Annotated in this window: 36 protein-coding genes and 2 pseudogenes (1 of these 38 running past the window's edge); 23 read left to right on the forward strand and 15 right to left on the reverse strand. The window is 74.0% G+C overall.

Annotated features, from left to right (window positions below):
- Positions 1-113: 113 nt before the first annotated feature.
- The 5 genes from ACFV1W_RS08860 to ACFV1W_RS08880 form a co-directional block, all read right to left on the reverse strand.
- On the reverse strand, positions 114-2,804 hold the full coding sequence (locus ACFV1W_RS08860) for an AAA family ATPase (RefSeq protein ID WP_380414446.1): 2,691 nt from the start codon (positions 2,802-2,804) through the stop codon (positions 114-116).
- Between the two features lie 298 nt (positions 2,805-3,102).
- Positions 3,103-5,973: an AAA family ATPase gene (locus ACFV1W_RS08865; protein ID WP_380414448.1), complete on the reverse strand. Its 2,871-nt coding sequence runs from the start codon at positions 5,971-5,973 to the stop codon at positions 3,103-3,105.
- Between the two features lie 121 nt (positions 5,974-6,094).
- The gene (locus tag ACFV1W_RS08870; protein WP_380414450.1) at positions 6,095-6,793 is read right to left on the reverse strand and encodes a thioesterase II family protein; all 699 of its coding nucleotides are present in this window, start codon (positions 6,791-6,793) and stop codon (positions 6,095-6,097) included.
- A gap of 1,867 nt (positions 6,794-8,660) precedes the next feature.
- On the reverse strand, positions 8,661-8,948 hold the full coding sequence (locus ACFV1W_RS08875) for a putative quinol monooxygenase (RefSeq protein WP_380414452.1): 288 nt from the start codon (positions 8,946-8,948) through the stop codon (positions 8,661-8,663).
- 63 nt (positions 8,949-9,011) lie between these two features.
- On the reverse strand, positions 9,012-9,938 hold the full coding sequence (locus ACFV1W_RS08880; protein ID WP_380414454.1) for an NADP-dependent oxidoreductase: 927 nt from the start codon (positions 9,936-9,938) through the stop codon (positions 9,012-9,014).
- Positions 9,939-10,164: 226 nt separating this feature from the next.
- Between ACFV1W_RS08880 and ACFV1W_RS08885 the strand changes: the two genes are divergently transcribed.
- From ACFV1W_RS08885 to ACFV1W_RS08915, 7 genes are read left to right on the forward strand one after another with little or no spacing between them, the layout of a single operon-like run.
- Positions 10,165-11,847 (forward strand): ABC transporter substrate-binding protein, encoded by a 1,683-nt coding sequence (locus ACFV1W_RS08885; protein WP_380414456.1) that lies wholly within the window; start codon positions 10,165-10,167, stop codon positions 11,845-11,847.
- Positions 11,844-12,725: an ABC transporter permease gene (locus tag ACFV1W_RS08890; RefSeq protein WP_380414458.1), complete on the forward strand. Its 882-nt coding sequence runs from the start codon at positions 11,844-11,846 to the stop codon at positions 12,723-12,725. The genes ACFV1W_RS08885 and ACFV1W_RS08890 overlap by 4 nt, the downstream gene beginning before the upstream one ends.
- Positions 12,722-13,714 (forward strand): ABC transporter permease, encoded by a 993-nt coding sequence (locus ACFV1W_RS08895; protein ID WP_380414459.1) that lies wholly within the window; start codon positions 12,722-12,724, stop codon positions 13,712-13,714. The genes ACFV1W_RS08890 and ACFV1W_RS08895 overlap by 4 nt, the downstream gene beginning before the upstream one ends.
- Positions 13,711-14,523 (forward strand): ABC transporter ATP-binding protein, encoded by an 813-nt coding sequence (locus ACFV1W_RS08900; protein ID WP_380414461.1) that lies wholly within the window; start codon positions 13,711-13,713, stop codon positions 14,521-14,523. Before ACFV1W_RS08895 ends, ACFV1W_RS08900 begins: the two co-directional genes overlap by 4 nt.
- Positions 14,520-15,548 carry an ABC transporter ATP-binding protein gene (locus ACFV1W_RS08905; protein WP_380414462.1) on the forward strand — a complete coding sequence of 343 codons (1,029 nt, stop codon included), beginning with the start codon at positions 14,520-14,522 and terminating at the stop codon, positions 15,546-15,548. Before ACFV1W_RS08900 ends, ACFV1W_RS08905 begins: the two co-directional genes overlap by 4 nt.
- Positions 15,548-16,831 (forward strand): alpha/beta fold hydrolase, encoded by a 1,284-nt coding sequence (locus ACFV1W_RS08910; RefSeq protein ID WP_380414682.1) that lies wholly within the window; start codon positions 15,548-15,550, stop codon positions 16,829-16,831. The genes ACFV1W_RS08905 and ACFV1W_RS08910 overlap by 1 nt, the downstream gene beginning before the upstream one ends.
- Before the next feature lie 42 nt (positions 16,832-16,873).
- Positions 16,874-18,046: a M6 family metalloprotease domain-containing protein gene (locus tag ACFV1W_RS08915; protein WP_380414464.1), complete on the forward strand. Its 1,173-nt coding sequence runs from the start codon at positions 16,874-16,876 to the stop codon at positions 18,044-18,046.
- A gap of 149 nt (positions 18,047-18,195) precedes the next feature.
- On the opposite strand, the gene ACFV1W_RS08920 is transcribed toward ACFV1W_RS08915, so the two are convergent.
- Complete coding sequence (locus ACFV1W_RS08920; protein ID WP_380414466.1) at positions 18,196-19,170, reverse strand: LysR family transcriptional regulator; 975 nt, start codon at positions 19,168-19,170, stop codon at positions 18,196-18,198.
- A gap of 581 nt (positions 19,171-19,751) precedes the next feature.
- On the opposite strand from ACFV1W_RS08920, the pseudogene ACFV1W_RS08925 reads away from it, so the two are divergent.
- The 5 genes and pseudogenes from ACFV1W_RS08925 to ACFV1W_RS08945 form a co-directional block, all read left to right on the forward strand.
- Positions 19,752-27,980: pseudogene (locus ACFV1W_RS08925) on the forward strand (beta-ketoacyl synthase N-terminal-like domain-containing protein); the annotation flags it as partial.
- Positions 27,981-28,083: 103 nt separating this feature from the next.
- Positions 28,084-28,290 (forward strand): annotated as a pseudogene (locus ACFV1W_RS08930) (KR domain-containing protein); the annotation flags it as partial.
- Between the two features lie 192 nt (positions 28,291-28,482).
- Entirely contained in the window at positions 28,483-29,025 is a 543-nt protein-coding gene (locus ACFV1W_RS08935; protein ID WP_380414684.1) for an acyl carrier protein, read from the forward strand.
- A gap of 50 nt (positions 29,026-29,075) precedes the next feature.
- A complete protein-coding gene (locus ACFV1W_RS08940) occupies positions 29,076-35,885 on the forward strand; it encodes an amino acid adenylation domain-containing protein (protein WP_380414468.1) in 6,810 nt (2,269 codons plus the stop codon).
- Positions 35,886-35,926: 41 nt separating this feature from the next.
- Positions 35,927-37,063 carry an acyl-CoA dehydrogenase family protein gene (locus tag ACFV1W_RS08945; RefSeq protein WP_380414470.1) on the forward strand — a complete coding sequence of 379 codons (1,137 nt, stop codon included), beginning with the start codon at positions 35,927-35,929 and terminating at the stop codon, positions 37,061-37,063.
- Between the two features lie 239 nt (positions 37,064-37,302).
- On the opposite strand, the gene ACFV1W_RS08950 is transcribed toward ACFV1W_RS08945, so the two are convergent.
- The 9 genes from ACFV1W_RS08950 to ACFV1W_RS08990 form a co-directional block, all read right to left on the reverse strand.
- Positions 37,303-37,845, reverse strand: coding sequence for a cysteine hydrolase family protein (locus tag ACFV1W_RS08950; RefSeq protein ID WP_380414472.1), 543 nt, complete (start codon positions 37,843-37,845; stop codon positions 37,303-37,305).
- A 37-nt stretch (positions 37,846-37,882) separates the two neighbouring features.
- A complete protein-coding gene (locus tag ACFV1W_RS08955; protein WP_380414474.1) occupies positions 37,883-38,911 on the reverse strand; it encodes a ketoacyl-ACP synthase III family protein in 1,029 nt (342 codons plus the stop codon).
- Between the two features lie 20 nt (positions 38,912-38,931).
- Positions 38,932-40,560 (reverse strand): FAD-dependent monooxygenase, encoded by a 1,629-nt coding sequence (locus ACFV1W_RS08960; protein ID WP_380414476.1) that lies wholly within the window; start codon positions 40,558-40,560, stop codon positions 38,932-38,934.
- A 92-nt stretch (positions 40,561-40,652) separates the two neighbouring features.
- The gene (locus ACFV1W_RS08965; protein ID WP_380414478.1) at positions 40,653-41,657 is read right to left on the reverse strand and encodes a 3-oxoacyl-ACP synthase III family protein; all 1,005 of its coding nucleotides are present in this window, start codon (positions 41,655-41,657) and stop codon (positions 40,653-40,655) included.
- Between the two features lie 243 nt (positions 41,658-41,900).
- Positions 41,901-42,368, reverse strand: a complete 468-nt coding sequence (locus ACFV1W_RS08970; protein WP_380414480.1) for a MarR family winged helix-turn-helix transcriptional regulator — start codon at positions 42,366-42,368, stop codon at positions 41,901-41,903.
- A gap of 67 nt (positions 42,369-42,435) precedes the next feature.
- Complete coding sequence (locus ACFV1W_RS08975; RefSeq protein WP_380414482.1) at positions 42,436-42,921, reverse strand: MarR family winged helix-turn-helix transcriptional regulator; 486 nt, start codon at positions 42,919-42,921, stop codon at positions 42,436-42,438.
- A 103-nt stretch (positions 42,922-43,024) separates the two neighbouring features.
- Positions 43,025-43,996, reverse strand: coding sequence for an aldo/keto reductase (locus ACFV1W_RS08980; RefSeq protein WP_380414483.1), 972 nt, complete (start codon positions 43,994-43,996; stop codon positions 43,025-43,027).
- 83 nt (positions 43,997-44,079) lie between these two features.
- Positions 44,080-45,030, reverse strand: a complete 951-nt coding sequence (locus ACFV1W_RS08985) for an aldo/keto reductase (protein ID WP_380414485.1) — start codon at positions 45,028-45,030, stop codon at positions 44,080-44,082.
- Positions 45,031-45,167: 137 nt separating this feature from the next.
- The gene (locus tag ACFV1W_RS08990; protein ID WP_380414487.1) at positions 45,168-46,733 is read right to left on the reverse strand and encodes an MFS transporter; all 1,566 of its coding nucleotides are present in this window, start codon (positions 46,731-46,733) and stop codon (positions 45,168-45,170) included.
- Positions 46,734-47,047: 314 nt separating this feature from the next.
- Between ACFV1W_RS08990 and ACFV1W_RS08995 the strand changes: the two genes are divergently transcribed.
- The 11 genes from ACFV1W_RS08995 to ACFV1W_RS09045 form a co-directional block, all read left to right on the forward strand.
- The gene (locus tag ACFV1W_RS08995; RefSeq protein ID WP_380414489.1) at positions 47,048-47,842 is read left to right on the forward strand and encodes an AfsA-related hotdog domain-containing protein; all 795 of its coding nucleotides are present in this window, start codon (positions 47,048-47,050) and stop codon (positions 47,840-47,842) included.
- 47 nt (positions 47,843-47,889) lie between these two features.
- Positions 47,890-48,573, forward strand: a complete 684-nt coding sequence (locus ACFV1W_RS09000) for an HAD family hydrolase (RefSeq protein WP_380414491.1) — start codon at positions 47,890-47,892, stop codon at positions 48,571-48,573.
- A gap of 237 nt (positions 48,574-48,810) precedes the next feature.
- On the forward strand, positions 48,811-49,794 hold the full coding sequence (locus tag ACFV1W_RS09005; protein ID WP_380414493.1) for a zinc-binding alcohol dehydrogenase family protein: 984 nt from the start codon (positions 48,811-48,813) through the stop codon (positions 49,792-49,794).
- Between the two features lie 252 nt (positions 49,795-50,046).
- A complete protein-coding gene (locus ACFV1W_RS09010; RefSeq protein ID WP_380414495.1) occupies positions 50,047-50,262 on the forward strand; it encodes a hypothetical protein in 216 nt (71 codons plus the stop codon).
- A 49-nt stretch (positions 50,263-50,311) separates the two neighbouring features.
- A complete protein-coding gene (locus ACFV1W_RS09015; RefSeq protein ID WP_380414497.1) occupies positions 50,312-51,655 on the forward strand; it encodes an LLM class flavin-dependent oxidoreductase in 1,344 nt (447 codons plus the stop codon).
- 56 nt (positions 51,656-51,711) lie between these two features.
- A complete protein-coding gene (locus ACFV1W_RS09020) occupies positions 51,712-52,881 on the forward strand; it encodes a pyridoxal phosphate-dependent aminotransferase (RefSeq protein WP_380414499.1) in 1,170 nt (389 codons plus the stop codon).
- The gene (locus ACFV1W_RS09025) at positions 52,871-53,836 is read left to right on the forward strand and encodes a 3-methyl-2-oxobutanoate hydroxymethyltransferase (protein ID WP_380414501.1); all 966 of its coding nucleotides are present in this window, start codon (positions 52,871-52,873) and stop codon (positions 53,834-53,836) included. Before ACFV1W_RS09020 ends, ACFV1W_RS09025 begins: the two co-directional genes overlap by 11 nt.
- Positions 53,833-55,119: a diaminobutyrate--2-oxoglutarate transaminase gene (gene ectB / locus ACFV1W_RS09030; protein WP_380414503.1), complete on the forward strand. Its 1,287-nt coding sequence runs from the start codon at positions 53,833-53,835 to the stop codon at positions 55,117-55,119. The genes ACFV1W_RS09025 and ectB overlap by 4 nt, the downstream gene beginning before the upstream one ends.
- Positions 55,116-56,111 carry a diiron oxygenase gene (locus ACFV1W_RS09035; protein ID WP_380414504.1) on the forward strand — a complete coding sequence of 332 codons (996 nt, stop codon included), beginning with the start codon at positions 55,116-55,118 and terminating at the stop codon, positions 56,109-56,111. The genes ectB and ACFV1W_RS09035 overlap by 4 nt, the downstream gene beginning before the upstream one ends.
- Positions 56,111-57,352, forward strand: coding sequence for an MFS transporter (locus tag ACFV1W_RS09040; protein ID WP_380414505.1), 1,242 nt, complete (start codon positions 56,111-56,113; stop codon positions 57,350-57,352). Before ACFV1W_RS09035 ends, ACFV1W_RS09040 begins: the two co-directional genes overlap by 1 nt.
- A gap of 41 nt (positions 57,353-57,393) precedes the next feature.
- On the forward strand, positions 57,394-57,671 hold the beginning of the coding sequence (locus ACFV1W_RS09045; protein ID WP_380414506.1) for an NAD(P)-dependent oxidoreductase. The gene runs 595 nt beyond the window's last position; the window shows 278 of its 873 coding nt (coding positions 1-278); its start codon is at positions 57,394-57,396; the stop codon falls past the right edge of the window.

The raw sequence follows: 57,671 nt of genomic DNA on the forward strand, positions 1-57,671 counted from the left end.
CAGGACCGGCTCCCGCCCGTTTCCGGCTCCCCGGCCCCAACCGGCCCGGGGCCGGTTCGCTCGCCTCCGCTCACCCGCTGACGGCGAGCAGGCGGGGGCCGAGGGCGGGGCGGTCAGGCGGAGTGGGCGACATCGAAGTGCAGGCCGGCCGACAGGTCCTGACGCTGGGTGATGTTGGTCTTCCGGTACACCCGGGTGAGGTGCTGCTCGACGGTGCTGACGGTGATGAACAGCTTGTCGGCGATCTCCCGGTTGGTGTGCCCGTGCGCGGCGAGGGCGGCGACCCGGCGCTCGGCCGCGGTCAGCGCTCCCTCGGCCTGCGGGCCCGGGCGCCGCGGACGCCCCGTACCTCCTGCGGCACTGCCCGCCGCAGGAGGCTGGAGGACCTGGAAGAGCTCGTGCGCGCCGCAGCTGTCGGCCAGGAGCATGGCACGGCGCATCAGCAGCCGTCCCTTGGCCCGGTCGCCCAGCCGCTTGTGGGCACGCCCGAGGTCGGCCGTGGCCAGCGCCAGGGTGTACAGGTCGTCCGAGTCGTGCAGCAACTCGACCGCTTCCTCCAGGAGTTCGGCCGCCTCGGTGGCCGGCGCCGTGGACGCGAGCACCCGTAGGGCCTGGCCCCGGGTGCGGCCCTGGGAGGGGCGGATGCGGCCGAGGTGTTCGTCGAGCAGGGCGACGGCCCGCTCGCGCTGCTCCAGCTGCAGCCACGCCTCGGCCGCGCCCAGCCGCCAGGGGGCGAGCGACGCGGAGTCCAGGTCCCACTGCGCCATCAGCCGTCCGCACTCCAGGAAGTCGGCGAGCGCGGCGTGGTTCCGGCCGGTGGCGAGGTGGAACCGCCCACGCGCGTAGATGAAGCCCAGCGCGAAACGGGTCCGGAACATCGCGTTCGGCACCGGCTGGTCGAGCGCCTCGGCGGCGGCCTCGTACCGGCCCATGTGGCTCCGAGCCTCTGCCAGCACCGCCAGCGGCAGGCCGATGGCCACGCCCCAGGCCCGCGCGGGCAGTTGCTGCAGCGCCGACTCGGCGAGCCCGGCGGCTTCGGAGAGCCGGCCGCGGCGCAGCGAGATCAGTCCCCGCATGGCGGTCAGCACCGCGGGCGTGGGCCGGGCGTGCCTGGAGGAGGCCTGGGAGAGCAGGCGGTCGCAGGCCCGGTCGGCATCACCGAGCTGCTCGTGCAGGACGAGGGTCAGCAGGGCGGCCCGGAGGGTCTCCAGGCTGTGGTCGGTGAGCCGGGTGTGCTGGAGCGCCTTCCCGGCGTCGGAGACGGAGCCGGGGCCGTACGTGGGCGCCGGCACGCCGGTCAGCTCGGGGAACGCGGTCGGCCGGGAGGCGTCCGGCGCCCGGCCGGAGGCCGGCCCGCCCTGCGGGCCTGCGGCCTGCGGCTGCTCGGTGTCGTCCAGTGCGCCGGGGTAGGTGGCCGCCATCAGCATCCGGGTGGCCTGGAGTTCGGCGCCCAGGCGCGGGGCGTCGTCGTCCTCGTTCAGCCAGGAACTGATGCCCCGAAAGACGACGACGGCGTCCTCCAGGTGTCCGTACCACATGAGCTGGGTGACCAGGCGCAGGGTGTGGTCGGGCGGGATCAGGCCTTCTCGGGCCGGCTCGACGAGGGACCGCACCTGATGGGGCGCGGCGGAGGGCCGCATGCTCCAGGTGAGGCGGGCCAGGACGAACTTGACGCGGAGCCGGGCGGCCTCGTTGGGGCAGTGGTGCTCGGCCAGCTGGAGGCAGCGCATGGCATAGCCGACGTCGTCGCGCGCGAGCGCCCGGTTCGCCGCCTCCTGGAGCACCCGGTACACCCACTCCTGGCCGGCCGGCCGGTCGGCCAGGTCGAGGCCGAGCAGCTGGTCGGCGACGCTCATCGGGTCCGCGCCGCCGTGGTGCAGCAGTTCGGCGGCCCGGTGGCGCAGCCGGGTGCACTCCTCGGCGGGCAGGTCGTCCAGGACGGCCGCCAGGACGGCCTCGTGGCGGAAGTGCGGGCCCGCCAGGATGCCCGCGGCGCCCAGTGCGGCCACCGCGTCCCGGGCCTGCCCGTCGTCGAGGCCGACCAGGGCGCCCACGTGCGGCGCGCCGTCGGCGCTGCCCAGCAGGGCCAGGCCGCGGGCGGCGGCCAGCGCCGCGTCCCCGCTGCGGTGGATGCAGCGCAGCGCGGCCTGCCGGAACGTGTCGCCCGGCGCCTGGTGTGTGAGGTGGTCGGCCAGCAGCGCCTTGGTCAGCAGCGGGTTGCCCCCGCCGTCCTGGTGGACGGTGGGGGCCAGGCGCCTGGCCTCGGCAGCGGGTAGCTGCCCGGCGAGCACTCCGGCGACTTCCTCGACGGTCAGCGGGCCGAGCCGGACCTCGTGGACGTCCTCGTCGGCGAGCAGCTCGTCCAGCGGCGAGGACTGCCCGCCGACCCGGTCACCCCGGGTGAGAATGACGGTCACCTCGCCCGCGGGGGAGTGCCGCACCAGGTGGAGCAGGCACTGCAGGGAGTGCTGGTCGGCGAACTGGGCGTCGTCGACGGTGATCAGCACCGGGTGCCCCGCCCGCGGGCCGGTGAACTCCCGCCGGAGTTCGTCCAGGACGTGCGGCGGGACCGGACCGGTGGTCTCCAGCCACCGCGGCCGCGCCCCCCCACCGCCCGGCAGGCCCTGCCGGAGCTGTTCGATCACCTCGTACGGCAGACCCTGCTCCGCCGGAGAGGCCACCGCGCTGACGACGGTGCCCCCGCGTCGGGCGGCGCGTTCCGTGATCTCGTAGAGCAGCGTGGTCTTGCCGGTGCCCGCTGCCCCGCCGATGCTCGTGATCTTCGGCCGGGGGCGGTTGCCCACCCCCAGGAGGCTCCCTGCCAGAAACGCGTGGAGCCCTGTCGAGCGGCTGCTTGTGTTCCTCACCATCGCCGTATCCCTTTTCGTCCGCTGCGCACAGCGGGGAACGGACGGCCCCGGCGGGCCGTCGCCCGCATCCGTCCGTTCACCCGTGTGCTGCGCCGTCCCAGCCCGAAGACCGCCCACCCCGGGGCGGCCCCGACTGCGGCTGTGACTGCGTTCCCCGTGAAGTCCCAGCCGTGTCCTGCGATCGGCCGCACCTCCCCGAGTGCGGTCCGTGTGACGCGTGATGCTGATCAGCTTAATTGTATAGACCTGTGCCGACAGCGTGGGTGCTCAGCACCGCGACCGGCCCGCCCGTCGCCGGTCCGGGGGTCGCCTTCGGCTGCAGGTCGCTCGCGGACAGCTTGGTGGGCAGGTCACGCCGCCGCTTCACGTTCAACTTCCGGTAGATGCGGGTGAGATGCTGTTCGACCGTGCTCACCGTGACGTAGAGCTTCGAGGCGATCTCCCGGTTGGTGTGGCCGTGCGCGGCCAGCAACGCCACCCGGTTCTCCGCCTCGGTCAACGACGCGGCGTCCTGCTGCGGGGTGGGCTCGTGGCCCGGTGCGTTGGGCTCGGCGTCCGCGTCCGCGTACCCCGGGATCAGTTGACGGTACAGCGGCTCCGCGCCGGAGGCCTTGGCCAGGTGCCACGCCTTGCGTACCAGCATCCGGGCCCGGTTGACGTCGTCGAGCGAGCGGTACGCCCGGCCCAACTCCGCCAGGGCCAGCGCCAGTTGCATCCGGTCGTCGCCGTCCTCCAGCAACTCTGCCGCTTCCTGGAGGTACCGCAGCCCGAGCTGCCCGCCGGTCGCCGAACCGAGCACCCGCAGGGTGACCCCGCGCAACTGCTCCGGGCTTCGGGCCAGCTGCTCCTCGGCCAGTTCGCGCGCCTTGTCGGCCTGGCCGAGCGCAAGCCAGGTCTCCGCCGCGTCCAGCCGCCACGGCACCAGCTCGGGGACGTCGCAGCCCCACTCCGCCATCAGCTCCCCGCAGCCGAGGAAGTCCTCCAGCGCCACGTGGTAGCGGCCCATCGCGAGGTTCCAGCGGCCCCGGGCACGGCGGTAGTGCAGCCCCGGCAGCGTCTGTCCGAAGGACTTGGGCAGGGCCCAGCCGAGCAGGATGCGCGCCTCCTCGTAGCTGCCCATGCCGGTGTGCGCCTGGACGAGGGTGGCCAGCGGCAGGCAGGAGCCCAGCCCCCAGCTCTTCTGGCTCATCCGGGACAGCGCCCGCTCGGCGTGGCGCCGGGCCGCGGGCAGGTCGCCCTGGCGCAGTGCGATCTCCGCCCGCACGGACAACAACAGCGCCTGCCAGACCGGCGCGTGACGGTCCGCGGACTCGGTCAGCAGCCGCTCGCACCAGGGCAGCGCGAGGTCGAGCCGCTCGGCGTAGACCAGCGCCCACAGGGCGAACACCAGGGGCTGGATGAAGCCGTCGTTGAGCTGGTAGCGCTGCAGCACCCGGGTCGCCTCGGACACCGCGTCGGAGCGCCGGCCCTGGTCGGACAGGGCCGCGGTGACGGCCCACGCGGTGTGCCGGTGCGCGGTGTCCGCGTCGCCGGCGATGGCGTCGCCGGCGCCGGCCGGGGTCCGGATGCCGTCCGGCAAGTGCAGCGGCGGGCTGAGCATGGCCAGCCAGTGCCGGGCGGTGGCGAGCGCGGTGCGCTCCTCGCCGCCGGACCAGCCGGGGTGCTCCTCCAGGGCGTCCAGCAGCCCGGTCGCCCGGTCCAGTCGGCCCGACCACGCCAGGTAGGCGACGGTGACCACGAGGTCGCTGGTGGACAGCTGCTCGGCCGTCGCGTCCGGCTCCGGCTCCGAACTCGGCAGGAGCTGCGCGACCTGCACGTCGACGGCGGCCGGATCGGCCCGCCAGGTCACCCCGGCCAGCTTCACCCTGAGGGAGGCGCGCAACTGGTCGTCGTCGGAGGATTCCTGGGCCAGCGCCAGGGCGCGCTGGACGAACTCCATGTCCCCGTTGGCCAGCGCGTACTCGGCGGCCTCCTGGAGCACCGGCACCGTCCACGCTGCGCCCGGCACTCCCGCCGCCACCAGGTGGCGGGCGACCTCGGGCGCCGCGCACCCGTACGCGTAGAGCATCTCGGCGGCCCGGGTGCGCAGCCGGGTGACGGTCCCGGCGGGCGTGGCCTCCAGCACCAGGGTGGCGGCCCGGGCGTCGCGGAAGACGCCCTGGCGCAGCAGACCACTCCGGGAGAGGTCGGCCGCGGCCTTCTCGACGGTCTTGTCGGGGAGGTCGAGCAGCTGGGCCACGAACTTCGGGGTGCCGGACCCCCCGAGCACCGCCATGCCCCGGGCGACGGCCGGCGCCTCGGGGCCGAGGCGGCGCAGGCAGTCGATCACGGCCTGCGCGTAGTGCTCGCCCCGCACGACGGAGGGGGCCGACTCCCCGGCCTCGGTGGCCGTCAGGTGGTCCTCGATCAGCCCCCGGAGCAGCAGCGGGCTGCCGCCGGTGATGTTGTGGAATTCGAACGCCAGCCCGGTCGCGGCCGCCGGGGGGAGGTACTCCTCCAGCAGCTCGGCGGTGCCGGCGGGCGACAGCAGCTTGAGCCGCAGCCTGGTGCAGTGCGGCAGGTGCGCGAGTTCCGCGTGCAGGTTCCGCTGTTCCGGTCCCGGCCGGGCGGGTTCGCTGAGCACGACCAGGACGCGGGCGTGCCGGATCCGCCGGACCAGGTAGAGCAGGAAGCGCAGCGATGCCGGGTCACTGGCGTGGACATCGTCGACAGCGATGACGACCGGCTGCTCCTTCGCCGTGTCGAGCAGGAGGGCGACCAGCTTCCGCATGGCCAGCATCTGCCCGTGGGCGTCCGGTTCGCCCCGGGCCTCGTCGAGCAGCCGGGTCGCCTCGGCCCGCGCCGAGGCGGTCAGCGGCGCGTTCTCGAAGATCTTCCGCGCCAGTGCGAACGGCAGCGCGCTCTCGGCCGGGTCTCCCGTGCAGTCCAGCAGGACCGCCCCGTCCGCCAGCGCGTCGTCACCGAAGCCCGTCAGCAGTGCGGTCTTCCCGCTCGCCACCGGGCCGCTGAGCAGGGCCACGCGCCCCCGGCCCTGCCGTGCGCTGTCCAGGAGCTTCCCCAGCAGCGCCAGTTGATCGGTCCGTACCGATATTTGAGTGGCCAAATGTTTCACTCTCCCCCGAGCGTCCGGTCTCCGCCCGCCTGGCAGACCGTCCGGTAAGTCTTGTGGAGCACCGCGCGATGGGCGGTCGGTAGATCCCGGTCGTTTCACGGCCGCATCGTGGTCAGACGAGACAGCCGGCCACGATCCGCACCACCTCCTCCATGTGGTCGCCCAGGAAGAAGTGGCCGCCCTGGAAGGTGTGCAGGGTGAAGCCGCCACTGGTGTGGTTCTCCCAGGCGGCCGCCTCCGTCGCCGAGGTCCGCGGGTCGGCGTCGCCGGTGAGGACGGTGATCGGTGCGCGGGTGGCAGCCCCCGGCTCCGCCCGGTACGTCTCCACCGCCGTGTAGTCGCCCCGGATGGCCGGCAGGGCCATCCGCATCAGTTCCTCGTCGGCCAGCAGGCGGGCGTCGGTCCCGCTCAGCAGCCGCATCTCGGCGATGACCCCGTCGTCGTCGCGGGTGTGCACGGACTCCTCGCGGTGGGTCGACGGAGCCCGCCGCCCGGAGGCTATGACGTGCAGCGGGCCGGTGTGGCCGCGCTGCTCCAGCCGCCGGGCCACCTCGAAGGCGAGCATCGCGCCGAAGCTGTGGCCGAACAGCACCAGCGGCAGGTCCAGGTGGGGCTCCAGCTCGGTCGCGATCGCGTCCGCCAGCTCACCGAGGTCGGTGATGCAGGGCTCGGCCCGGCGGTCCTGCCGGCCGGGGTACTGAACGGCGACCACATCGGCGCGTGAGGCGAGCGCGCGCGACATCGCGAAGTAGGAAGAGGCGGAGCCTCCGGCGTGCGGGAGGCACACCAACCGCGCCTTCGGCTCCTGCACAGGATGGAATCGGATCAGCCACGGGCTATTGGTTGCCTTTTCAATCATGTCCCCACCCTGCCTTCAAGTCGTACACGGTTGACCCATGGCCGCCCGTCTGATTCGTAAGAGATCCCCCGGTCACAGGACTCGACAGTAGTCGAGACGCTACTGGGGGCCCTTCCACCGGCATGTTAGACATCGGAGGGAAAGTAGGGGGTACCCCTTACTTTTGCGCCGCGATCGTCGCGCAGCGTCGTCGATCCGTGTCGGAACTGACGGGTCAGCGCGGCTTGGCGGGCCTTCGCACCGACCCCGATGACCCCCTTGTGCCAGGCGGGCCCGACGGTCAATTTCTGCCGCAGGTTTAAAGGGAGTTCCATTCGGCTCGGCCTCGTGTCCGCAGCGCCGGACGCCGCGATCGGCCGAGGTCGCGGCCCTGTGGGCGGTCCGGACCGGGGCGCCGGGCTGGTGCTGCTGGGAGTGCTGGTGCGGGAGGGGCCGGCGGGCCCGCGGGGCGCTCGGAACGGCAGGCTCGCGGCTCCCGGGCAGTGACTGCGAGCGAGCGACCGACCTGCGTCCGAATGTGGGAAAAGTCACCTTTCCCGAGCGTCGCCCGCAGCCCGGCCGGACCGGCCGACCGGGCCGGCCCGGGCGACGGATCACCCTGCTGCTCAGGGACGATGAGTGGGCGTCAGTGCGCAAGGTTACGGCCGCGCCCGAAGGTGATGTCGCGGTGTCGCCGAGGCGGTCTGCGCCGCCGGGCTGCCCGGCGCCGACGCGTCCGCGGTCGTCGGCCCGGCGCTCCCGTGCTGTCGCCGGTCCGGCGCTCCCGCGCGTGCGGCCGAGCCACCCGACAGCGCGGGGCCGCGGGCGGCTCGTGGGCGCCGGAGCCCCCGCGCCGGGGTGCGGCGGCCGACCGCTGGACGGGCGTCGGCCGGTGTCGGAGAGCCGCCGTCCCGGCGAATCCCGGGTGTGCGGCGGGTGGCCGGACGGACGTTCTCCCGACGCGAACCTCAGACGGGGTGAGCCGGTTTTGAATCTCGGGTGAAGGCTCGGGTGATGTTGTGAACAACGGGTTCGTGACGCAGTTTTCAGGTCGCACCTTGGCTTGAAGCGACCGCCGCTTTCACCATTCCCTCTCTTTGCGTACCCTTGACCAGCACGGGGGAGGGTCATTGGAGTTGACGGGATTTCCGTCGGGCGCGGACCGATCCGGCCCCGCCTGCCCGGCGAGGGGCGGGCGGTCGCCTCACCGGAAGGGCCGGCGGTACCGACAGGCACCCCACTGTCCTACTGCCGAACCGCCCACCGGCTCCACGGCATCGCGCAGACTCCCGACCCCGAGTGAGGCAAGCCGCGCTGTTACGCGTCGGCCACGGCCACCCGCACCAGGAAGAACACCTCCGCCTGGAAACCCGCCGGGTCGGAGGCGGCGGCACGACCGGATGAAGCGCCGTGGGCGCCGGTGGCGGATGTCCTGCCGAGGGAAGTCCCGATCGGGCGGCGACCTTTCCGCGCTGGGCGACCACTGAGGGAGAACGGCGAGGGCGGGCGGCCGCAGTCGGCCCGCCCCGTCGGCCGTACTCACCTTCCGATCGGAGCCCCCACGTGTCGCCTGACAGGGCTGCCGGTGCTGTGATGACCGGTCGACGTCGGTCCGGCTCCGCCGCCGTCGAGTGCGGCGAGCCGCCGACCAGGTCGCCGGCCGACGCGCGGCCGGGGTTCCTCCAGGAAGTGGGTGCCGGTCAGCAGGTGGACCCGTCCGCACCGGGCGCCGCCCGTTCGCCGGCCGGCGGTCCGCACCGGGCACTGTCACCACTGACCCCGGTGCGCTGACCCGGTCGGGCAGTCGGCAGTGCCACCGTCCCGTCGGTGCGTGCTCCCGTCACACGACGGCGTAGGCCTCGGCCTGGCGGTCGATGAGGTGAGGGGTGATGCCGGCGAGGACCAGCCGCTGGTACGGGGCGCTCTCGCGGTGGGCGGCCAGCGCCTGCTCGTCCTCGTACTCGGCGAAGACGACGAAGGCGGACCGGTCGCGCAGGGAGCGCACCACCCGGAAGGAGAGCACGCCGGGCTCGGTCAGCGCGGCCTCGGTGACGGCGGGGAGCAGGTCGGCGACGCGTTGCTCGGCGCCGGTGTCGGCGAGCCAGTCGCTGATCACGACGAGGGACACGGTGGGTCCTTCCGGGTGGTGCGGGGCGGCACCGGCGGGCGGGCCGCCCGGGGGCGAGTGAGGTCAGGGGACGGTGACGACGATCTTGCCGCGGGTGTGGCCGGCGGCGTTGAGGCGCTGGGCGTCGGCTGCCCGCTCCAGCGGGAACGTCGCCGCGACCTCGACGGTGAGCCGGCCGCTCTCGGCGAGGTCGGTCAGGGCGGTCAGGTCGGCGACGTCGGGGCGCACGAAGACGTAGCGGCCGCCGAGGGCGAGGACGGCGCCGTCGGCGACGGAGGCGAGTCGGCCGCCGTCGGAGAGCAGGGCCGGCGAGATCTGGAGGGCCTCGCCGCCGACCAGGTCGAGGACGGCGTCGACGCCGTCCGGCGCCAGTGCGCGGACGCGGTCGGCCAGGCCCTCGCCGTAGGCCACCGGCTCGGCGCCGAGGGTGCGCAGGTAGTCGTGGTTGCGCTCGCCGGCCGTGCCGATCACCCGGGCGCCCAGGGCGACGGCGATCTGGACGGCGAGCGAGCCGACCCCGCCGGCGGCCGCGTGGACCAGCACGGTCTCGCCCGGCTTGAGCCCGAGGGTGCGGGTCAGCGCCTGGTACGCGGTGAGGCCGGCCAGTGGCAGGCCGGCGGCCTGGGTGAAGTCGAGGTTGGCGGGCTTGCGGGCGAGGGTGCGCACGGGGGCGGCGACGTACTCGGCGAAGGTGCCGCGGCGCACCATGTCCTCGCGGACGTAGCCGATCACGTCGTCGCCCGGGGCGAACTCGGTGACCCCGACGCCGACCCGCTCCACGACACCGGCGACGTCCCAGCCGGGGATCACGGGGAAGACGACGTCCAGCGCGCTGTCGAGGTAGCCGGCCTGGATCTTCCAGTCGACCGGGTTGACCGAGGCCGCCGCCACGCGGACCAGGACGGAGTCCGGGCCGAGCTTGGGCTCGGGCACCTCGCCGTACTCCAGGACGTCCGGTCCGCCGTAGCCGCGGTAGGTGATGGCCTTCATGGTGGTGCTCCTCGCAGCAAGTGTTGAGCCACTCGATGGTTCATGTCCTCAAGTAATGTCGACGGTAGGGTGGATGGTTGAGGTTGTCAAGTAATTGTCCCCGGGCTGGCCGCGGCACCGCGGGGCTCCATAACGCCATGTGATGGGGTGCCGGGATCTTCCCGGGTGGCACCTCGGCCGGTCACTCTTCCTGCATGTGAAATGTCACATCGCGCAAGGAGGAGACGTGACACGGCGAAGAGTGGGGCCGGCCCTCACCGTGGCCCTCGGACTGCTGTCGGTTGCCGGCTGTACGGGTTCGAGCGGCGGGGCGCCCGGACCGAACGCGGCCGCGGTGAAGGGCGGCACGCTGCACGTGCTGTCCACGCTCGACCTGGAGCATCTGGATCCGGCGCGCAACTACGTCACGTCCTCGCAGGACGTGGGCCGGCTGATCTACCGGACGCTGACCACCTTCGCCGCGGCTCCGGGCCAGGCGGGCGGGAAGACCGTGCCGGATCTGGCCACCGACACCGGCCGTCCCAGCGACGGCGCGAAGACCTGGACCTTCACCCTCAAACCGGGCGTGAAGTTCGAGGACGGCCGCCCGATCACCAGCAAGGACGTCAAGTACGGCGTCGAGCGGACCTTCGCCGCCGAGTTGCCCGAGGGCCCGCCGTACGCCCGGATGTGGCTGGTGGGCGGCGACAGCTACAAGGGCCCCTACAAGGACCCGGCCGGGCTCGCCTCGATCGAGACCCCCGACGCCGACACCGTCGTCTTCCGCCTCAAGCGGCCGGTGGCCGACTTCGGCTCGGCGGTGTCGCTGCCGATGTTCGCCCCCGTGCCGCAGGACAAGGACACCGGCGTCACCTACGACTCCCGCCCGTTCTCCTCCGGCCCCTACAAGGTCGACGGCTTCGACCCGAAGAAGCAGCTCACCCTGGTCCGCAACACCGACTGGGACCCGGCCACCGACACCGTCCGCAAGGCTCTGCCCGACAAGGTCGTCATCGACCTCGGTCTGGACGCGGCGGTGGTCGACCAGCGGCTGATCGCCGGCCAGGGGGAGGACGCGAACGCCGTCGCGATGGAGCCGATCGGCCCCGCCTCGGTCGGACGGGTGCTGAACGACCCGCGGCTGAGGAGCCGGCTGGTCACCGGCGACTCGATCAACACCCGCTACCTGAGCATCAACAACGGGCACAAGCCGCTCGACGACGTCCGGGTGCGCCGGGCCATCGCGTACGCGCTGGACAAGGACGCCCTGCGCACCACCCGCGGCGGTCCGATCGCCGGTGACCTGGCGACCAGCCTGCTGCCGCCGGCCCTCGGTGACCAGGCCGAGGATCCCTACCCGACCAAGGACGGCAAGGGCGACCCGGACAAGGCCAGGGCACTGCTCGCCGAGGCGGGCCACGCCTCCGACCTCACCCTGACCCTCGACGCCCCGGCCTCGGCCGCCGGCAGAGCGCAGGCCGAGGCGGTGCAGGCCTCTCTCGGGCGGGCCGGCATCACCGTGAAGATCAACGAGATCAGCTCCTCCGCCTTCTACAGCACGGTCGGCAACACCTCCCAGGAACACGACCTGGTGATCGCCGGCTGGTCCCCGGACTGGCCGGGCGCCTCGACGTACCTGCCGATCGTCTTCGACGGACGGCTGGTCACCGGCCAGGGGAACAACAACTACGCGCAGTACGACTCCCCGGCGGTGGAGGCCCGGATCGACGAGATCGCCGCGATCGGCGACCCGGCGGCGGCCCGGACGGCGTACGGGCAGCTGGCGCAGCAGATCATGCAGGACGCCCCGGTGGTGCCGTTCCTGTGGGACAAGGCGCCGGTCCTGGTCGGCCCGAACGTCACCGGAGCGTACGGGCACATCGCCTACGTCGGCCGGCTCGACCTGGTCTGCCTGGGGTTGCGCAGGTGACGGTGATCCGGAAGCTGGTCGCCCGGCGGTCGGCGGCCCTGGCGCTGGCCGTGGTGGCGGGGCTGGTCCTGGTCGCGCTGGCGGCGCCGCTGATCACCTGGGTCGCCGGGAGCTCGCCGACGGCCTTCCACGGTGACGCGGTGGACCCCGCGCTCGGCGGCCTGCCGCGTGGTGCGGCGGGCGGGATCAGCGCCCGGCACTGGCTGGGTGTGGAGCCGGTCAACGGCCGGGACGTGCTGGCCCGGGTGGTGTACGGGACGCAGGTGTCGCTGCTGATCGCCGTGCTCGCCACCGCGCTGTCGGTGGTGCTGGGCACGGCGCTCGGCCTGGTCGCCGGGTTCTTCGGCGGTTGGGCGGACACCGTGATCGGCCGCGGCATGGATCTGCTGCTGTCCTTCCCCAGCCTGATCTTCATGATCGCGCTGATCTCCGCCGCACCGGGCGTGGACCGCCGGCTCCTGCTGGTCGTGGTGCTCGGCTTCTTCGGGTGGCCGTACGTCGGGCGGATCGTGCGCGGACAGGCGATGGTGCTCGCTCGGGGCGAGTTCGTGGCGGCGGCCCGGGTGCTCGGCGCCTCCCGGGGGGCGCTGCTGGCGCGCGAGGTGCTGCCCAACCTGACCGGGCCGGTGCTGGTGGTGGCCACCATGTCGATCCCCGGCTGCATCGCCACCGAAGCCGGGCTGTCCTTCCTCGGCATCGGCGTCCAGGCCCCCACGCCCTCCTGGGGGCAGATGATCGCCGGTGCCGTGCCCTGGTACGCCGCCGACCCCGCCTACTTCCTGATCCCCGGCGTGTTCCTGTTCGTCACCGTGCTCGCCTTCAACGTGCTCGGCGACGCGGTCCGCGATGCGCTCGACCCCCGGAGCCAGCAACGATGATCTCCTACCTGCTGCGCAGACTGGCCGTCACGGCGGCCGTCCTGCTGGTGGTCTGCGCCGCCACCTTCGCGATCTTCTACCTGATGCCGGCCGACCCGGCGCAGGGCGCCTGCGGCAAGGCGTGCAGTCCGGAGCGGATCGCCGAGATCCGCACCACCCTCGGGCTGAACCACTCGCCGCTGGTCCAGTTCCGCGACTACCTGACCGGCATCCTCACGGGGCGGACCTACGGCACGGGCGCGCAGGCCGTCGACTGCCCCTTCCCGTGCCTGGGATTCAGCTTCCAGACCGACCAGCCCGTGTGGCGGATGCTCACCGGCAGGCTGCCCGTCAGCTTCTCGATCGCCCTCGGCGCGGCGGTGCTGTGGCTCGCCGTCGGGGTCGGCGCCGGGACGGTCTCGGCACTGCGGCGCGGCAGCCTGTGGGACCGGGCCGCGATGACGGCCGCTCTGGGCGGAGTCTCGCTGCCCGTCTACTTCACCGCTCTGGTGCTGCAGTACCTGCTGGTGGTCCGGTTGGAGCTGCTGCCGTACCCGCAGGTCGTGCCGTTCACCGCCGACCCCGCCGGCTGGGCGCAGTCGATGCTCATGCCGTGGATCACCCTCGCCATGCTGTACGCCGGGATCTACGCCAGGGTCACCCGCAGCGAGATGCTGGAGAGCCTCGGCCGGAACTACGTGCGCACCGCCCGCGCCAAGGGCCTGTCCGAAGTCACGGTCGTGCGGCGGCACGCCCTGCGGCCCGCGCTCATGCCGGTCGTGACGATCTTCGGCATGGACCTGGGCGCGCTGCTCGGCGGCGCGCTCATCACCGAGTCGGTCTTCGGCCTACCCGGCGTCGGCAAGCTCGCGGCCGACGCGATCTCCTCCGCCGACCAGCCGGTGATCCTCGGCGTGACGCTGTTCGCGGCCTCCTTCGTGGTGCTCGCCAACCTGATCGTGGACCTCGTGTACGCGGTTCTCGACCCGAGAGTGAGGGCCCTCGGATGACCCTGCTGACGATACGCGGGCTGACCGTGGACTTCCGCTCCGGCGTACGCGCCGTGGACGGACTCGACCTCGACCTGGACGCCGGCCGAGTGCTCGGCGTGGTCGGCGAGTCCGGCAGCGGCAAGTCGGTCACCAGCCTGGCCGTCCTCGGCCTGCTGCGCGACGCCCGGGTCAACGGCGAGATCCGCTTCGACGGGCAGGAGCTGACCGCACTCGACCAGCGCTCGCTGCGCCGCCTGCGCGGAAACAGGATGGCGATGATCTTCCAGGACCCGCTGTCCTGCCTCAACCCCTACTACTCGGTCTCCTTCCAGATCGCCGAGGCGTACCGGGCCCACCACCGCACCGGACGGAAGGAGGCGTACCGGGTCGCCGTGCGCATGCTGGAGCGGGTCGGCATACCGGAGCCGGAGCGGCGCGCCCGCAGCTACCCGCACGAGTTCTCCGGAGGGATGCGCCAGCGGGTGATGATCGCGATGGCCCTGTGCCTGGAACCCGACCTGCTGATCGCCGACGAGCCCACCACCGCGCTGGACGTCACCGTCCAGGCCCAGATCCTCCAACTCCTGCGGGAGCTCCGGGAGGAGGCCGGTACCGCGATCATGCTGATCACCCACGACATGGGCGTGGTCGCCGGCCTGGCCGACCAGGTCGTGGTGATGCACCGAGGACACGCGGTCGAGCGCGGCCCCGTGCGGGACGTCTTCCACACGCCGCGACAGCCGTACACCCGTGGGCTGCTGGCCTGCGTTCCGCGCATCGACGGACCCCTGCCGGACCGGCTGCCCACCCTCGGGACGACCACGTGAACGAACGAACCACCAGGAGGACCACCGTGCACGGAGGCGACCGGCCGGAGGGGGAGCACCCGGCTCTGCTCGAAACGCGGAACCTGGTCAAGCGGTTCCCGGTGCGCCACGGCCTGACCCGACGCCTGGCCGGCCACGTGGCGGCCGTCGACGGGGTCTCCCTGACCGTCCGGCCCGGCGAGACCCTCGGCCTGGTCGGCGAGTCCGGGTGCGGGAAGTCCACCGTCGCCAGGCTGATCACGCGGCTGGAGAAGCCCACCTCCGGCAGCATCCGCTTCCTCGGCCGCGACCTCGCCGAACTGGACGGGACCGCCCTGCGTCCCGTCCGCCGCGAGCTGCAGATGGTCTTCCAGGACCCCTTCTCCTCCCTCAACCCCCGCCACAGCGTCCGCCGGATCCTCACCGCCCCCTCCCGGTACCAGGGCCTCGGACCCGAGCAGCCGGTCGAGGAGCTGCTGGCCCGGGTCGGGCTGAGGGCCGAGCACGCCGACCGGTACCCGCACGAGTTCTCCGGCGGGCAGGCGCAACGCATCGGCATCGCACGCGCCTTGGCGCTGCGCCCGAAGCTGGTGGTGTGCGACGAGCCGGTGTCGGCACTCGACGTCTCGGTCCAGGCCCAGATCCTCAATCTGCTCAAGGACCTGCAGGACGACTACGGGCTGAGCTACCTGTTCATCGCGCACGACCTCGGCGCCGTCCGCCAGATCAGCACCCGGATCGCCGTGATGTACCTCGGCTCGATCGTCGAGACCGCCGACCGCGACACCCTGTTCGCCCACCCCGCCCACCCCTACACCCACGCCCTGCTGTCCGCTGTGCCGTTGCCCGACCCGGATGCCGAACGGGGGCGGGAGCGGATCGTGCTCACCGGCGACCTGCCGAGCCCGCTCGACCCGCCCAGCGGCTGCCGCTTCCGCACCCGCTGCCCCAAGGCCGACGAGCTCTGCGCCGCCGAGCGCCCGGAGCTGCGGACGATCGCCCACGGCCAGCAGGTCGCCTGCCACTACCCCGAGAGGACGCCGTGATCCGGTCCAGCTACCACCTGCCGGGACTGGCGGTGACCGACCACGTCTTCACCGTCCCGCTCGACCACGCCGACCCCACCGGGGCGACGATCGAGGTGTTCGCCCGGGAGCTCTGCGATCCGGCGGAGGCCGGCGACGACCGGCTGCCGTGGCTCCTCTACCTCCAGGGCGGACCCGGCGGCAAGTCCCCGCGCCCGCCGAACGCCACCGGCGGCTGGCTCGGACACGCCCTGAGGACGCACCGGGTGCTGCTGCTCGACCAGCGGGGCACCGGCCGCAGCACCCCGGTGACCGCACGCACCGCCGCCCGGTTCGGCTCGGCCCGGGAGCTGGCCGACCACCTCGGCCGGTTCCGCGCTGACTCGATCGTCGCCGACGCCGAACTGATCAGACGCCAACTGTGCGGGGACCGCCCGTGGGAGACCCTCGGCCAGAGCTACGGCGGTTTCCTCACAATGACCTACCTCTCGTTCGCCCCGGAGGGCCTGCGCGCCTGCTACGTCACGGGCGGCCTGCCCGGCCTGGACGCCACAGCCGACGACGTGTACGCCGCCACCTACCCCCGCGTGCGGGAGAAGACGACCGCGTACTACGCCCGCTACCCCGGTGACCGCCAACTGGTGCGCCGGCTGGCGGACCTCATCGAACGACAGCCGGTCCGGCTCCCCGACGGCGACCGGCTCACCGTACGGCGGCTGCGCGTCCTCGGCCTGGTGCTGGGCATGGGAGACGGCGCCGAGCGCCTGCACTGGCTGCTCGACGAGGCGCTCGACCCCGACGGCGAGCCCTCGGCCACGTTCCTGCAGCAGGTGACGAACCTGACCTCGTTCACCGACAACCCGCTGTTCGCCGTCCTCCAGGAGTCGATCTACGGCCGCCGGGGCGTCGCCACGGGCTGGGCCGCCGCCCGTGCCCTGGCCCGGCACCCGGAGTTCGCCGAGGACGCCGATCCGCTGCTGTTCACCGGCGAGATGTTCTACCCCTGGATGTTCGAGGAGACCGCCGGACTGCGCCCGTTCGGCGAGGCCGTCCACCTCCTCGCCGAACGCACCGACTGGCCCGACCTGTACGACCCCGCCCGGCTCGCCGCCAACCGGGTTCCCGTCGCCGCCGCCGTCTACCACGACGACATGTACGTGGACGCCGGGCTGTCCCTGCGCACCGCCGGCGCGGTCGGCTCCCTGCGCGCATGGGTCAGCAACGAGTGGGAGCACGACGGTGTCACCGCCTCGGGCGACCGCGTCCTCGCACGGCTGATGGACCTGGCCTCCGGCCGTGCCTGAAACCGCCCCGCACCTCCCCTCCCACAGGAGAAGAGCACCGAGATGAGAATCAGGCCCCTTGCCGCAGCCCTGGCCGCGGCCCTCCCGTTGATCGCAGCCACCCCCGCCCTCGCCGCCCGCTCGACCACCTCCGCGCCGGCCTCCGACTGCGCCCTGCCCGGGAGGACCGGCTGGACCGACGAAGGCCACAGCACCGACCGCACGCAGTTCCAGCGGCCGCTCGGCACCAAGCACGTGCTCATGCTGTTCGTCGACTTCCCAGACGCCCCGGCGGCCGGGTCCCCCGACGACTACTACCGTGAACTCGGTCCCGCGCAGGAGTGGATGAAACAGGACTCCTACGGCCGGGTCCGGCTCGACATCGATCCGCTCAAGCGGTGGATCAGGATGCCGCAGACCTCCGCGTCGTACGGCTTCCAGCGCGGAATCACCTTCGAGCAGCACGAGTCGTACGTGAGGCAGGCCGTCCAGGCGGCCACGCCGTACACGGACTTCTCGAAGTACGACATGCTCTACGTCGTCCCCACCAGGACAGCCTCCGCGATCGGCTTCTCGCCCACCTACCTGTACGACCCGACCACCGCGGGGATCACCGTCAACGGCACCCGGATCAAGTGGGCGGTCACCTTCGGCCAGGACATGTACCACTGGGGCTACAAGGTCGCCGACCACGAGACCTCCCACACCTTCGGCCTGCCCGACCTCTACGCCTTCAACGGTGCCGACGTGCACCGCTACGTCGGTGGCTGGGACCTGATGGGTGACATCGCGGGCCCGGCGCCGCAGCACACCGGCTGGGAGCGCTGGAAGTTGGGCTGGATCGACGACGGCCAGGTCGCCTGCCTGCCCGCCGCCGGCAGCCGCACCGTCCGCCTGAGGGCCGTCGAACGCCCCGGCGGCACCAAGATCGCCGTGGTCCGGACCAGCGACTCCACGGCCTACGTGGCGGAGTCCCGCCGGGCCGTCGGCGCGGATGCCCGGGCGTGTTCCACCGGCGTCCTCGTCTACCGGGTCGACACCTCCACCCAGACCGGCAACGGCCCCGTCCAGGTGGTCAACGGCAACCCGGGCGCCACCCCTCCGAGTGGCTGCACCGCCCTAGACATGGCCGCCTTCCAGCCCGGCCGGTCCTTCACCGACCCCGCGACGGGCGTCAAGATCGACGTGCTGCGCCGCGGGCCGCTCTCCGACACCATCCAGGTCACCGAGCAGTAGGACCGCCGGTGACCGCGCAGCACCGGAGCGGTCCCGACGGCGGGCGGTGCGGCCGGCGCGACACCGCACCGGCCGCGCCGCGCGATTCCCCACCGCGCGGAGCACGCCGAGGGCCGGGCACGCCGTCCGGAGGGAGCGGGGACCGCCGTTCAACAGGCAGCCGTACCCGTGGCCGGCGCCGTGGCACCCTGACGTTCGAGCCAGCTCCGGTAGACCGTGCTGCGAGCGGCCGCCGTCCAGTACGCCTCGGTGACGGTCCGCACGAGCGAAGGACCCAGCGACGCCAGCGGCCCCTCCCCGTGCCAGACCAGCACATGCCGGTACCAGAGCGGGTTGCCGACGATCGGCCGCACGACGATGCCCGGCACCTCCTCGAAGGTGGCCTGGCAGAAGGCCACCGCATGGCCGCTGCGGACGAGGTCCAGAACGAGCCGACCTTCCACCTCGTGGACGACACGAAGGCGACGGCCCAGGACGAGCAGGGTCCTGGACCAGTACTCGCGGATCCGGTCGTTGTCCGGCCGGGGAGCGGCCCAGTCCTCGTCCTCCAGGTCCTCCAGCGCGACCTCCTCCAGCGCCCCCAGCGGATGGGCGGCGGGCAGTGCGACGAAGAGCGGTTCGGTGGCGATCGGCTCGCCGGCGACTCCCGGGGGAAGCAGGAGCTCGTACCCCGGGCTGTCACCCACCACGGCCGCTTCGAGCCGGCCGCCCGCGATGTCCTCGACGAGGGGGACGGGGCACCCCTGGCCGCGCGTGATCTCGGCCGCCGGATGGCGCGACCTGATCGCGGTGATCAACCCGCCCAGCAGCGGAGCGTTGACGGAGCCGAGCCGGAAACGATGCGGCGACCCGCCCGTCCTCGCGGCGAGAGCGGACACCTCCAGCAAGTCGTCGACGGTCGGCAGTACCGCCCGGGCCCGGCTGAGGACCTCCTCCCCGAAGGCGGTCGGGACGACGCCCGACTGCGCGCGGCTGAACAGCTCCCCGCCGAGCACCCGCTCGATCCGCGTCAGCTGCGCACTGAGGCCGGGCTGGGTCAGCCGCAACGACGCCGCGGCCCGCGTCAGACTGCCGCAGTCCGCGATGCTGCAGATGATCCGGAGGTGCCGGAGTTCGAGCTCCATGGCGAGATGGTACGGAGGTCCGGCCCGCTCCGACAGAGCTGTGCGGCAACAGCCCGGCCTCCACGGGGCGAGGGCGACCGGCGGGTCCTCGGGTCGACGATGCCGGGGCCGCCCGGGCCGGAAACCGGGTGCACGGTCGGGAGTCCTTCCGAGGGTGGGACGTGCGGCGGCACCGGGCACGACCGGTGAGCGTGCACGTGATCCCGGAGTATCCGGGCAGCCGTGAACGGCCCGGCGCCGCGCCGCACAGTTCACCGGAGCGGGTGAGCCGGGCGAACGCGCTCGGGGCGCGCGCCGGTCGGACCGGTCGGACCGGTCGCACCGGTCGGACCGATCCGGGGCGTCGCGGGTGCGGCGACTCCCTGGGTTCCGATACTCAATGAAGTATTGACGTGACTAAGGACGCTGATACTGTATCGATCATGCAGACAGCTCAGAGGTGCTCGCCGACTACGGGGAACGGGTCGGATCGGAACTGAGTTGGGATCGGTGACTGTACGTCAGGACGGTTGAGGGACCGCACTGTTGCGCCGTCACCGGTCGCCTGCTGTCCGAATGTCCGGGTTTGCGGGGGTGCATCGATGGTGGGCGTTGCTGGTCGTGGCGGGCGTGGGATTCCGTCCCGTGCGGTTGCGGTGGTGGGGATCGGATGTCGTTTCCCGCAGGCGGACGGGCCGGGGGAGTACTGGCGGTTGCTGCGTCGTGGCGGGGACGCGATCACCGGGCGGCGGGGTGGCCGGGGGCCGGCCCGTGGCGGGTTCCTGGAGCGGGTGGACGGGTTCGATCCGGAGTTCTTCGGCATCTCGCGCCGCGAGGCGGTGGCCATGGACCCGCAGCAGCGGCTGGCGCTCGAACTGGCCTGGGAGGCACTGGAGGACGCCAGGACCGTGCCGGGCCGGCTCGACGGGAGCCGGACGGGCGTGTTCCTGGGGGTGATCGCCGACGACTACGCGACGCTGCTGCACGGCCTCGGCCCCGACGCGGTGACCGGGCACACCCTGACCGGATTGCAGCGGGGCGTGATCGCCAACCGGATCTCGTACGCGCTGGGCCTGCAGGGCCCGAGCCTGGTGGTGGACACCGGGCAGTCGTCCTCGCTGGCCGCCGTGCACCTGGCCTGCGCGAGCCTGCGCAGCGGCGAGTCCGAACTCGCGCTGGCGGGCGGGGTGAACCTGATCCTCGCGCCGCAGAGCACCCTGGCGCTGGAGCGGGCCGGGACGCTGTCGGCGGACGGGCGCTGCTTCACCTTCGACGCCCGCGCGAACGGCTACGTCCGGGGCGAGGGCGGCGGGGTCGTCGTGCTGAAGCTGCTGGAGGCCGCCGTCCGGGACGGCGACCGGATCCACGCCGTCATCCGCGGCAGCGCGCTGAACAACGACGGCGCGACCGAGACGCTGCCCACGCCCGGCCGGGAGTCCCAGCGGCGGGTGCTCCTGGCTGCCTGCGCCGACGCGGGCGTCGAGCCGGGCGAGGTCCAGTACGTCGAGCTGCACGGGTCGGGGACGCGGGCCGGTGACCCGGTCGAGGCCGCCGCGCTGGGTGCGGCGCTGGGCTCGGCCCGGGCGGCGGACGACCCGCTGCTGGTCGGGTCGGTGAAGACCAACATCGGCCACCTGGAGGGCGCGGCCGGGATCGCCGGGTTCATCAAGGCCGTCCTGTGCGTCGGCGAACGCGAACTCGTGCCCAGCCTGAACCACACCGGGCCCGACGGGCGGATCCCGCTGGACGAGCTGAACCTGCGGGTGAACACCGAGACCAGGGGCTGGCCGTCGCCGGAGCGGCCGCTGGTCGCCGGCGTCAGCTCGTTCGGCATCGGAGGCACCAACTGCCATGTGATCGTGCAGGACTGGCGGGAAGGCGAACCGGCCGGCGCGGGGGAGGGCGGCGCCGGGGCGCTGCCCTGGGTGCTGTCGGCGCGGGACGAACCCGCGCTGCGGGCGCAGTCGGAGCGGTTGCGCACGCTGGTGGCGGGGAGCCCGGGGTTCGGGGCGGCCTCGGTGGGCCGCTCGTTGGCCGTCACCCGCAGCACCTTCGAGCACCGTCGCGTCGTCGTCGCGGAGGACCGGGACGGTTTCCTCGCCGAGCTGGCGGCGAGCTCGGCCGGGCAGCCGTCGGCGGCCGTGGTCGAGGGCCGGCACGAGGGGCCGCCGGTCCGGCCGGTCTTCGTCTTCCCCGGGCAGGGCTCGCAGTGGGCGGGCATGGCGGCGGAGCTGATCGCGAGCTCGCCGGTCTTCGCCGAACGGATCGCCGAGTGCGCCGAAGCGCTTCGCCCGTACGTGGACTGGTCGTTGACCGACGTGCTGTGCGAGGTGCCCGGCGCGCCCGCGCTGCAGGGCGACGAGGTGATCCAGCCCGCGCTGTGGGCGGTGATGGTGTCGCTGGCCGCACTGTGGCGTTCGGCCGGGGTGGAGCCCGCCGCCGTGGTGGCCCACTCGCAGGGCGAGATCGCCGCCGCCACCGCGACGGGTGCGCTGTCGCCGCGGGACGGCGCGCGGATCGTGGCGCTGCGCAGCCGGGTGCTGAACCGGATCGCCGGGCGCGGCGGGCTGCTGTCGGTCGAACTTCCGGTGGGCCGGGTGGAGTCGGACCTCCGTGCGGTGGCCGCGGACGGGCTGTCGGTCGCGGCGGTCAACGGCCCCGCGCACACGGTGGTCGCCGGGCCGGTCGCCGCGCTCGACGGGCTGGCCGCCCACTACGGGGAGCGGGTGCGCACCCGGCGGGTGCCGATCGACTACGCCTCGCACAGCGCGGACGTGGAGGAACTGCGGGAGGAACTGCTCACCGCCTTCGCCGGGATCAGCCCGCGCTCCACCGACGTGCCGTTCCACTCGACCGTCACCGCCGCGCCGATCGACACCGCCGAACTGGACGCCGGGTACTGGTTCCGCAACCTGCGCGAGCCGGTGCGGTTCGGGCCGGCCGTCGAGCAGCTCCTCCGGGCGGGGCACTCGACCTTCCTGGAGATCAGCCCGCACCCGGTGCTGGTGATGGGCGTCCGCCAGGCGATCGACGCGCACGGCGGGGCCCGCGCGGACGGGGCGGACGGCGGGGCCGGCGTCGCGCTGAGCACGCTGCGGCGCGGGCGCGGGGACCGCCGGCGGTTCCTGACGGCGGCGGCCGAGGCCTTCGTCCGCGGCGTGGCGGTGGACTGGGCCGCGCTGCTGCCCGCCTCGGCGCCACTGGTGGACCTGCCGACGTACCCGTTCCAACGGCGGTCCCACTGGCCGTCGGGCGAGGTGGAGGAGGGCCCGGAGCGGGCCGCCGAGGGCGGCCGGGACGCGGCACGTCAGGTACCGGCCGTGGACCGGCGGTCGGTGCTGGAAACGGTCCGGAGCCACACGGCCGTCGTGCTCGGTGCCGGGTCGGCCGCCGCGGTCCGGCCCGCCCGGACCTTCCGGGAGCTGGGCCTGGACTCCGCCATGGCGCTCGAACTGCGCGACCGGCTGTCCGCCGCGACCGGGCTGAAGCTGGGGAGCACCGTCCTGTACGACCACCCGAGCCCGGCCGCCCTGGCCGCCGCGCTCGCCACGTCGATGGCGGGGACGCCTGAGGGGCCCGCGGAATCCAGGGAGTCCACGGAACCCATGGACACGGAACCCATGGACACGGAGCCCAAGGGGCCGAAGGGGGCCACGGAAACCGAGGAACCCGAGCAGGCCGACGACCCCGTGGTCATCGTCGGCATGGCCTGCCGCTACCCCGGCGGGGTGCGCTCGCCCGAGGACCTGTGGAACCTGGTCGACGCCGGGACCGACGCCACCGGCGACTTCCCCGACGACCGCGGCTGGGACCTGGCGGCGCTGCACCACCCGGACCAGGAGCGGACCGGCACGTCCTACGTCCGCCGCGGCGGCTTCGTGCGGGACGTGACGGACTTCGACGCGGAGTTCTTCGGCATCAGCCCCCGCGAGGCCCTCGCCATGGACCCGCAGCAGCGGCTCCTGCTGGAGGTCGCCTGGGAGGCGCTGGAACGGGCCGGGATCGACCCGACGACGCTGGCCGGCAGCCGCACCGGCGTCTTCGCCGGGGCGACGCACTCCGGCTACGGGCCCACCATGGAGACCGCCGGGCACGGCGTCGCCGGACACCTCCTGACCGGCACCAGCGTGAGCGTGGTCTCCGGGCGGATCGCCTACGTGCTCGGACTGAACGGGCCCGCGCTCACCGTGGACACCGCCTGCTCGGCGTCCCTGGTGGCGCTGCACCAGGCGGTGCGGTCGGTGCGCTCCGGTGAGTGCTCGCTCGCCCTGGCCGGCGGGGTCACGGTGATGGCGACCCCCGGCATGTTCGTCGAGCTGTCCCGCCAGCGGGTGCTGGCCGCCGACGGCCGCTGCAAGGCCTTCTCCGCGCGGGCGGACGGCACCGGCTGGGGCGAGGGCGCGGGCATGCTCGTGGTCGAGCGCCTCTCCGACGCCCGCCGCCACGGCCACCCCGTACTGGCGGTCGTCGCCGGAAGCGCCGTCAACTCCGACGGCGCGTCCAACGGACTGTCCGCGCCGAGCGGCTCCGCCCAGCAGCGCGTCATCGAGGACGCCCTCGCCGACGCCGGGCTGGCGCCGCAGCAGGTCGACGCCGTGGAGGCGCACGGAACCGGCACCGCCCTGGGCGACCCGATCGAGGCGAACGCCCTGCTGGCCGCCTACGGGCAGCACCGCGCCCCGGAGCGGCCGCTGTGGCTCGGCTCCCTCAAGTCCAACATCGGGCACGCGCAGGCGGCGGCGGGTGTCGGCGGCGTGATCAAGATGGTCCAGGCGATCCGCAACGCCGTCCTGCCCGCCACCCTGCACGTCGACGAGCCGTCCCCGCACGTGGACTGGACGGGCGGGGCGGTGGCCCTGCTCGACCGGGCCCGGCCCTGGCCGGAGACCGGCGGCCCCCGGCGCGGCGGCGTCTCCTCCTTCGGGATCAGCGGCACCAACGCGCACGTGATCCTCACCGAGCCGCCCGTCGACGCCCGCTCCGTCCGGGAGCCGGCCGGGGCCGCGGGGGAGCCGGTACGACCGCCGGTACGGCCGCCCGTGGTGCCGGTCGTCCTGTCGGCCCGCACCCCGGAGGCGCTGCGCGAGCAGGCCCGGCGGCTGGCCGCCGCGCCGGTCGACCCGGTCGACGCCGCACCGGCCCTGACCGCCCGCGCCCGTCTCGACGAGCGCGCCGTGGTGATCGCCGCCGACCGGCAGGAGGCCGCGCGCGCCCTGGACGCGCTGGTCCGGGGCGAGGAGTCCCGCGGCGTCGTCACCGGCCGGGCCGTCGAGCCCGGCCGCACCGTCCTGGTCTTCCCCGGCCAGGGCGGCCAGTGGCGGGGGATGGCGGCGGCCCTCGCCGCCGAGAGCCCGGTCTTCGCGGCCCGGCTGGCCGAGTGCGGGCGGGCGCTGGCGCCGTACGTCGACTGGTCGCTGGCCGACGTGCTGGCGGGGGCGCCGCTGCTGGACCGGATCGAGGTCGTCCAGCCCGCGCTGTGGGCCGTGATGGTGTCGCTGGCGGAGCTGTGGCGCTCGGCCGGGGTCGTCCCGGACGCCGTGGTCGGCCACTCCCAGGGCGAGATCGCCGCCGCCGTCGTCGCCGGGGCGCTCTCGCTCGACGACGGCGCCCGCGCCATCGCGCTGCGCAGCAGCGTGGCCGTCGAGCTGATGGGCAAGGGCGCGATGGCCGTCGTCCCGCTGCCCGCCGAGCGGGTCCGGGAACGGCTCGGCGAGCTGAGCATCGCCGCGGTCAACGGCCCCTCCGGCACCGCCGTGGCCGGGGCCCCGGAGGAGATCGCCGCACTCGTCGACGCCTACCGGGCCGAGGGCGTCGAGGCCCGGGTGATCCCGGCCGCCTTCGCCTCGCACTGCCCGGCGGTCGAACCGATCCGCGAGCGGATCCTGACCGAGCTGGCGCCGCTGGCACCGCGCGGCGGCGGGATCGGGCTGATGTCCTCGGTCACCGCCGACTGGCAGGACGGCGGTGAACTCGACGCGGCCTACTGGTACCGGAACCTGCGGCACACCGTGCGCTTCCGGGAGGCCGTCGAAGCGCTCGTCGCCTCCGGCCACACCACCTTCGTCGAGGTCGGCCCGCACCCGGTGCTGGTCGGCAGCATCGGCCAGATCCTGGAGGAGGCCGGGGTCGACGGCATCGTGACCGGCTCGCTGCGCCGCGAGGACGGCGGCCTGCGCCGCTTCCTCACCTCCGCCGCCGAGGCCGGCGTCCGGGGCCTGCCGGTCGCCTGGGAACGGCTCACCGGTACCGCCGTCGACCACGTGGACCTGCCCACCTACCCCTTCCAGGGCCGCCGCTACTGGCTCACCGGCACGGCCACGCCCTCCGGTACCGCCGAGCTCGGCCAGGCCCCGGCCGACCACCCGCTGCTCGGCGCGGCCGTCGAACTCGGCGACGGGGAAACGGTGTTCACCGGACGGCTGTCGGTCCGCAGCCACCCCTGGCTGGCCGACCACACCCTCGCCGGGGCGGTCGTCCTGCCGGGCGGCGCGTTCCTGGAACTGGCCCTGCACGCGGGCGCGGTGGCCGGCGCGGCGCGGATCGAGGAGCTGACCGTCGCCACCCCGCTGGAGCTCCCGGCGGACGGTGCCGTCGACCTGCGCGTGCGGGTCACGGGGGAGGACGGCATCGGGCTGCGGACCTGCCGGATCTTCGGGCGGGCGACCGGTGGGGAGTGGACCGAGCACGCCACCGGGACGCTCGGGGCCGCCGCCGCCCCGGTCGGTGCGGCCGTGGAGTGGCCGCCGGCGGACGCGACGCCCGTTCCGGTCGCCCGTACGTACGAGGACCTCGGCCTGCGCGGGTACGAGTACGGTCCGGCGTTCCGGGGGCTGCGGGCCGCCTGGCGGCGCGACGGCGAGTGGTTCGCCGAGGCCGTCCTGCCCGAGGCGGAGGCCGGCGGTCACCGTCTGCACCCTGCTCTGCTGGACGCGTCCCTGCACGGGCCGATCGCCGCCGCCCCGGGCCGGCCGGTCCAACCGCTGCGCTGGCGCGGGGTGTCGCTGCCCGGGTCCGGCGGCCGTACGTCGCTGGCGGTGCACGCGGTGCCCGCCGCGGACGGCGGCTTGCGGCTGACCCTGCTCGACGGGTCGGGAGGCCTGGTCGGGCTGGTCGAGTCGGTGGAGCTGTGCCCGGTCGCGGTGGGGCGCCCGGCCGACCCGGCCACCGCCGCGCGCGACGCGCTGTTCGCACTGGGCTGGGAGCCGCCGGCCGCTTCGCCGGCGGGGCGGCCGGTACTCCCGGCGGACACCCTCGACCTGGAGGCGCTGCTCGCGGCGGCCGAGCCGCCCGAGCACGTCGTCGTCGCCTGCCCGGCGGGTGCGGACGGGACCGACCCGGCGACGGCGGCCCGGGCCGCCGTGCGCCGGACGAGGGAACTGCTCGGCCGCTGGCTCGCCGAGGACCGGCTCACCGGTACCCGCCTGGTGCTGGTCACCCGTGGGGCCGTCGCCGCCCGGACCGGGGAGACCGTCAGGGACCTCGCGCAGGCGGCGGTCTGGGGCCTGGTGCGGACGGCCCAGGTCGAGCACCCGGGCCGGTTCGTCCTGGTCGACCTCGGCCCGGAGGACTCCGAGGTCCCGACGGCGGCGCTGACGCCGGAGGAGAACCAGGCGGCGGTCCGTGACGGCGCCGTCCTGGTGCCCCGGCTCGCGCCGGCCGCGGGCGACCCGGCGCTGAGCGTTCCCGGGGGCGCGGGCCCCTGGCGACTGGACATCCCCGAACGCGGCACCCTGACGGCCCTGGAGCTGCGGCCCTGCCCCGAGGCGGCCGCCGAACCGGGCCCCGGGCGGGTCAGGATCGCCGTCCGCGCCGCCGGGCTCAACTTCCACGACGTCCTCGGCGCCCTGGACATGCACCCCGGCGACCCCGGCCCGCTCGGGCTGGAGGGCGCGGGCGTGGTCACCGCGACCGGGCCCGGCGTCACCGGCCTGGCCGTCGGCGACCGGGTGATGGGCCTGATCCCCGCCGCCCTCGGCACCGTCGCCCACGCCGATCACCGAACACTGACCCGGATCCCCGACGGCTGGTCCTTCACCCGGGCCGCCGCGGTGCCGGTCGCCCACCTGACGGCCCTGCACGCCCTGGCCGAGCTGGGCGACGTACGGCCGGGCGACGCCGTCCTGGTCCACGCCGGTGCGGGCGGCGTCGGCATGGCCGCCGTCCAACTGGCCCGGCACCTGGGCGCGGAGGTCTTCGCGACCGCCAGTCCGACCAAGTGGCCCGCCCTGCGGGCGCTGGGCCTGGACGACGACCATCTGGCCTCGTCCCGCGAGTCCGGGTTCGGAGCGCGGTTCGCCGGCCGGGGCATGGCCCTCGTGCTGAACTCGCTGACCGGCGAACTCGTCGACGAGTCACTGGAGTTGCTGCGCCCGGGCGGGCTGCTGGTCGAACTCGGCCGGACCGAGCGGCGCGACCCCGCCGAGGTGGCCGCCGCCCACCCCGGCGCGCGCTACCGGACGTCCGACCTGCTCGACCTGCCGTCCGAGCACCTCGGGCGCCTGCTGAACCGGGTGGTCGAGCTGTTCGCCGAGGGTGCGTTCGGCCATCCCGCCGTCACCGACCTGGACGTCCGGCGCGCGCCCGAGGCCTTCGGGCTGCTGCGCCGGGGCGGCCACGTCGGCAAGGTCGTGCTGACCGTCCCGCCGGTCCTGGACCCGGACGGGACCGTGCTGATCACCGGCGGGGCCGGCGCCATCGGCCGGGCCCTCGCCCGGCACCTGGTCACCGCGCACGGCGCCCGCCGTCTCCTGCTGGCCGGACGCCGCGGCGCGGAGGCCCCCGGTGCGTCCGAACTGGCCGCCGAGCTGGGCGGGTTGGGCGCCGAGGTGCGGTTCGCCGCCGTCGACGTCGCCGACCGCGAGGCCGTCGCCGCGATGATCGGCGCCCGTCCCCGCCCGGCACCCGCTGACCGCGGTGATCCACGCCGCGGGCGTGGTGGACGACGCGCCGATCACCTCGCTCACCCCCGGGCAGATCGACCGGGTGATGCGGGTCAAGGCCGACGGCGCCTGGCACCTTCACGAGCTGACCGCCGGTCACCCGCTCAACGCCTTCGTGCTGATCTCCTCGGTCATGGGGACGCTCGGCGGCGCCGGACAGGGCGGCTACACCGCCGCCAACGCCTTCCTCGACGCGCTCGCCCGGCACCGCCGGACCCGGGGCCTGCCCGCCCTCGCGCTGGCCTGGGGCCTGTGGGACGACGCGGACGGCATGCTCGGCGCGCTCACCGACGCCGATCGCGCCCGGTTCACCCGGGCCGGGCTGGTGGCGATGGCGCCCGAGCACGGCCTGGCCCTGCTGGAGGCGGCACTGCCGTCACCGCACGCCGCGCTGGTGCCCGCCCGGCTGGACCGCGCGGCGCTGCGCGAGCTCGGCGCCGACCTGCCGCCGGTGCTGCGCGGGGTCGTGGCGGCCGCGGGCGCGGGGCGGCCCGGGAACGCGGTTGAACAGCGGCGGCGCCTGCCGCTGCGGGAGGAGCTGGCCGGCCTGGCGGCCGCTGAGCGCGCCGGGGTCCTGGCCGACCTGATCCGCTCGCACATGGCCGCCGTGCTGGGCTGCCGGCCGGAGGCGGTGCCGGCCGACCGGCCGTTCGGCGAGCTCGGGTTCGACTCGCTCACCTCGGTCGAGTTCCGCAACCGGCTCGGCGCGGCGGCGGAGGTCAGGCTGCCCGTCACCCTGCTGTTCGAGGCGCCGACGCTGCCCGAGCTGGTAGCCGTGCTGGACGCCGAACTCTCGCCGCCCTCGGAGGAGTGCGAGGCTTCCGAGGCCGTTCACGGGGACGCGGTCGAGGGTGTTGCCGACGCGGACGTGGCAGCGCTGATCGAGGCCGCCGACGCCGAGGAGCTGTTCGCCTTCATCGACCGCCGGCTCGCCTGATCCCCGCCCCCGCCGACCGCCACCCCACCCCCACCAAGGATCGATCCGTCATGGCAACAGCACCGGCAACAGCAGCGGCAACGGACGAGAAGCTGCTCGGATACCTCAAGCGCCTCACCGTGGACCTGCACCAGGCCCGCGAGCGCCTGCGCGAGCTGGAGGAGGGGAACCGGGAGCCGATCGCGATCGTCGGCATGGCGTGCCGCTACCCGGGCGGGATCGACTCGCCCGACGCCCTGTGGCGGCTGCTGGCCTCCGGCGGGGAGACCGTCGGCGCGTTCCCCCGGGACCGCGGCTGGGAGGACGGCCTGCACGACCCCGAGACCGGCGACGGCCGGAGCCTGACCGGCTCCGGCGGCTTCCTCCGCGACGCGGCGGACTTCGACGCGGCCTTCTTCGGCATCAGCCCGCGCGAGGCGCTGGCCATGGATCCGCAGCAACGGCTGCTGCTGGAGACCGCCTGGCGGGCCTTCGAGGACGCCGGGATCGACCCGGAGTCGGTGCGCGACACCGAGACCGGCGTGTTCACCGGGCTGTCCTGCCTCGACTACGGGCAGGGGCGCGGCGAGGTCCCCGAGGAGGCCGAGGGCTTCCTGACCACCGGTACGGTGGCCGGCGCCGCGTCCGGCCGGATCTCGTACGCGCTGGGCCTGCGCGGCCCGGCGCTGACCGTGGAGACGGCCTGCTCGTCCTCGCTGGTGGCGCTGCACCTGGCCGTCCAGTCGCTGCGCCGCGGCGAGTGCGCGATGGCGCTGGCGGGCGGGGCGACGGTGATGGCCACCCCGCAGCTGTTCACCGAGTTCACCCGGATGCAGGGCCTGTCGCCGGACGGCCGGTGCCGCCCGTTCTCGGCGGCCGCCGCCGGCAGCGGGCTCGCCGAGGGCGTGGGTGTGCTGCTGGTCGAGCGGCTGTCGGACGCCCGCCGGCTCGGGCACCCCGTGCTGGCCGTGGTGCGCGGCAGCGCCGTCAACCAGGACGGCGCCAGCAACGGCTTCACCGCGCCGAGCGGCTCCGCCCAGCAGCGGGTCATCCGGCAGGCGCTGGCCGACGCGCGGCTGTCGCCCGCCGACGTCCAGGTGGTGGAGGCCAGCAGCACCGGCACCCCGCTCGGCGACCCGATCGAGGCCCGCGCCCTGCTGGCCGCGTACGGGCACGACCGCGAGCAGCCGCTGCGGCTCGGTTCGCTGAAGCCCAACATCGGACACACCCAGGCGGCGGCGGGGGTCGCCGGGGTGATCAAGACGGTGCTGTCGATGCGGCACGGCCGGCTGCCCGCCACCCTGCACGTGGACGAGCCCACGCCGCACGTCGACTGGTCGGCGGCCGCGGTCGAACTGGTCGCGGAACCGAGCGACTGGCCGGCGGCCTCGGGGCCCCGGCGGGCCGGAGTGTCCTCGCAGGGCATCACCGGCACCAACGCCCACGTGATCATCGAGGAGGCCCCGGCGGACCTCGACGAGCCGGCGGCCGTGGAGTCCGACCGGCCGCGGCTGCTGAGCCTGTCGGCCAGGACACCGGAGGCGCTCGCCGAACTCGCCGGACGCTACGCCGAGTTGCTGGACGGAGGGGGCGCCGGTGCGCCGCTCGCCGCGATCTGCCGGACCACCGCTCACGGGCGGGCGCACTTCGCCCACCGTCTCACCGCCGTCGCCTCCTCCCGGGCCGAGCTGCGGGACCTGCTCACCCGGACCGGCGCGGGCGAGGGCCTGCCGTCGGGTGTCCGGCTGGGGGTGCGGACTCCGGAGGGCGGCCGGGGGCCGGTGTTCCTGTTCACCGGCGCAGGAGATCGGCAACTCGTCGAGTACGCAGATGAGTTGGCGGCGTCCGAACCGACCTTCCGGCGTGCCCTGGAGCGGTGCGCCGAGGTGTCCGGAAGCCGGACCTCGCCGTTCGCCGTCCAGTACGCGATGGCCGAGCTGTGGCGCGCGTGGGGCGTGGAGCCCGCGGCCGTCCTCGGCCTCGGCGCCGGCGAGGCGGTCGCCGCGTGCCTGGCGGGAGCGATGAGCCTTGAGGACGCGCTGCGGACGCCGCCGGACGCCGCCGAGCCGGAGCGGTTCACCGAGGCCGTCGCCGAGCTGCTGCGCGAGGGGCACCGGACCTTCGTGGAGATCGGCCCCGCCTCGCCCCTGCTCGACCCGGTCCGGGCGGACGCCGAGATCCTGCCCTCGCTGCGCGCGGGGGAGGACGCCCGGCGCACCCTGCTCGACGGCCTCGGCGCACTGTACGTCCGGGGCGTGCGGATCGACTGGACGAGCGTCCACGGCGAGCCGGTCGGGCCGCCCGCGGCGCTGCCCGGCTACCCGTTCCAGCGGGAGCGGTACTGGCTCTGGACGGGCGAGCCCCGCCGGGACCGGGGCCGCGACCGGGGTCGGGTGCCGGTGGGGCAGGACGGCGGGCCGCTGGTCGCGCAGGTGCGGCTGGTCGGCGCCGACGGTACGCCGGTGGCGCTGGCCGAGGGCGTACGGCTGGAGGCGGTGCCTTCCGCGACTGCACCCGCCGTACCGGCCGTGCCGGCCGTTTCCGCCGTATCGGCCGCAGCTGTCGTGCCCGCCGCGCCCGAGAACGCCGCACGCGGGGAGGCCGAGGACGTCGACGTCACCGAGCTGGTGGTCGGCATCGTCGGCCGGGCGCGCGGGGCGGCCGTCACCGGGGAGGACCTGCACCGGCCGCTGCGCAGCCTGGGCGCGGACTCGCTGATCGCGATGGACATCCGGCAGACCCTCGCCCGGCGGCTCGGCGTGGACCTCCCGCTGCCCGAACTGCTGGACGGCCGGAGCGTCGCCGACCTCGCCCGCACCGTCCGGGCGGCGCACGGCGGCGGCGCCCCCGCGCCGGCCGGGCAGCCGCGCGCGGCGCTGGTCGCCGACCCGGCGGCCCGCTACGAGCCGTTCCCGCTCACCGACCTCCAGCAGGCCTACCTGGTCGGCCGGACCGACGCCTTCGAACTCGGCAACGTCTCCACCTCCTTCCTGGTCGAGGTCGACCTGACCGACACCGACCTCGACCGGCTCGGCGCCGCCCTGCGACAGCTGATCGACCGGCACGACATGCTCCGCGCCGTGGTCTCCCGGGACGGCCACCAGCGGGTGCTCGCCGAGGTCCCCGAGTACCGGATCGCCACCGTCGACCTGAGGGCCGGCTCGGCGGAGGAGCGCTCCCGCCGCCTGGCGGAGATCCACCGGGAGCTGCGGGACCAGGTCTTCGACACCGAGGCCTGGCCGCTGTTCGACGTCCGGGCGACCCTGCTCGACGACCGCACCACCCGGCTGCACCTCAACTTCGACGCGCTGATCGTCGACGGCCGCAGCTCCGGTCTGCTGTTCCGGGAGTGGGCGCAGGCCTACCGCTCCGGCGCGCCCGCGGCGCCCGCCCCGGGCGTCAGCTACCGCGACTACGTGCTCGCCGCCGCCCGGACGGACGCCGAGCTGCGCGACGGGTCGCTCGCCTACTGGCGGGCGCGCACCGCCACGCTGCCGTCCGCGCCCAGGCTGCCGCTGCGGCCGGGGCCGGCGCCGCGGCAGCCGGTGTTCGCCCACCGCACGGCCCGGATCGAACCCGCGGCGTGGCAGCGCTTCAAGGACCGTGCCGACGCGGCGGGCGTGTCGCCCTCGACCGCCCTGTGCGCCGCGTACGCGCAGGTGCTGGGCGCCTGGAGCGAGTCGCCGCGCTTCACGCTCAACCTGCTGGCGTTCAACCGGCGGCCGCTGCACGAGGACGTCGGCAGGGTCGTCGGCAACCTCAGCGCGACCACCCTGCTGGAAGTCGACGCCGCCCCCGCCGAGGCCTTCGCCTCGGGTGCCCTGCGGCTGCAGCGCCAGCTCCTGACCGACCTCGACCACGGGTGCGTCAGCGGGGTCGAGGTGCTGCGCGAGCTCAACCGCGTCCGGGGCGGGACGGGCCTGGCGAGCATGCCGGTGGTGTTCACCAGCACGATCGGCTTCTCGGGGCAGGACGGCGGCGCGCTCACGGCGCTGACCGGGCTCGGCGCCTCCGGCCGGCTGGCGTCCAGCTCGGTCCGCACCCCGCAGGTGTGGCTCGACCACCAGGCCCTGGAGGAGGCCGGGGAACTGGTCCTGAACTGGGACGTCGTCGAGGAGGTGTTCCCCGAGGGCGTGGTCGACGGGATGTGGACCGCCTACCTGGACCTGGTGCGGGACCTGTGCGACGAGGGGGCGTGGCGCCGCCCCGCGGCCGTACCCGCTCCGGCCGCCGACCTGGCGCTCCGACGGGCCGTCAACGCCACCGACGCCCCCGTCCCGTCCGAGCTGCTGCACGACGCCTTCCTGCGCCGGGCCGCGGAGCGGCCGGAGGCGCCCGCGGTCATCACCGCCGCCCGGACGCTCGGTTACGGCGAGCTGGACCGCCGCTCCGACCGGATCGCCCGCTGGCTGATCGAGCGCGGGGCGGGCCCGGGCGTGCTCGTCGGCATCGTGATGGACAAGGGCTGGGAGCAGGTCGTGGCCGCCCTGGGCATCCTCAAGTCCGGGGCCGCGTACGTGCCGGTGGACGCCGAGACGCCCGCCCGCCGGCTCCGGATGATCATGGAGACCGCCGGCATCGGCCTGGTGCTGACCCGGTCGGTGCTCACGGACGGCCTCGACCTGCCGGACGGCATCCGTTCGCTGGCCGTCGACACCGAGCCGGAGTCCGCCGGTGCGGACGGCCCCCTGCCGCCGTCCCCGGCCCGGCCCGGGGACCTCGCGTACGTGATCTTCACCTCGGGCTCCACCGGGGTCCCGAAGGGCGTGATGATCGAGCACACCGGCGCGGTCAACACCGTCCAGGACGTCAACGACCGGTACGGCGTGACCGCCCGTGACCGGGTGCTCGCCCTCTCCGCGCTCAACTTCGACCTCTCGGTCTACGACGTGTTCGGCCTGCTGTCGGTCGGCGGCGCCGTCGTGCTGCCCGACGAGTCGGCCCGGCGCGAACCGGCCGCCTGGCTGGAGCTGGCGGAACGGCACGAGGTCACCGTCTGGAACAGCGTCCCCGCGCTGATGGAGATGTTCGTCGAACACCTGCGGGCCGAAGGGAGCGGCGCGCTGCCGCTGCGCCTGGTGCTGATGAGCGGCGACTGGATCCCGGTCACCCTCCCCGGCGCCGTCGCCGCGGTCCTGCCCGAGGCGCGGGTCGTCGGCCTGGGCGGCGCGACCGAGGCGTCCATCTGGTCGATCCTCCACCCGGTCGACCACGTGGACCAGGAGCGGCCCAGCATCCCGTACGGCCGGCCCATGCGGAACCAGCGCTTCCATGTGCTGGACGAGGCCCTCCGGCCCCGCCCGACCTGGGTGCCCGGAGACCTGTACATCGCCGGCACCGGCCTGGCCCGCGGCTACCTCGGCGACGAGGCGAAGACCCGCGCCGCCTTCCTGCGCCATCCGGTGACGGGGGAGCGGCTCTACCGGACCGGCGACCTCGGCCGCTACCTGCCGGACGGCGACATCGAGTTCCTCGGGCGCGCGGACTTCCAGGTGAAGATCCAGGGGCACCGGATCGAGCTCGGCGAGGTCGAGGCGGCGCTGCTGCGCAGGCCCGGCGTCCGGGCGGCCGCCGCAGTGGCCGAGGGCGAGCGGGGCGGGCCCCGGCGGCTGGTCGGGTACGTGGTGGGCTCCTCCGTCTCCTCCGTCTCCTCCGTCTCCTCCGTCTCCTCCGCGTCGGCCGAGGAGCAGCTGCGCGAGGCGCTCGGCCGGGAACTGCCCGGCTACATGGTGCCCGCCCGGATCGTCCTGCTGGACGAGCTGCCGCTGACCGCCAACGGCAAGGTGGACCGCCGCCGGCTGCCCTCGCCCGGGCAGGCGGCCCCGCGCTCCGGCGCGGCGGTCGCCCCGCGTGATGCGGCAGAGCGTCAACTCGCGGAGGTCTGGGGCGAGTTCTTCACTTCCGCGGGCCAATCCCCGGACATCACGGCGAACTTCTTCGACCTCGGCGGCGACTCGATGCTCGCGGTGCGGATGATGGCCCGGATCCGGCAGCGCACCGGACGGTCGCTCCCGGTGGCCACCCTGCTCGCCCGGCCGACCGTCGAATCCCTCGCCGAGGTGCTGCGCGAACGCCCCGGCGACGAGGGCCGCGCGGTGCTGGTCCCCGTCCGGGCCACCGGGACGCGGCCGCCGCTGATCCTGGTCCACCCGGTCGGCGGGGACGTGCTCTGCTACGCCGGGCTCGGCGCCCTGCTGGACGAGGACCAGCCCGTGCACGCCCTCCGGTACCCCGACCACGACGCCGCGCCGCGGACCGTGGCCGAGCTGGCCGCGCACTACACCGACGCCGTCGTGGAACGGTTCCCGGACGGCCCGTACCGGCTCGGCGGCTGGTCCATGGGCGGCGTGATCGCCCTGGAGATCGCCCGGTCGCTCTCCGCGCGCGGCGCGACGGTCGAACTCGTCGCCGCGATCGATCTGCTCGAACCGCCCGGCCACGTCGAACCCGTCAGCGACGCGGCACTGCTGGCCCGGTTCGCCCGCGACCTGGCCGGACTCGCCGGAACCGACTGGAACCCGGGCCCGGCCGCGTTCGAACCCACCGGCGACCGCACCCCGGTCCAGGAACTGCTCACCCGGGCCCGGCAGGCCGGCGTCCTGCCCGCCGACCTCGACGCCGCCACCCTGGAACGGCTCGCCGGCCGCTTCCTGCGCCTCAGCCGCGCCCTGGCCGAGCACCGGCCCACCCCGTACCGGGGCCGGGTCCGGCTGCTGCGCGCCATGGACGGGGCCACCACCGCGACCACCCGGCAGTGGCTGGACCTCCTCGGTGACCGGGCCGAGAGCACCGACCTGCCCGGCGACCACTACAGCGTCATGCGACCGCCGTACCTCCGGGCACTGGCCGCCGAACTCGACAAGGCGCTGAAGGACCTGTGACCACCGCCGGACGAACCGACCACCACCTCCAGGAGGACCGGATGACCACCGTCGTGGAACTGCCGCCCCGCGCACCCGGGGAGGGCCCCACCGCCGCCACCGTGCTGGAGCGGGTCCGGGCGTACGCCGCGGGCCTGCCGACGAGCGCGGCGCAAGTCGAGCGGCAGGGCCGGATCCCCGCCGAGCTCCTCGACGGCCTCAAGGCCACCGGACTGCTGCGCGCCGCCCTGCCGCCCGCCCTCGGCGGGGTCGAGCTGACCGCGCCCGAACTGACCCGCGCCGTCGACCTGCTGGCGGAGGGGGACGCCTCGGTCGCCTGGTGCGCGGCCGTCGCGCTGAACGCCGCGCTGGCCGTGGTCTCGCTGCCCGCCGACGCGTTCGCCGAACTGTTCCCCGACCCGGACCTCATCACCGCCACCGTGCTGCCCCCGGCCGGGCGGTCCGTCCGGCTCGACGGCGGATACCTCCTCTCCGGCCGGTGGACCCACGCCAGCGGGATCACCCACGCCGACCGGGTGATGGCCGGGTTCCGGACCCCGGACGGCACCCCGCGGATCGCCGTCCTCGACGCCGCCCACGCCCGGGTCCGCGACACCTGGCACACCACCGGCCTGCGCGGCACCGGCTCCCACGACTTCGAGGTCACCGGCCTCTACGTCCCCGACCGCCACACCTTCGCCCTCGCACCCGCCGGCACCCGGCCGCAGCCCCTGCACCTGCGCGCCGACAACCTCGCCCTCAAGATGGCCGGCATCCCCCTCGGCATCGCCCGGTCCGCCCTGACCAGCGCCCGCGAACTCCTCACCGCCCGCGGCACCGCCCTCCCCAGGCCCTCGGCCCCGGCCGACCTCGCCCACGCCGAAGCCCTCATCGGCGCCGCCGACGCCTACGTGTACACCACCCTGGACCGCGCCTGGGCCGCCCAGGCCGCGGGCCACACCCCCGAGCGCGGCACCGCCGCCCTCGCTCGCCAGTTCGCCCACCGCGCCTGCCGCGAAGCCGTCCAGTACCTCTACGACCTGGCCGGCTCCGCCGCCGTCTACACCGACCGCACCCCCCTCGACCGCTGCCTGCGCGACATCATCACCGCAAGCCGCCACGTCGCCTCCGCCGAAGCCGTCCTCGACGCCGTCGGCACCCTCCGCCTCGGCGGCGACCCGACCTCGCCGCACCTCTGACCGGACAGCCGACCGGACGGCCGATCCGCCGCCGGCCACGGCTGCGGCGGCGACGGCCGCGGTCCTGCCCGCCACCTGCGCCCGCGCCGCCGCCCCCAGGTCGCCGTGGGGGCGCCGGGGTGGCCGGGCCGTGGAGGCAGCGATGAGCCCCCGCCCGGGGACGGTGTCCCGGACGGGGGCCGATGGGTTGTCGGGTGGTCCCGGTGCGTGGTGGGCGGGTGGGGGTTCGACGGCGGGCGTCAGGCGGTCGGGGTGAGGAGGGCGTCGGTGCGGGTGAGGGTGACGCCCATGCGGTGGAAGGCGTCGATGGCGGCGGCGTGGCCGGGGGTGGAGAGGGCGGCGACGGCGTCCTCGACGACGGTGGTGCGGTAGCCGAGGGTGACGGCGGTGCGGACGGTTTCGCCGACGCCGTACTCGGTGGCGATGCCGGCGACGACGAGGTCGGTGGCGCCGAGGCGGTTGAGGCGGTCGGCGAGGGCGGTGCCGGCGAAGGCGTCGATGCCGTACTTGGTGACGACCTCGTTGCCGGGGCGGGCGGCGACCTCGGGGGCGAAGCGGTTGAAGGGGGAGTCGGGGCCGCCGTCGCTGCCGTCCATGCGGGCGTAGCGGACCAGGACCACGGGCAGGCCGGCTGCCTCGAAGGCGGTCTTCAGCCGGGCGGCGGAGCGGACCACGGCGGGGCCGGTCAGCGGGGCGACCGGGCGGCTGACGATCCACTGCTGGAGGTCCACCAGCACCAGGACGGTGCCGGGGGTCAGGGCGGCGGCGGGGGTGTGGGACATCGGGTTCCTCGTGGTCGGTCGGTGGCTGGTCGCTCGGTCACTCGGCGGCGACGAGCAGGGCGGTCCAGGTGAAGCCGGCTCCGGCGCTCAGCAGGATGGCGATCCGGCCGGGTTCGAGCAGGCCGCGGGCGTGGAGTTCGGCCAGGCCTGCGGAGGCGTCGCCGGCTCCCAGGTGTCCGGTGCGGGCGCCCAGGTCGAGCACCTCGACGCCGGCCAGGCCGAGCTGCTCGACGGCCGGGAGGTAGGCGGTCTCCAGGACGGTGCGGCCGAGCCGGGGGAGCAGCAGGTGGCTGAGCCGGGGGTCGTCGGGGGTGAGGCCGGCGTCGGCGAGGGCGCCGCGGACCGCCCGGACGACGCCCGCGCCCGCGGTGGCGGCGAAGTGCGGGCCGTGGCCGTCGCTGAGGAAGGCCTTCTTGGTGCGCCGGATGTCGACGGTCTCGCCGTTGGCGCGGGGTGCGGTGGAGAAGGAGTCGTGGCCGCGGTGCATGACCTCCAGGTCGGGGGCGGCGGCGGTGTACGCGGCGAGCAGCCGGTACGGGCCGCGCTCACGGTCCAGGACGAGCGCGGTCGCGCCGTCCCCGTACGCGACGCCGTAGTCGCCCTGCCAGCGGTCGAAGCCGGGGGCGGCGAAGCGGTCGCCGGTGGTGACCAGGGCCCGTTCCAGCAGCGGATCGGCGGCGAGCCGGACGGCCGCCAGTTCGACGGCGGTGGCCCCGCCGTTGCACATCTGCTGGACGCCGACCGGCACCGCCCGCACGGCGCCCGAGTGCTGGGCGACGTAGTGGGCGGGCGACCAGAAGTCGTGCCCCTGGTGGTAGATCCAGGCGTGGGCGACCAGGCCGATGGTCTCGGACAGGCAGCCGGCCTCGCCGATCGCCTTGGCGGCGGCGAGGACGGCCATCTCGGGGCCCGACTGCCAGTCGCTGACGGGCAGTTCGAGGTAGCCGTCCTTCGCGGCATTCTCGGAGGTGACCCGGCCCTCGGCGACCGCCGCGGCCGCGGTGTCCGTGGTCGGGGGGAGCCAGGCGACCGCGGCGGCTATCCGGGGCGGTGGGTCGAAGCGCATCGGGTGTCCTTCGAGGGGGGTCAGCGGGCGGTGGCCGGGTGGTGCAGCGCCCCGTCGAGCAGGGCGGTGATGCGGTGCGCCTCGTGCAGCGGGACCCGGGCGTGGACGTGCTGGTCGGGGCGGACCAGCACCACGGCGCCGCGGGTCGCCCCGCGCGGCCCGGCGCCGGGCCGGTCCGCGGGCTCCGCGTCCTCGTGCAGGGTGCCGGTGGCGTCCAGCACCCGGACGTCCACCAGGCCGGGGTGGCGCTTCCCGGCGTCCTCCAGGGCCCGGGCGACCCGCGGCGGCAGGGCGGTGCCGGGCAGTTCGACGAGCAGGGTGTGCCGCAGGTCGGAGAGGGCCTCGCGCAGCGGCAGCCGACGGCCGAGCCGGCGGTCCCAGACCGCGCGGTCGGGGGTGAGGGCTCCGGGGACGAAGCGGTCGCCCCACAGCTTCCAGCTGCGCAGCCTGGTCTCCCGGCCCTCGCCGTAGACGGTGCGCAGGCCGGCCAGCCAGGGGATGTAGTCGAGGTCGAAGAGGTTCAGCCGGGAGGCGAAGCCGGCGGCCCGGTCGCGGGCGGTGACCTGTGCGGGCTTGCGCAGCAGCCAGGCACGGGTCTGCAGGTCGGCCTGGCGGACGACGGCGCGGGCGACCTGGGTGCGCTCGGTGTGGTAGCTGTCGAGCAGGGCGGCGCCGGCCTCGCCGCGCCAGACCAGGGCGAGCTTCCAGGCGAGGTTCTGGGCGTCGGTGACACCGGTGTTGAGGCCCTGGCCGCCGGCCGGGCTGTGGATGTGGGCGGCGTCGCCGACCAGGAAAACCCGGCCCTCGCGGTAGCGCTCGACGTGCCGGGCGTGCACCGCGAAGGTGCTGGTCCAGGCGGAGTCGCGCAGGGTGAGGCCGCCCGGTCCGCGCTCGTCCACGACCTGCTGCATCAGCTCCAGGGTGGCGTCCTCGGGGGCGAGGCCGGGCGGGAGCGAGGTGAAGACCCGGGAGCGGCCGCCGGGCAGGCCGATGATGACCAGCACGCCGCGCGAGGAGCAGAAGTAGTGGGCGGCGTCGTGCTTGAGCGGGCCGTCGACGTAGGCGTCGACCAGCATGAAGGTGTTGGGGTAGGTGAGGCCGTCGAAGCTGAGGCCGAGCAGTTCGCGGACGGTGCTGCCGGCGCCGTCGCAGCCGAGGACGTACGCGTACTCGGCGCGCCGCTCGGTGCCGTCGGCCTCGCGCAGGACGGCGACCACGTGGTCGGGGTGCTGCTCCAGGGCGGTGAGGGCGGTGCCGCGCTCGACGCGGCCGCCGAGGCGGGTGACGGCGTCGCCGAGGAGGTCCTCGATCTCGGGCTGGGGGAGGATCACCGGCTGGGCGCGACCGGTCAGGTCGAGCGTGGCGATCTCGCGGCCCTCGGAGTAGTAGTGGAAGGCGTCGACGGGCAGGCTGCGGGCGGCGGTGTCGGCCGGGTCGGCGAGGTGGCGCAGCACCTCCAGGGTGCGCGGCCAGACCAGCAGGGCCTTGGTGAGTGCGGAGGGTGCGGGGGCTCGGTCGACGAGCTCGATGTCGATACCGCGGCGCAGCAGTTCGGCCGCGGAGGTGAGTCCGACCGGGCCGGCGCCGACGATCAGTACGGGCCGTCTGCCGGTGGGGCGGGGAGCGGTGGGGTCGGCGCTGCTGGTCACGTCTCTTCTCTCGTACGGGTCTCGGGCGGATACGCGCCGGTTTCCGGCCGGGGGCCGGTGCGGGTTCCGGGGTCGGGTGGGCGGCGCCGGTGTTACGGGCGGTGCCAGCGCAGCAGGCTGCTGCCGATCGACATGCCGCCGCCGAAGCCGGAGAGCAGCACCAGTTCGCCGTCGCCCAGTGCGCCGGCGCGGTTGGCGGCGTCGAGGGTGATCGGGATGGACGCCGCCCCGGTGTTGCCGTACTCGGCGACGGTGAGATGGGTGCGGGCGCGCTCCAGGCCGAGCGAGGGGAGGATGTCCTCCAGCATCCGGCCGTTGGCCTGGTGCGGCACGAAGTGGTCGACCTCGGCACCGGTCCGGTCCGCCTCGCGGAGCAGTTCCTTGACGGAGAGCGGGAGTCGGTCGGTGACGAACTCGCGGACCTCGCGGCCGTCCATCGAGAACCAGTGGGCGCCCTCGGCCAGGGTCTCGGCGGAGGCGGGGCGGCGGCTGCCGCCGGCCGCGACCCGAATGGTGCGGTGGTGGCGGCCGTAGGTCTCCAGCCGGGAGGCCTGGATGCCGTAGCCGTCCGGTACGGGGCCGAGGACGACGGCGCCGGCGCCGTCGCCGAACAGGACGGCGGTGCGGCGGTCGGCGGGGTCGATGATCCGGGAGTAGACGTCGGCGCCGATCACCAGGGCGTGGCCGCCGCCGGCGATCAGGCGGTGCGCGGTGTGCAGGGCGAAGGCGAAGCCGCTGCAGACCGAGTTGAGGTCGAAGGCGGCGGCCTGCTCGGCGCCGATCAGGTCCTGCACGATGGCGGCCGTGGCGGGCTGCGGGTGGTCGGGCGTGGAGGTGGCCACCAGGATGTGGTCGAGCTGGCCGGGGCGGATCCCGGCGTCTTCGAGGGCGGCCCGGGCGGCGTGGGCGGCGAGGTCGGAGGTGGCCTCGCCCTCGGCGGCGTAACGCCGTTCGCCGATGCCGGTCTTGCGGTGGATCCACTCGGCGGTCACGCCGGCTCGGGAGCCGACCAGGGTGTTGTCGACGGCGGTCGCGGGCAGGTGTGCCCCGGTGCCGAGGATGCCGATGGACGACGCGTGCTCCTGCGCTGTCTGCATGATCGATACAGTATCAGAGGTCTGACTTAGGTCAATGATTTAGCTAGTATCGCAATGTTAATGAGTAGGTGAGTTCTTGGTTATGTCCGGATCATGAGATGTCCGGCGGTCGGCGTACGGCGCCGGACCGGTGCCCCGCGCCCGGGTCCGGACATGGGAAAGGCCGCCCCCTCGGCGCCCCGGGTGGTGATCGGGCGTCCAGGGGGCGGCCTTCCGCCCGGTCTCGTACTGGTGTCGCGCTGGTCAGTCGGTCTTGCGCAGCGCCGCCGCCGAGCGTTCCAGCAGCTCGCGCAGCTGGGCCTGCTCGGTGTCGTCGAAGGCGTCGGTGAGCCGCTGCTCGACGCCGCGGGCCAGTGTGTCGGCCTTCTTCGCCAGTGCGCGGCCGGTCCGGGTGAGCTTGGCCACGAGGACCTTCTGGTGCACGCTTGAGGTCTCACGAGTGATGAGGCCCTTGTTCTCCAGGTTGGTCAGGATCGTCGTCATGGTCTGCGGCGTGACCATGCACTCCCGGGCCAGCTGGGCCCCGGACATCCCGGACGACTGCTGGAGCACGAGGAGGGTCACGTACTGCGGCACCGTCAGGTCGACGGTGCGCAGCGCCCGCGTCTTCTCGCCGATCAGCGCCTGTTCCGCGCGCTTGATGGCATGGCCCAAGCGGTCGTGGAAGTCGAGCGGTGCCGAGGCCGGCTGGTTGGAACTGTTTTCGGTCACAGTGATCGCATCCCTGACTACCCCCCTCTGTGGATTATTCGGACTTTAAGGTACATCAGTGGGCTGATCAGTCGCTACGCACGAACTGATTCGAGCCAGCCCGATCGGCGTCCGGGGCGGTTACCGCCGCCACGGCGCGCCGCAGCAGCGAGCGGAACACCACCACCTCCTCCGCGAGGAACGAGCTGACCAACCGCTGCTCGGCGGTCTCCTCGGCCGCCTCGCCCTGTACGGCGAGTGCCCGCCCCTGCTCGGTCAGTCGCGCGGTGAAGACGTGCGAGTGGACCGAGGAGACCTGGCGCCGGACCAGCCCGCGCGCCTCCAGTGACGCCAGCCGGGTGGCCATGGTCTGCGGCGTGACCAGGCAGTGCCGGGCCAGCTGCGCACCGGAGGCGTCGGGGTGTTCGGCGAGGACGCGCAGGGTGAGGTACTGCGGCACGGTGAGGCCGACCGAGCGCAGTGCCCGGCCGCGCGCGGACATCATGGTCTGCTCGCACTGCTTGAGGAGGTGTCCCAGCCTGGTGGAGGGGACGTCCTGGTCGGTGGGAGCCACGGGGGCCTCCTCGGTGGTCGGAACCTGAGCTGCTACTCAGAACCTTAATACTTCGTAGAGCCCTGAGTTACAACTCGGAAAACGAACTCGTCTGCGGGACAAGTCAGTAGCGGGTTCCCACCGGAGCCGGGAGAGAGTCCAATTCGGCCAGATCGGCGATACTCAGCCGGACCTCGGCGGCCGCGGCGTTCTGCTCGATGTGGATCCGGCGGGTGCTGCCGGGGATCGGCACGACGTGCTCGCCCTGGGCCAGCGTCCAGGCCAGCGCGACCTGGGCGGGGGTGGCGGAGTGCCGCGCGGCGATCTCCTTGATGCCGTCCGCGATCCGCAGGTTCTGGGCCCGGGCCTCCTCCTGGAAGCGCGGCAGCCGGGCCCGGAAGTCGTCCTGGTCAGGCGCGTTGTCGCCGTCGAAGCGGCCGGCCAGGAAGCCGCGGCCGAGCGGGGAGAACGGCACGAAGGCGGCGCCGTGGGCCTCGCACCAGGGCAGCACCTCGGCCAGCGGGTCGCGGCTCCACACCGACAGTTCGGACTGGACGGCGCCGACCGGGGCGATCGCGTACGCCTCGTCCAGCTGGGTGGCGGAGACCTCGGAGAGGCCCAACTGCACGATCTTTCCGGCCTGCTGGAGTTCGGCCAGGGCGCCCCAGCTCTCCGCGAGCGGGACCCTCGGGTCGACCCGGTGCAGGTAGTAGAGGTCGATCCGGTCGGTGCCCAGGCGCCGCAGCGAGCCCTCCACCGCGGCGCGCAGGTGCTCGGGGCGGCCGTCGGCGGCCACCTGCACCGAGCCGAGGCGGGACTCGGGGCCGGCCTTCAGGCCGCCCTTGGTGGCGAGCACCACGCGCTCGCGCAGGCCGCCCCGGAGCGCCTCGCCGAGCAACTCCTCGTTGGTGAAGGGGCCGTAGAGGTCGGCGGTGTCGAGCAGGGTGATGCCGAGGTCGACGGCGTGCCGGATGGCGCCGATCGACTCCTGGGGGCTCTGCAGCTGGGAGGTGTACACCCAGTTCATCCCCATGCAGCCCAGGCCGATCGGGCCGACGGCTGGGCCCGCGGTGCCCAGGGTGCGCTGCTGTGCCATGGAAGGTCTCTCTCTCGTGGTTGGTGCGGTTCGGGGGGTGGAGCCGTGGGGGAGGAACGTGGGGGAAGTGAGGTGGCGGTGCGTCAGTAGCGCGAGCCGACCGGGGCCGGGGCGGAGTCCAGTTCGGTGAGGTCGGCGTCGGAGAGCAGCAGGTCGGCCGCGCCGGCGTTCTCGGTGAGGTGGCCGAGGCGCTTGGTGCCGGGGATCGGGACGACCTGCTCGCCCTGGGCGAGGGTCCAGGCCAGCGCGACCTGCCCGGGGGTGGCGCCGTGCCGCTCGGCGACCCGCCGCAGGGTCTCGACGATGGCGAGGTTGGCGGCGAAGGCCTCCCGGGCGAAGCGCGGGTTGGCGGTGCGGTAGTCGTCCGGGGCGAAGGCGTCCGGGCTGGTGTAGCCGCCGGTGAGGAAGCCGCGGCCGAGCGGGGAGTACGGGACGAAGGCGGCGCCGTTGGCCGAGCACCAGGGCAGGACGTCGTCGAGCACCTCCCGGCTCCACAGCGACAGTTCGGTCTGCACGGCGGCCACCGGGTGGACGGCCCGGGCGGTGTTCAGCTCGTCCACGCCGACCTCCGACAGGCCGATGCCGCGGACCAGCCCGGCCTCGACCAGCTCGGCCATCGCGCCCCAGGACTCCGCCAGCGGGACGTCAGGGTCCACCCGGTGCAGGTAGTACAGGTCGACGTGGTCGGTGCCGAGGCGCTTGAGCGAGGCGCGGATCGAGGCGTGGATGTGCTCGGGGCGGCCGTTGCGGTACATCGGCCGGTCCGGCTCCTGGACGAGCCCGACCTTGGTGGCCAGCACGGCGCGCTCGCGGCGGTCGGCCAGGGCGCGGCCGAGGAGCTCCTCGTTGGTGTGGGGGCCGTAGACGTCGGCGGTGTCGATCAGGGTCATGCCCTCGTCGAGGGCGCGGTGGACGACCCCGACGGAGGCGGTCTCGTCGTAGCCGCCGGTGGTGTAGAAGGCGGTCATTCCCATGCAGCCGAGGCCGATGGCCCCGACGCTGAGGCCGGTGGGGCCGAGTTGACGGCTGTGCACGATCTTTCCCTTTCGAGGGTGCAGGAGGGTACCCGGGGGCCGGGGCGAGGGGGTTCAGCCGGAGCGGTCCGGGCGGGGCGGCGGGTTCACCGCGCCCCTCCCGGACCGGTCGCTCGACTGATCCGCGCGTCGGGGCGTCAGTGCCCGGCGCCGACGGGCTCGGGGGTCTCCTCGGGCTCCGCGGCGATCACCGCGGCGGGGGCGGCGGCCTTGCGGTCCCGGAGCATCACGGCGATCAGCGGGGCGCTGAGCGCGGCCACGCCGGCCAGGATCCAGAGCACGGTGCGCAGCGCGTCGGTGTAGCCGTCGGCGAGGAAGGTGTGGAAGGCCTGGCGGCCGGCCTCGGCGACACCGGACTCCGGGTCGGCCAGGTTGCCCTGGGCGACCTTGGCGGCGAGCCCGTCCGGGTTGCCGGTGAAGCCGCTGCCGTAGGAGTCGAGGTTCTCGGAGAGGTTGGAGCTGACCAGGCTGACCAGGACGGAGCCCATGCCGGCGATGGCGATGGCCTCACTGGCCAGGCGCATGGTGTTGAACATGCCCGCGGCCATACCGGCGCGCTCCGGCGGGACGGAACCGATCGCGGCGCCGTCCAGCAGGCCGAAGGAGATGCCGACGCCGGTGCCGATGATCAGGAACGGGCCGATCAGGCCGGCCACGCCGACGCCCGGGTGGATGGTGGTGAGCCAGGCGGCGCCGCCGGCGACCAGCAGCAGGCTGACGGCCAGCAGGTTGCGGACCGAGATCTTGCGGGAGAGGTGCCCGGCGATGATCGGGAAGACCAGCACGGGGGCGGTGAGCAGCAGCATCACGGCGCCGGCCTCGGAGCTGGTGAAGCGGTTGGCGCCCATGAAGTAGGAGGGCAGGAAGACCAGCAGGCAGACGAAGCCGAAGGCGAGCGCGACCGGCACGAAGCAGATCGCCACGAAGCGGCCCTGGGTGAACAGGGTCATGTCGAACATCGGGCGCTCCTGGCGCAGTTCGACCAGGACGAAGAGGGCGAGCAGCAGCACGAAGCCGGCCAGCAGGCCGAGCACGACGGGGCTGGCCCAGCCTTGCTGGGGGCCTTCGACCATGGCGAGGGTGACCAGCGCGAGGCTGGTGGTGAAGGTGACGGTGCCGCCCCAGTCGACGCCGCGGGCGCCCGGGTCACGGGACTCGGCGATGCGCGGCAGGGCCAGCAGCAGCGCGAGGTCGATCGCGGCGTGCAGCAGGAAGACCGAGCGCCAGCCGAAGGAGGAGACCAGCAGGCCGGAGGTGGAGGGGCCGAGTGCGAGGCCGACTCCGAAGGAGGAGCCGAGGACGCCGAAGGCCTTGGCCTGCGCGGGGCCGGAGAAGGTGGTGGCGAGCACGGCGCTTCCGGCGGTGAGCACCGCGGCGGCGGCCGCACCGGCCAGCAGGCGGGCTCCGTCCAGCAGGTAGATGTTGTTGCTGACGCCGCTGACCAGGGAGCACAGGCCGAAGAGCGTGATGCCGATGCCCAGCATCCGGCGGCGGCCGACCAGGTCGGCGATGGCGCCGCAGGCGAGCATGAAGCTGGCGAAGGTCAGGTTGTAGCCGTTGACCACCCACTGGAGCGGTCCGAGGCCCGCGCCCAGGTCGGTGGCGATCTTCGGCAGGGCCACCGAGGCGCCGGTGAGCGAGGCGGGGAGCAGCCCGCCGGCGATGCACACCGCGGCGAGCGTGGTGCGTGGGTAGCTCTTCATGGGTCGATGACTCCGATGTCGATGATGTCGATGAGTTCGATTGGGAGCAAGCACCCTGTTTGATATCAGGGTTCTTACTTACGGCAGGGGACGCTATAGGTTCGGCGCGGCGGGAGTCAAGGCGGTCCGGAACCGGTGTTCTGGATACTTGGGAAACTCTTGATGTGAAACAGGGTCGTAAGCTGAGTACGGATACTGATACTGTCCTGACGTCTGGCCTCCCGTCAGGAAGGCGGGAGGGGACTGTCATCCGGGCCTGTTTGCCTGGTCAGAGACGCGCGCCAAGCGCACTTCACGTGTATGGGGGCATTGCCATGACGCATCGGACCGAGGTTCTGTACCTGGTGGGCGACCGTTTCGGGGCGCTGGCCGCGAACGACGGGGTGGCCACCGCCGGCGGGTTCGTCAAGGAGCTGCAGGCGGGGCGCTACAGTGACCCCGAGCTGCGTCTGACGCTCATCAACGGTCAGGGCATGAGCTCCTACGAGTGGGACTGGGTGGCCCGTGAGATCGCCCGTTACGGCGCCGCCGACCGCATCTCGGTGCCGGAGCTGCTGCCGAACCTGGCCTACCGGGACGAGGCGCACAAGCACCGCGAGCAGAACGTCCTGATCGCCGGGCTCCGCCAGATCGACGCGCTGCGCTATCAGGCGGACCTGAGACTGGACAACGACAACGAGCTGCTCCTGGACCACACCACCGGGCAGCACATCCAGGGCATGATCATCATCGAGGCGGCCCGGCAGATGTTCCTGGCAGTCACCGAGCGTTTCTACGCCTCGGCCTGGCCGGAGCGGCAGTACTACTACGTGATCAAGAGCTTCGACACGGACTTCGAGAACTTCCTGTTCCCGCTGGACGCCACCGTCGACTACGAGATCCTCAAGGCCGGCATCGACAACCCGGAGCGGCTGTCCTTCGGCGTCGAGATCTCCGTCAACCAGGGCGGCTCCCGCGCCTCGCTGTCCCGGGTCGAGTTCACCGCCTTCGAGAGCGACCTGATCTCGCAGAAGGAGGGCAAGCGCGCGGCCCGCACGGTCGAGCAGGTCCGCCTCGCCCGTACCGGGCAGGAGCGGGACGACGAGCTGACCGGCGTCGGCTCGGTCTGACCGTGCCGACCGCCCCCGGACGCCATGACGAACACCAGGAGCACCCAGTGACCCTCCCGACCGGCCCCGCGGCCTTCTTCGACGTCGACGAGACCCTGATCAACGTCAAGAGCATGTTCGACTTCCTGGCCTTCCGGTACCAGGTCGAGGGCAGGCCGGAGTCCGACTACGCGCGGGACCACGGCGCCCTGCGCCGGCTCGCGGAGCAGGGCGTGCCGCGCGAGGAGGTGAACCGGGCGTACTACCGGCTGTTCGCCGGCGTCCGGGAGGCCGAACTCGCCGAGCAGGGCGAGCAGTGGTTCCGGCGGCGGGCCGAGGCGGGGGAGTTCTTCCACGCCCCCGCCCTGGCCGCCTTCCGGCGCCACACCGAGCAGGGCCACCACACCGTCCTGGTCTCCGGGTCCTTCCCCGGCTGCCTGGACCCGATCGCCCGCCACGTCTCGGCCGACACCGTCCTGTGCAGCCGCCCGCTGGTGGCCGACGGGATCCTCACCGGTGAACTGGAGCGGCCGATGATCGGCGCGGCCAAGGCCGTCGCCGCCCGCGAGCTCCTCGACCGGGCGGGCTTCGACCCGGAGGAGTGCCACGCCTACGGCGACCACTCCTCCGACCTCGACCTGCTCCGACTCGTCGGCCACCCCACGGTGGTGGGCGACGACCCGGTGCTGGCCGAACACGCCGAGCGCGACGGCTGGGCCCGGCTGCCCGGCCACGGCGCGTCGCAGCACTGACCGACCGACCATCCCACCCTCGCGCCCGCCCGGGTTCCCCCGGCCCGGGCGGGCGCGCCCCGACCGACCGGACCGCTGATCGGCGGCTCGACGCGCCCGGAACCGGCGCGAAGCAGCTCGAAGCGGCCGAAGCGGTCCACCGAAGTACCCCGAAGTCCGCCGCAGTACCCCGAAGTACCCGGCGGCATCCAGCAGTTCACCCAGCTACGCAGCAGCACAGCAGCCAGGAGGCTTTCCATGCGCGCCATCCGTTTCGACAGCTACGGCGGCCCCGAGGTCCTGACCCTCGTCGACGTCGAGGTCCCCGAGCCCGGCGCGGGTGAGGTCTCGATCGACGTCGAGTACGCGGGCGTCAACTTCGCCGAGGTGATGTTCCGTCGCGGCCAGTTCCAGCCCGGCACCCCGCACGTCCCCGGCCTGGAGGTCACCGGCACCGTCCGCGCCGTCGGCGAGGGCGTGACCAACCTGCGCCCCGGCCAGCGGGTCGCCGCGCTCACCCTGGCCGGCGGCGGCTACGCCGAGGTCGCGGTGGCCCGCGAGCGGCTGACCGTCGCGCTCGACGGCGAGCTGGACGCCATCCCCGCGCCCGTCGCCGCCGCCTTCCCCTGCAACCTGCCGGTCTCCTGGGCGATCCTGCACGACGTGGCCCGGGTCCGCGAGGGCGAGAGCGTCCTGGTGCTGGCCGGCGCCGGCGGCGTCGGCAGCGGCGCCGCGCAGATCGCCCGCAACCTCGGCGCCGGCGCCGTCCACGGCGCGGTGAGCAGCGCCGGGAAGGCCGCGTTCGCCAAGGAGAAGTTCGGCTACGACGAGGTGCTCACCTACGACGAGCTGGAGCAGCGCATCCCCGAGCTGACCGGCGGCCGCGGCGTCGACATCCTGCTGGACTCGATCGGCGGACCGGTCCGGGCCAAGGCCCTGGACCTGCTGGCCCCGCTCGGCCGCCACGTCGTCTACGGCAACGCCTCGCAGCAGGACCACACCTACGAGGCCAACCAGATGTGGTACACCGCCAAGACCGTGGCCGGCTACAACATCGGCGGCCTCGCCGACCAGCAGCCGGACCTGGTCCACGGCCACCTGGTGGAGGCCGCCCGCCAGCTCGCCACCGGCGCCGTCCGGATCGAGACCACCGAACTCGCCCTTGAGGACGCCGTGAAGGCCCACGAGATCCTGGAGCGCCGCGACTCGACCGGCAAGTTCGTCCTGCGCGTCAAGGCCTGACGCCCGGCACCCCACGCCCGGTGCCCGGTCCCCTCGACATCCGAGGGGGCCGGGCACCGTCGCGTTTCCCGCCCGGACGGGCCCTGGCGCAACCCCCTACTGGAGTCCTTCTGATCGCCTTTCGATGCTCCGGCGCCGATCGGGTCGCGTGGAAGGTGGTTGGAAAGCGCACCGGACTGGACTGTTCCCAGCCGGGGCCGCCCGGCGGGACGACCGGGGAACCACACCCGGAAGCACATGGGGGAGAGCGCAATGACGAAGACCCGGATCCTGACCCGCGCCCTGCTCGGCCTGGCCGCCGGCGCGATGGCGGTCCTGGCCGTCGCCGGTACGGCCGGCCAGTCGGACGACGACACCCACTGGGGCCTGGCGAGGGCGACGGACGACACCCACTGGGGTCTGACGGCGCTGCCCTCCGACGACACCCACTGGGGCGTGACCCGGGAGACGTCCGCACCCGGCGCATGAGCGACCCGGCGAATCGGCACGATCGGCAACCGACAGGGAGGGAAAGGTCATGGGCGGGACACGACGGATGATGAAGCTGGGGGCGTTCATGCTCGTCCCCGGGTACCACGTCGCCTCCTGGCGGCACCCGACGGCGCGCGCGGACGGCGGTCTGGACTTCAGCCACTACCGGGACCTGGTGCGCACCGCCGAGCGGGCCAAGTTCGACATGTTCTTCGTCGCGGACGGCGTCGGCATCCGCACGCCGTACCAGGACGCGGACGAACTCAGCCGCTGGGGCCGGTTCCTGCAGTTCGACCCGATCACCCTGCTGTCCGCCCTGTCGGTGTCCACCGAGCGGATCGGGCTGGCCGCGACCGCCTCCACCACCTACAACGAGCCGTTCCACCTGGCCCGCAAGTTCGCCTCGATCGACCACCTGAGCGCCGGGCGGGCGGCCTGGAACATCGTCACCTCGGTGACCGACGCCGAGGCCCGCAACTTCAACCGGGAAGCCCAGCCGGACCACGCGGTCCGCTACCACCGGGCGCGCGAGTTCATGGAGGTGGTCACCGGCCTGTGGGACAGCTGGGAGGACGACGCCTTCCTGTACGACAAGGACGGCGGGCGCTTCTTCCAGCCCGAGAAGCTGCACGTCCTCGGTCACAAGGGCGAGCACTTCTCGGTCGCCGGACCGCTCAACGTCGCCCGCCCGCCGCAGGGTTACCCGGTGCTGGTGCAGGCCGGCGCCTCCGCCGACGGCCAGGACTTCGCGGCCCGGTGGGCCGAGGTGATCTTCACCGCCAGCCAGACGCTGGAGGAGGGCCGGGCCTTCTACCGGGCGATGGGCGAGCAGGTCCGCGGCCACGGCCGCGACCCGGAGCAGGTGAAGATCATGCCGGGGCTGTTCCCGGTGGTCGGTCGCACCCGCGCCGAGGCCGAGGACAAGTACGCCGTGCTGCAGGAACTCGTCGACCCGGTGGTCGGGTTCGGCCTGCTCACCCAGCTGCTCGGCGACGTCGACGTCTCCGGCTGCCCGGTGGACGGACCGCTGCCCGAACTGCCCGAGACCCAGGGCAGCACCAGCCGGCAGCGGCTGGTCTACGACAAGGCCCGGCGCGAGGGGCTGACCATCAAGCAGCTCTACCAGTCCGTCTCCGGCGGCCGCGGCCACCGGGTGCTGATCGGCACCCCGCAGGAGATCGCGGACGCGATGGAGGAGTGGTTCACCGGCGGGGCGGCCGACGGCTACAACGTCATGCCGCCGGTGCTGCCCGACGGCCTGACGGACTTCGCCGACCTCGTCGTCCCCGAGCTCCAGCGCCGGGGCCTGTTCCGCACCGAGTACGAGGGCACGACACTGCGCGACCACCTCGGGCTGGACCGCCCCGCCCACGGCGCGGCCCGCAACTGACGTACCGGAGCTCCCTGAACGACGTCCGCCATCCGATAAGCGAGGAGCACCCGAGCATGCCGTCACTGGCGCGAGACCTCAGAGAGATTCCCCCCTCCCCCCTGGTCCGGGTGGAGGAACTGCTCAGCCGCAGCGGCGACCTGGCCCCGATCGGCCTGCACCAGGGCAAGACGGTCTTCGAGCCGTGCGCCCGCCCCCGGCCGTGGAGCCCCGCGGAGTTCGCCACCGCCTCCCACCAGCACGCCCCGCCCGGCGGCGTCCGGCAGCTGCGCGAGGCCTTCGCCGAGCACCTGTCCGCCCGCCGCGGCAGCCCGGTCGAGCCGGCCCAGGTGCTGGTCTCCAACGGCGGCACGCACGCCGTCTCGGTCGTCCTGCACGCGATCCTCGACCGGGGCGACGAGGTGCTGGTGCTGTCCCCGCAGTGGCTGTTCGCCACCGGCCTGGTGTGGGCGGCCGGCGGGGTGCCGCGCGAAGTGCCGGTCTTCCTGGAGCTCAGCGCCGACCCGGGCTTCGACTTCCTCGCGGTGATCGAGCGGGCGGTGACCGGCCGCACCCGCGCGATCTACTTCAACAACCCCAACAACCCGACCGGCTACCGGCTGACCGACGCCCAGCTGGAGGCGCTCACCGCGCTGGCCGAGCGGCACGACCTGTGGCTGATCGCCGACAACGCCTACGAGAACTACGACTTCACCCGGGCCGGCTTCACCGACCCGGCGACCGTCGGGCGGGCCGCCGAGCGCACCTTCTCGGTGTACAGCTGCAGCAAGACCTACGCGATGCCCGGCGCCCGGGTGGGCTTCCTGGTCTCGCCGCCCGGCCTGGCCGAGCCGCTGACCAAGTGGTCCCTGCACTCGCTCTACTCGGTCTCCAGCGCCGCCCAGTTCGCCGCGTACGAGGCGCTGCGCACCCCGGCCGAGGAACTGGCCCGGCGCCGCGACCGGGCCGCCGCGGCCTGGTGGCTCGCCGACTCCAAGCTGGAGGTCCCGCACACCAAGGTCTCCGGCGGTCTGTACACCTTCCTGGACCTGGCCGGGTACGGCGACGGCGAGCGGTTCGTCCGCCGCTGCGCCGAGCTGGGCGTGGGACTGGCCCCCGGCCGGGTGTTCGGCGCCCACTGCGCCGACTGGGCCCGGCTCTGCTTCACCGCCGCCCAGCCGCAGCTGGTGGCGGAGGCGATCGACCGCATCAACAAGATCTACGGGGAGGGCATCGATGAGCACTGAGACGGCGGTCCTGGATCATTCCGGCATCGCTCCGTTCCTGCGCCGCTACTCCGCTCCGGCGCGCGTCGGCCTCAAGGTCAACGCCTACCGGGGCTACGAGGTGGAGGGCCTCGCCGGGGCACTGGAGACGCCCGAGCTGGTCGACTGCCCGCTGGAGTGCGTGATGGTCGGCGACTCCTACTTCATGACCCACCTGGGCCGGTCGAGCACCGTGCTGGCGGACGACGCCGAGCGCGAGTGGGCGCTGGCCACGCTGGTCGGGCTGGTGGCGGAGGTGCGCAAGGCGCTCGACTCCTCCTTCCCCGCGACCCGCCGGCCCTTCCTGCTGGCCGACCTGCCGGACGGCGCGACCGCGAGCCCCGCGGCCGCCCTCGCCGCCGGCGAGCGGTTCCGGGCGGCCGGCGCCGACGCGGTGAAGGTCGAGCTGGCCGGCGACGGCGACCTGGACTGCCTGGAGGCGCTCGCACTGACCGGCGGCACCACCCTCGGCCACCTCGGCTACACCCCGCAGCGCGGCGAGCTGAGCCGGCACGGCGACAGCGTCGAGGGCGCCGAGCGGATGTTCGCCCAGGCCCGGCGGGTGCGGGACGCGGGCGCGGCCGGCCTGATCGTCGAGATGGTCAGCGAGCCCGTCAACCAGGCGCTGAGCCGTCCGGACCGGGACGGGATCCCGCTGTACTCGGTGTTCAGCGGCCGGGCCGAGTGGGGCGGGCAGAGCCTCAACATCTGGGACGCGGTGGTCCGCCCGGCCCGCGGCGGCCGGTTCTTCCCGCCGACCGCGGTGATCGAGGCCGCCGACGCGCCCGCCGCCTACACCCCGGAGCTGATCGCGGACCGGATGCGGGAGCTGATCGGGCTCACCCTGGACGGCCGCTTCCCGCTCTCGCCGCGCACCGCCCTGACCCCCGAGGAGACCGCCCGGATCTCCGCGACCGAGCCCTGGAGCGCCCGATGACCACGACCACCCCCGCCGGTACGGCGGTGTTCGACCAGCTGGAGTCCGAGATCCGCACCTACTGCCGGCGCTTCCCGGCGGTGTTCACCCGGGCGAGCGGGCACCGGATGTGGGACGAGGACGGCCGCGAGTACCTGGACTTCCTCTCCGGCGCCGGCGCGCTGAACTACGGTCACAACCCGGCCGCCGCCCGTCAGGCGCTGGTCGACTACCTGCTCGCCGACGGCCCGGTGCACGGCCTGGACCTGCACACCGGCGCCAAGCGCCGCTTCCTGGAGCGCTTCCAGGAGGTCGTCCTGGCCCCGCGCGGCCTGTCGTACCGGGTGCAGTTCACCGGCCCGACCGGCACCAACGCGATCGAGTCCGCCTTCAAGACGGTCCGCAGGGCCACCGGGCGCACCGGCATCATCGCCTTCACCGGCGGCTTCCACGGCCTCTCGCTGGGCGCCCTCGCCGCCTCGGCCACCGCGTTCAAGCGCGGCGCGGCGGGCGTCCCGCTGGGCAACGTGGTGCGGATGCCGTACGAGGGCTTCGCGGGCGAGGGCGTCGACACCATCGACTACCTGACCCGGATGCTGGACGACCCGGGCAGCGGCATCGACAGGCCCGCGGCCTTCGTGGTGGAGACCGTGCAGGGCGAGGGCGGCCTGAACACCGCGAGCCCGGAGTGGCTGCGCCGGCTGGCGCAGCTGGCCCGGGAGCGCGACATCCTGCTGATCGTCGACGACATCCAGGCCGGCTGCGGCCGCACCGGCACCTTCTTCAGCTTCGAGGAGTCCGGGATCACCCCGGACCTGGTCTGCCTGTCCAAGTCGATCAGCGGGTACGGGCTGCCGATGGCGCTGGTGCTGGTCAAGCCGGAGCTGGACCAGCTCGGGCCGGGCGAGCACAGCGGCACCTTCCGCGGCAACAACCTGGCCTTCGTCACCGCGACCGCCTGCCTGGACCACTGGGCCGACCCGGCCTTCGCCGAGGGCCTGGCCGAGCGGGTCGAGGTGCTGGACGGCCTGCTGGCCGACCTCGCGCGCCGGTTCGCCGCGCTCGGCTGCACCCCGCGCGGCCGGGGCCTGATCCGCGGCCTCGGCTTCACCGACCCGGCCCTGGCCGACAAGGTGTCCCGCGCCGCGTTCGCGGCCGGACTGCTGGTGGAGACCACCGGTGCGAGCGGCCAGGTGCTCAAGATCATGCCGCCGATCGTGCTGGCCGAGGACCGGCTGGTGCACGGCATCACCCTGCTCGCCGACGTCATCGACGCGGTTTCCCGCAAGGAGGAGGACCGTTGACCGACCTGCTGCCCGACACCGACACCCCCGAGGCCACGGCCGAGGACGGGCACGAGCACGCGCACGGCATCGACGAGTCGGTACTGCGCCGGCTCGCCAACTCCTGGCCGCGCCGGGCCACCGTACGGACCGACCTGGACAAGGTCACCGATCCCGACCCGGACGAGTACGACGCCGCGCTGCCCGACTACCCCGAGCGGCTGCTCCCCTTCGCCGAGCACCCGCTGTGGCTGGCCGCCACCCCGGAGCAGCGGCAGACCGTGCAGACGCTGGCCTGGCTGGTCTACAACGAGCGGGTCATCGCGGCCGAGGAGTACGTCGCCAACCCGACCTTCGCGATGATCATGCACGGCGTCTTCCCCGGCGCCGACGGCGTGCACACCAAGCGGGCCGTGCAGCAGACCCACGTCGACGAGGTCTGGCACACCTACATGCACATGGTCGCCATGCAGCGCACCCGCGAGCTGCGAGAGGTGACCGTCGAGCCGGCCTACCCGCACACCGTCACCTACCGCCGGCTGCTGGAGGCCGAGGCCGAGGTGTCCGAGAAGTGGGAGCGCGACCTGCTCAAGCTGGTCTGGACGACCGTCTCGGAGATCAGCGTCAACGCCTACCTGGAGCTGCTCTCCCGGGACGAGACCGTGCAGCCGCTGCACGCCCTGGTGCCCCGGCTGCACGCCCGGGACGAGTCCGCCCACTCCTCCGTCATGGTCGAGGTCGCCAAGGGCCTCTACACCCACCTGAACCAGGAGCAGCAGCGGGCCTTCGTGAAGGCCCTGCCCGAGGCCCTCAACGCCTTCGTCGCCCAGGACTTCGCGGTCTGGCCCGGCATCCTGAAGCACGCCGGGTTCGAGAAGGCCGACGAGATCGTCGAGGACTGCCGGCGCGCCGCGGGCAACAACCTGCTGGTGCGCGACTTCTCCGGGATCCGCCGGATCGTGCGCGAGATGGAGCTGACCGACCTGGTCGACTTCGACTTCGGGGCGGAGTGATGCGGCGGCCGGTCGGTCTGCGGGAGCTCTCCGCCGAAGGGCGCCGACTGGCCCTGGCCGCGCTCGTCCAGTCCCTGGGCATCGGCCTGTTCACCGCCAGCTCGATCGCCTGGTTCACCCGGCACGTCGGGCTGAGCGCCAACCAGGTGGCGACCGGCCTGGCGGTGGCCGGCGCCGCCGCCCTGGCCGGCTCGCTGCTGGCCGGGGTGCTCGCCGACCGGCACGGCGCCCGGCAGGTGCTCGCCACCGTGTACGCCGGGCGCGGACTGTGCTTCCTCGCCTTCGCGTTCGTGACGGACCTCTGGCAGTACCTGCTGGTCACCCTGTTCTCGGTGGCCTTCGACCGGGCCGGGCCGCCGGTGCTCCAGGCACTGGTCGCGGCCGCGCTGCCGGAACAGCGCGACCGCAGCCGGCTGCTCGGCCTGGTCAACGTGGTGCGCAACATCGGCCTGGGGCTGGGCGCGATGGCCGGCGGGGTGACGCTCACCCTGGACACCGTCGAGGCCTACCGGATCACCATGGTGCTGATCACCGCGGCGTTCCTGGGCGGTGCCGTCCTGGTGCTGCGGGTGCCGGCCCCGGCCCGGCCGGCCGCCGTCGCGCACCGCCCCGGCGACGGCCCCCGGGCCCTGCCGGACCGGCACTACCTGGCCCTGACCGGCCTCAACTTCCTGCTCTCCTTCTTCGACGTGCTGCTGCTGGTCGCGATGCCGGTCTGGGTGCTGGACCACACCAGCGCGCCGCACGCGATGGTGTCGGTGCTGTACGCGCTCAACACCGTGCTGGTGGTGGTCGCCCAGCTGCCGGTGAGCCGGCTGGCCGACGAGGTGCGGCGCAGCAGCCGGATGCTGCTGTGGGGCGGGGCGGCGATGGCCGTCTGCAGCCTGTGCTTCGCGGCGGCGGGCGCGGTGCACGGCGGGGCGTCGATCGCGCTGCTGGTGCTGGCGATCGTGGCGCTGTCGGTGGGCGAGGTGGTCAGCACCTCGGCCACCTGGAACCTGTCGATCGTGCTCGCCCCGCCGCAGGCGCGCGGCCGCTACCTGGCGGTCTTCGGCCTCGGCCTGGCCGGGCAGCGGGTGCTCGGGCCGGTGGTGGTCACCGGGCTGCTGCTCGGCTCGGGCGCCGTCGGCTGGATCGGCGCGGCCGCGGTCTTCGTGCTGACCGGAGCGGCGGCCGAGCGGGTCGCGCTCGCCGGGCACGCCCGACTCCCATCCGGCGAAACCGAGTTGACGAGACCTTGAGTGATGACGACCTGATGGAAGCGAACGGAGGGACACCGACCATGCGGATCGGATTCGCCGGACTCGGGACCATGGGTGGCGGCATGTGCCGGCGCCTGGCCGAGGCCGGATTCGAGGTGGCGGTCTTCGACCTGGACACCGCCGCCGCCGGGCGGGCCGCCGAGCAGCCCGGTATCACCGCCGTCACCCGGCCCGAGGAGCTGGCCGCGCCCGTCGTGGTCACCATGCTGCCGGACGGCGCCGCCGTACGGGCGGTCGCCGAACGGCTGCTGCCGGCCATGGCGCCCGGCTCGGTGCTGGCCGACACCGGATCCAGCGA

Origin of the sequence: Kitasatospora sp. NPDC059648 (assembly GCF_042734825.1) — a bacterium.
In the GTDB taxonomy this organism is placed as follows: Bacteria; Actinomycetota; Actinomycetes; order Streptomycetales; family Streptomycetaceae; genus Kitasatospora.

Coding starts and splice junctions, on each gene's coding strand:
- ACFV1W_RS09040 (WP_380414505.1), top strand. CDS start 56,111: ATGCGGCGGCCGGTCGGTCTGCGGGAGCTCTCCGCCGAAGGGCGCCGA.
- ACFV1W_RS08955 (WP_380414474.1), bottom strand. CDS start 38,911: ATGCGCTTCGACCCACCGCCCCGGATAGCCGCCGCGGTCGCCTGGCTC.
- ACFV1W_RS08965 (WP_380414478.1), bottom strand. CDS start 41,657: ATGCAGACAGCGCAGGAGCACGCGTCGTCCATCGGCATCCTCGGCACC.
- ACFV1W_RS08940 (WP_380414468.1), top strand. CDS start 29,076: ATGGCAACAGCACCGGCAACAGCAGCGGCAACGGACGAGAAGCTGCTC.
- ACFV1W_RS09005 (WP_380414493.1), top strand. CDS start 48,811: ATGCGCGCCATCCGTTTCGACAGCTACGGCGGCCCCGAGGTCCTGACC.
- ACFV1W_RS08945 (WP_380414470.1), top strand. CDS start 35,927: ATGACCACCGTCGTGGAACTGCCGCCCCGCGCACCCGGGGAGGGCCCC.
- ACFV1W_RS08950 (WP_380414472.1), bottom strand. CDS start 37,845: ATGTCCCACACCCCCGCCGCCGCCCTGACCCCCGGCACCGTCCTGGTG.
- ACFV1W_RS08980 (WP_380414483.1), bottom strand. CDS start 43,996: ATGGCACAGCAGCGCACCCTGGGCACCGCGGGCCCAGCCGTCGGCCCG.
- ACFV1W_RS09015 (WP_380414497.1), top strand. CDS start 50,312: ATGGGCGGGACACGACGGATGATGAAGCTGGGGGCGTTCATGCTCGTC.
- ACFV1W_RS08920 (WP_380414466.1), bottom strand. CDS start 19,170: ATGGAGCTCGAACTCCGGCACCTCCGGATCATCTGCAGCATCGCGGAC.
- ectB (WP_380414503.1), top strand. CDS start 53,833: ATGACCACGACCACCCCCGCCGGTACGGCGGTGTTCGACCAGCTGGAG.
- ACFV1W_RS08990 (WP_380414487.1), bottom strand. CDS start 46,733: ATGAAGAGCTACCCACGCACCACGCTCGCCGCGGTGTGCATCGCCGGC.
- ACFV1W_RS09025 (WP_380414501.1), top strand. CDS start 52,871: ATGAGCACTGAGACGGCGGTCCTGGATCATTCCGGCATCGCTCCGTTC.
- ACFV1W_RS08915 (WP_380414464.1), top strand. CDS start 16,874: ATGAGAATCAGGCCCCTTGCCGCAGCCCTGGCCGCGGCCCTCCCGTTG.
- ACFV1W_RS08995 (WP_380414489.1), top strand. CDS start 47,048: ATGACGCATCGGACCGAGGTTCTGTACCTGGTGGGCGACCGTTTCGGG.
- ACFV1W_RS09010 (WP_380414495.1), top strand. CDS start 50,047: ATGACGAAGACCCGGATCCTGACCCGCGCCCTGCTCGGCCTGGCCGCC.
- ACFV1W_RS08900 (WP_380414461.1), top strand. CDS start 13,711: ATGACCCTGCTGACGATACGCGGGCTGACCGTGGACTTCCGCTCCGGC.
- ACFV1W_RS08895 (WP_380414459.1), top strand. CDS start 12,722: ATGATCTCCTACCTGCTGCGCAGACTGGCCGTCACGGCGGCCGTCCTG.
- ACFV1W_RS09020 (WP_380414499.1), top strand. CDS start 51,712: ATGCCGTCACTGGCGCGAGACCTCAGAGAGATTCCCCCCTCCCCCCTG.
- ACFV1W_RS08880 (WP_380414454.1), bottom strand. CDS start 9,938: ATGAAGGCCATCACCTACCGCGGCTACGGCGGACCGGACGTCCTGGAG.